Source organism: Velocimicrobium porci (genome assembly GCF_009696045.1).
Lineage (GTDB): Bacteria > Bacillota > Clostridia > Lachnospirales > Lachnospiraceae > Velocimicrobium > Velocimicrobium porci.
This window is the reverse complement of the sequence record NZ_VUMT01000018.1, coordinates 1-49,014: the sequence shown is the minus strand read 5'-3', so window position 1 is coordinate 49,014 and position 49,014 is coordinate 1. Positions and strand designations below refer to the sequence as shown.

Sequence of the window (49,014 nt, the reverse complement as noted above, 5' to 3'; positions counted from 1 at the left end):
CCTTTCTTGGATAGTGGATTTTAGTTTTTTGTCAACTCTATTATACCATATCCGGTGAGGAGTTATTTGTTTTTAGATAACAAAAAATGCCGTATTTATGCGGCTTGTGGCGTTTCACAAACGCCTACCTATTATACGAAAAATGAGAGGAGAATATTATGCCATTTATTAATTCAAAAATTAGTGTGAAATTAACAGAGGAACAGGAGAAGAAGATTAAAAATCGACTGGGAAAGGCCATCGCATTAATTCCAGGGAAAACAGAAAGCTGGCTTATGGTTGGATTTGAAGATGATTATAAACTGTACTTTAAAGGAGAAGCCTGTGAAAAAATTGTTTTTGTAGAAGTGAGCATTTTTGGAAGTGCAAGTAAAACGGCATTAAATAGTCTGACAGTAGAGATTTGTGATATTTATAACGAAGAATTGGGCGTGCCAAAAGACAAGATTTATGTGAAATATTCAGAAACCCCGAACTGGGGATGGAATGGAAGCAATTTCTAGGGACTAACGGGAGAGAACTTTTTCGTAAAAAAGACCGACCGCAAACCACAAAGGTGCATAGTCAAAACGGATTAGTCCTTGGTAATTGAATCTTGCTTTGCTGTAATCCCATGGACAGGCGTTATATTTTTTTAGAGCTTTACCAGTAAAAAATTCAGCAAAGAAAATGCAAATAGTATAGATTGTGCCACGAAAGAATAAGTTAAATGATTTTATTCTTTTACTGATTGGCAGAAGAAAAGCTCCCATTCCATAGATTGGAAACATCCAAACGGATGTTTTGCAATGTAATTGACGGTCTTTATGTTCTTTGATGGCTGAAAGACCTGTCCAGAAACATTCCATGCACCATCCACATAGACCACAAAGAATAAAATTAGTTGTAATTGAATTTTTCATAAAAATAGTTTCTCCTAATTTAGGAGAAACTATTCTGCTTTTCTGGATAAAATTTATTATACGTTATGGAATCCTTTTCCGATGATTTCACTTGTATTGGTTATTAGAATAAAGGCAGTTGGGTCGGTTGACTTTATAAACATTCTTAATTTGATTGCCTCTTGTCTGTTAAGTACAGTAAATACAATATATTTGTGACCATGGCTAAAAGCTCCTTCAGCTTCACAAATAGTTGCACTTCGGTTTAATTCATTTACAATAAAATCACAAATGGGTTCAGGTTCTTTACATACAACATTAAAATATTTGCAAAGATTAATACTTTCAATTACACTGTCAACTAAAAGGGATTTAATTGTAAGTCCAAGTACGGAAAATAACCCTGTTTTAACGTCGAAGATGAAGAAAGAGCATAGCGTTATTAAAATATCAGTTACTAATAAAGCATTACCAATATTGATGCTGGTGTATTTTTTTAGTAACATTGCAATAACATCAGTTCCACCGCTAGAGGCACCGATATTAAACAAAATAGCAGAACCAAAAGCAGGCAGGGCAATTGCAAATACCAGTTCAAGAAGGGGTTCATCTGTTAAAGGCTGTTTTAAAGGTACAAGACGTTCAAATCCGGATATTGTTACGGAGAGCAGAATACTTGTATAGGCAGTTTTCGCGGCAAACCCCTTTCCCAAAAAGATTAGGCCGATGATTAATAGTGCCATATTTATAATAAAGGTATAATCTCCGGCACTTAGTGAAAACACATTACCAATTAAGACTGCAAGTCCGGTAACACCACCAAATGTAAAGTTGTTAGGAAATTTGAAAAAATAAATTCCAACAGCCATAATGAGTGTACTAAAGGTCATTAACCAGAATTCTTTTAGACTATTTTTTGTAATCATGATTGTTTAATTACCTGTCTTTCGTGTTTTTTTACAGTTTATATTGTACCACGTTTTTTTTTGATGTCTAGGTTTTTTTTCAACATTATGATATACTGTAACAGACTTAAGTAATTTGTCAAAAAACATGTTATTTTTACAGATTGGATATAATTTAGCAGATATAGGTTTAAATTATAGCAATAAAAAAATCAGATAGGAGTTAATATGGAACGAGCAGTTGTTACAATAAAAAAGGGTCAGGGAAGAATGTTAAAAGCAGGTGGAATGTGGCTTTTTGACAATGAAATAGATAAAATAGAAGGCGAATTTCAAAATGGTGATTTAGTAACTGTGGAAGACTTTGACGGATACGGAATGGGAACCGGATTTATTAATACGAATTCTAAAATTGTAATTCGTATGTTGTCTAGAAAAAAAGAACAGATAGTAGATTCTGAATTTATTCAGATGAGAGTTAAAAATGCTTGGGAATATCGAAAAAAGACGGTAGATACAAGTAGTTGCAGAGTTATTTTTGGTGAGGCAGATTTTTTGCCGGGCATAGTGATTGATAAGTTCGCTGATGTACTTGTTGTGCAGTCGCTTGCACTGGGAATTGATCGCTGGAAAATGGTGATTGTAAATTACTTAATTGAACTTTTAAGTAGGGATGGAATTCAAATTCGTGGTGTTTACGAAAGAAGTGATGCAAAGGTAAGGCAAAATGAAGGGATGGAACGCAAAAAAGGATTTTTAAGTGAACCATTTGATACGAAAGTTCCAATTGAAGAAAATGGAGTAAAATATTATGTTGATGTTGCAGAAGGACAAAAAACCGGCTTTTTCCTAGATCAAAAATATAATCGGCTTGCCATTCAAAGACTATGTAAAGGTGCAGAAATTTTAGATTGCTTTACTCATACTGGTTCTTTTGCATTGAATGCAGGAATTGCAGGTGCTGCTAGTGTTTTGGGAGTGGATGCTTCTAATTTAGCAGTAGAACAGGCTACAGAAAATGCCAGATTAAATGGGCTAGAGGAACGGGTAAAATTTCAATGTGAAGATGTTTTTGATTTCCTTCCACAGTTAGAAGCAGAAGATAAAAAGTTTGACGTTGTTATTTTAGATCCACCGGCATTTACGAAATCCCGAAATTCTGTTAAGAATGCAGTTAAAGGATATCGTGAGATTAATATGCGCGGATTAAAATTGGTAAAAAATGGAGGTTTTCTTGCGACTTGCTCGTGCTCTCATTTTATGACACCAGAGTTATTTACAGAAACAATTGCACAGGCCGCAAGAAGTGCACATAAACGGTTAAGACAGGTTGAATATCGTACACAGGCGCCAGATCATCCAATATTGTGGGCAGCAGATGAATCTTATTATTTGAAATTTTATATTTTCCAAGTTTGTGAAGAGGCGTAAAATGAAGATTGAAAAAGTAAAATCGAAATACCAGGATGGTGAATATGAAAATATTATGTCCTATGAACAGGCGATGGCTTATATGGATAAAGCAGGTCAGTATGGAAGCGTGCTAGGATTAGAAAATATAACAGAACTAATGAGAAGATTAGGAAATCCGGAAGAGCGGCTAAAGTTTGTGCATATTGCAGGAACCAATGGAAAAGGTTCGGTTGGAGCATATATTACAGCGATTTTAGCTAAAGCAGGGTATTTAGTCGGAAGATATGTATCTCCTGTTCTGTTTGAATACAGGGAACGAATTCAGTTTATGGGGATAGACGGGAACGTTTTTTATATTAGTGAAGAAAAGGTGGCAGAACATCTTTCGAAAATTAAAAATGTCATTGAACAGATGGTAAAGGAAGGAAAACCACATCCAACACCGTTTGAGATAGAAACAGCAATGGCATTTTTAGAGTTTGCAGATCAAAAATGTGATATTGTTGTATTAGAAGTTGGTATGGGTGGACGATTAGATTCTACGAATGTAGTGAAAAAAGTTGAGTGTGCAGTTTTAACTTCAATTAGTATGGATCATATGAAATTTTTGGGTAGTACTTTAGGTGAAATTGCATTTGAAAAAGCGGGAATTATTAAGAAAAATAGTTTAGTTGTATCTTCTTCCCAGAAAGAAGAAGTAAAAAAAGCAATTGAGAAAAAAGTGAGAGAAGAAAATGCCAGAGTTGTTTTTGCAAGTTATGATGATATAAAAGAAATGGAATATTCTTTGAATGGAACAACATTTGTTTATAAAAGTCCCCGAATGGAAAAGGAAGAGAGAATAACGACCTCTTTGCTTGGAGAATATCAGCCATTTAATGCAGTAACTGCGATTGAAACAATTTTGTCGTTAAAAGAAATCGGATATCAGATTGAATGGAGGCATATTGTTTCAGGTATTGAAAGTGCTGTGTGGCGAGGCCGGTTTGAAATAATTCATAAAAATCCGATTGTTATCATAGATGGAGCCCATAACGAAGGTGCGTCTTTATCTTTAAGAAAATCGATGGAGTTTTATTTTAAAGGTAAAAAAGTTTATGCAGTGGTTGGTATTTTTGCAGATAAAGACTATTCGACGATTTTGAAAAATACATTAGGTTGTGTTGATAAAGTTTATGCGATACAGCCCAATAATGTAAGAGCACTTGTGTCTTCTGAACTGGCAGAGGAAGCAAGAAATTACTGTTCTTCTGTTGTTGATGCCAAAACCGCAAAACAAGCGATGAATCTGGCATTAAAAGAGGCAGGAAAAGATGATATTATAATTGTCTACGGTTCTTTGTCATACCTTTATGAAGTAGTGGAGTACTTTCAAACGAGAGAAAAGGAGAATGAAAGATGATAGATGAAACGAAAATTCAGGAAGCGGTCAAATTATTTCTTGAGGGAATTGGAGAAGATGTTAATAGAGAAGGATTAGTTGAAACTCCAAAAAGAATCAGCTCAATGTGCAAAGAATTATTTTCTGGAATAGACAAGGATGCAAAGGAACATCTTTCAAAAGTATTTACTGCAGCTCACAATGAACTTGTGCTTGAAAAAGATATTACCTTTTATTCTGTATGTGAGCATCATTTTCTACCTTTTTATGGTAAAGTTCATATTGCATATATACCGGACGGAAAAGTCGTTGGTTTGAGCAAATTGGCCAGAACAGTCGAAGTATATGCAAGAAGAGCTCAGATACAGGAGCAGATGACAACACAGATTGCAGATGACATTATGGAGTATTTAAACCCTTTGGGAGTTATGGTAGTCATAGAGGCTGAGCATATGTGTATGACAATGCGGGGAATTAAAAAGCCTGGATCTAAGACAATCAGTTTTGTAACAAAAGGTGTTTTTGCAACAGATGAAGTGAAGCAAAAACTTGTTTTTCAGCTAATTAAGGAGTAGTAAAATGGTAAAAATGATGAGGATTGGAAATCGAGATTTTGCAATTGGTAAGCATACGTATGTAATGGGAATTTTAAATGTTACACCGGATTCTTTTTCGGACGGAGGCAGTTTTAATTCTCTGGAACGTGCAATGAGTCATGTAAAAGAGATGATAGAAGAAGGCGCCGATATTATTGATGTTGGTGGAGAGTCAACAAGACCAAACCATGTTCAGATAACAGAGCAAGAGGAAATTGAACGAGTTGTTCCAATTATTCGTGAAATAAAAAAACAATATGATATTCCGGTATCAATTGATACTTACAAAGCAAATGTTGCAAGAGAGGCTTTAAAAGCAGGGGCAGATTTCGTGAATGATATCTGGGGCTTAAAATATGACGTAAATATGGCTTCAGTAGTAAAGGAATACGATGTACCTGTTTGTATTATGCATAACAGGGATAATACAGAGTATGGTGATTTTTTAAATGATGTAATGGAAGATTTAAAAGAATCTTTAGAAATTGCAAAAAAAGCAGGAATTAGAGAGGAACAGATTGTGCTTGATCCCGGTGTCGGCTTTGGTAAAACGTTAGAAATGAATCTGGAATGTGTGAATCGTCTGGAAGAATTTAATCGTTTTGGTCTTCCAGTTCTTCTTGGCACTTCAAGAAAATCAATGATTGGGCTGACCTTAGACTTACCGGTAACAGAGCGGGAAGAGGGAACTATGGTAACTACTGTTATGGGAGTGATGAAAGGATGTGGTTTTGTACGGGTACACAATGTAAAAGCAAATGTCAGAGCAATTAAAATGACGGAAGCCATTTTGAAGGCAAACGGAAATAAAAAGAAGTAAAAGGATTGAAGCTATGGATAAGATAACAATAAAAGATTTAGAAGTATTTTGTCATCATGGAGTATTTCCGGAGGAAACGGTACTGGGACAAAAGTTTATGGTGACTGCGGAGTTTTTTTTCGATATAAGAAAAGCAGGGAAAACAGATGATTTAAACGGTTCCCTTAATTATGCAGAGGCGGCTCAATATATAAAGAAATTTATGGAACAAAATACCTATCAATTATTAGAAGCTGTTGTAGAACATTTGGCAAAGGCACTTTTACTTCGTTATCCATTTGTTGAAAAGGTACTGCTTGAATTGAAAAAGCCCTGGGCGCCTATTTTACTTCCTTTAGATACGGTTTCGGTTACAGTGGAACGAAGGTGGCATACCTGCTATCTGGCAATTGGAGCTAACCTTGGAGATAAAGAGGCAAACTTTAAACGTGCAATTCAATTACTTGATGAAGATGAATTGACAAGAGTTACAAGGGTATCTGACTTTATTATAACAGAGCCTTATGGCGGTGTTCCTCAGGATGATTTTTTAAACGGCGCATTGGAAATAAAAACACTTCGGACACCAGAGGAAGTACTTGAACTGATTGGAAGTATTGAACAGGATTTAAAAAGGGTTCGGGAAATTCATTGGGGACCAAGAACAATAGACTTAGACATTATATTTTATGATGATATTGTAATGCAGGAAGAAACATTAACGATTCCGCATAAAGAAATGGCAAAAAGAGACTTTGTACTAAAGCCTCTTAGCCAAATTGCACCGGCAAAAATCCATCCATTGCTTGGAGTGACTGTAACAAAACTTTATCAAGAATTGCTTAATTCTCTAGTACCGGAGGATTAAAAGTAGAAATCGAATCGTTGTTAACGGATAAACGATATATTTTTTTTGAATCAAACTCTTGGAAGAAGACATAATTGCTTGTTACGTGAATGTTGTTATAGTCTCCTTCTAAGAGTGTTTTACTTTTTAAAGTTTCAAGATTAAGTTTACAAAGCCGATTGTTATTACCGCCATCTACCTGATAGTAAAGGTATTTTCCACTATTACTGATATTGAAGAAAGAAACCCGCTCTTTTCCCAAAATTTTCAGATTGCTTCCATCTTTATTAATTCTTGCAAGTGCGTAGTTATTGCTTAAAGAAAGAAAATAGATGTATTTGTCAGTAGCAATCGGAGTATAACAGTTTCCTTCGTAAAGTAAATTACTGGAAGTACTGTTGGTGTCCATAGTATAAATATTATGGTTATTTTTTTGACCATTATAATAAAGAAAGTTGCCAGAAAAAGAAGCAGGAATAATTGCTTCATCACTTAGTTTTTTTTCTTCTTTTCCATCAATTCGAACACGATAAAATTTTAGTCCGTCATCTGCGTTATAATGTTGGTAATAAATATAATTTCCTTTTAAGGATGTGAGCTTTGCAGGATTATTATAAAGCATTTTTATATGTTTTCCTTTTTTATCAATACGATAAATCCCGACGCTATTAAAATTAAAAAAATCACCAGTTGCTTTGTTTCGATTATGATTATCGCGGACATAAACAATATATTTTCCGGCAGCGTTGATATAAGAGGCATTGTCTGAATGAAGCTTTTTAAAATTTTTGCAGTTTAAATCCATTGAATAAAGTGCACCATCATCATTTGGGTTACTAAAATAAATTAGATTGCTATCCTCACAAAAGATTCCCCCATTTAGTAAGTTCCCGGCAGTATTTCCAATCGCAGTTTCATCGTTAAAATATGTTTTTTGCGAAAAATGTGAAATAACACCGATACTGCCAATGATAAGAATAAGAATTATAATTGTAATTGCACGTTTCATCAAAAACCCCCTCTTTCAGTTAAATTGTTTGAAAGTTTCCTAAAATTTTCAAGCTGACTGCCTCTTCTTTTATACCATAAATAGCATTTTTTACACCCGGATTAGTTAAATTTCCTTCAAAATCGACAAAAAAGCGATATTCCCAAGGCTTTCCCTGAATTGGTCTTGACTCAATTTTGGTCATGTTTAAGTCATTATATATAAAATGGGAAAGTATGTTATAAAGGCTTCCGCTTTTATGGGGTAATTCAAAACAGATACTGACTTTATTGGCATTGGTGAGAAATATTTTTTCCTTGGCAATTACAATAAAGCGGGTGGAATTGGTATATTCCGAATTTAAATGGGTTTGTAAAATGGAAAGGTTGTAATATTTGGCAGCATAAGGACTTATGATTGCTCCGTTTGAGCAGTCGTGTTCCATAGCAATTCGTTTTGCACTGGCAGAAGTGCTATTATAAGGAACTGCTTTAATTTCCGGATGAGAATCAAAAAAATTTTTACACTGTAAAATTCCTTGTGGATGCGAATAAACTTTTTTTAGGTCTGAAATTGAAGAACCCGGAAGACCGGCTAATACATGGTCTACTTTTAGTACGTGTTCTCCTATAATATTATTGTCATAATGTACGAGTAAGTCGTAAATATCGTCAATACCTCCGGTTGAAGAATTTTCGATTGGCAATACCCCATAATCTGCTTTTTGGTTATGTACCGCCTCCATGACACTTTGGAAAGTTGAGGCAGAAAAGCTTTTGACAGAAGGACCAAAATAGTCATTCATTGCCTGCTGGGTGTAAGAGCCAGGCTCACCAAAGTATACTGCAGTAGAAGTATCTTTAGAAGGAAGAGAATCTAATTTATGATAAGGCAATTCTTCCTTTGTAGGAGAGATTAGACTATATTGATATTTTCGGCTAATTGACATGATTTGGGTAAATAATTCTTCTACGGGATAGACATTGTATTCGTTTTGAACCAGCCCTTTTAATGACTGTATTTTTTGCTGTTCGCGGTTTTTGTCAAGAACTGGTTTTCCCGTTTGAATTTTATATTCGGCAACTTCTTTGGCAAGTGCCATACGTTCTTCAAAAAGAGCTACAATTTGCCTGTCAACAGAATCAATTTTTTCCCTTGTTTTAGATAAATCTGGCATTTTTTTCTCCCCTTTCTTATTTCTATTATTATATAATACGTTAAAGTTATGTTCAAGAATTTTTACGGATTGCATTTTATAAGTTGTTATGCTAGAATTTAATCCAGACAGAGAATCGAATAACAAACAAGGGGAGCTTGTAGTGGCAGGCTGAGAGGAAGTAATTAACTTCGACCCATATAACCTGATTTGGGTAATGCCAACGTAGGAATTCATATAAGGACATTTTTAGGGAAGCACTTACCATGCTTTCCTTTTTTGTTATAAGGAAGTTTGTCTGTGATTTTTGTTTGGAAAGGGGAGATGCAAGTAAATGCAAGTGGATAAAAAAAGAATGACATTGTATGCAGTGACTGATCGAAAATGGACAACAGAGCATACTTTAGCAGAGCAGGTAGAACAAGCATTACAAGGAGGAGCTACTTTAATTCAGTTAAGAGAAAAAAAGCTTTCATTTAATGAATTTTTGGAGGAGGCAAGAGTGATAAAAAATCTTTGTGCCAGGTACCAGGTTCCACTCATTATCAATGATAATGTAGACATCGCAATGACTGTAAATGCCGATGGGGTACATTTGGGGCAAAACGATTTGAGTATAAAAGAGGCGAGAAAACGCGTTGGAGAGGGTAAGATAATTGGTGCAACGGCAAGAACAAAAGAACAGGCAATCAGAGCAGAGAGGGAGGGAGCGGATTATATCGGCTCTGGTGCTGTGTTTGGAACTTCGACAAAGCAAGACGCAAAAACAATGTCGATTGAAACCTTGAAGGAGATATGTGAGGCAGTTTCAATTCCGGTTGTTGCAATTGGAGGGATTGACCGATCAAATATTCGAAACTTAAAGGGAAGTAAAATTGCAGGAACTGCGATTGTGTCCGGTATTTTTTCGAAGAAAGATGTGAAAACAGAAGTAAAGCTGCTTCGGGAAGAGTTGGAAGCGATTCTTTGATTGCTTTCGACGGTTAAACCAAATTTTATATAACATATGGAAAGAGGGAAGGAAAATGTTAAAGGTCTTAACAATTGCCGGTTCTGACTGTAGTGGGGGAGCGGGAATTCAAGCAGATATTAAAACAATTACGGTTCATAAGCAGTATGCAATGAGTGTTATTACTGCAGTAACTGCTCAAAATACGACAGGTGTGTATGGAATTATGGATGTAGAACCGGAATTTGTGGCAAAACAGATTGACTGTGTATTTTGTGATATAAAGCCCGATGCAGTTAAAATAGGAATGGTATCGAATAAGGACATTATTGAAGTAATTGCTGATAAATTAGAATACTACAAAGCAAAACATATCGTTGTTGACCCAGTTATGGTATCAACAAGTGGAAATAGGCTTCTGTGCAAAGAGGCAGAAGAAACGTTAAAGACTCGTTTACTTCCGATTGCGGAGCTTATTACCCCTAATATTCCGGAAGCGTCCGTTTTATCTGAGATAGAGATTAGTAAAAGAGAAGAAATGGAAGAGGCAGGATCTCGTTTGAAAAAATGGGTAACAGGCAGTGTCTTAATAAAAGGCGGGCATAGCAAAGAACAGGCAGATGATTTATTGTGTTGGAATAATAATATAAATTGGATTTGCGGTGAACGGGTGGCAAATCCGAATACACATGGAACCGGTTGTACGCTTTCTTCTGCGATTGCCTGTAATTTAGCGGAAGGCAATAATATATATGAAAGTGTTAAAAAGGCAAAAGAGTATGTAACGGGAGCGTTAAATGCCAAATTAAAGTTAGGCGTGGGAAGCGGTCCGTTAAATCATAGTTATTTGATTTAAAAAGCTTGAAAGAAAGGAATTGATTTTATTTTATGGTAAAAGTAAACGGCATTTCAATGGAACAAATCGCAAATCTGACAGTTACAGAGTTTTTACAAAAAAACGGATACCAAAAAGAATATGTTGCAGTTGAACGAAATGGGAAGATTGTTCCTAAAAAAGAATATGATAAGGTGATACTAAAAGACGAGGATGTTTTGGAAGTTGTCAGTTTTGTTGGAGGGGGATGAAGATGGTTGTATTTGTAAATGGTGAGAGAACAGCCACAAATAAAACGACATTAAAAGAACTTCAAATTTCGCTGTTTGCGTCAGAAGAAGTTGTGACAATATTAGATGGATATCAGACGGATGAGGATTGCAGATTAAAAGAAAATATGGAGATTATTTTCATGAAAAAAGGAGTATTTCCATCAAAAAAAGAGTGGGAACATATGCTTTATGCAAGAAATTCGAAAGATGTTCAAAAAAAAATCAGTAAGGCAAGAGTTGCTATTATAGGACTTGGAGGACTTGGTTCCCATATTGCGATAGAGCTTGCGAGATGTGGAATCGGAGAATTGCATATTGTTGACTATGATGTTGTGGAACCAAGTAATTTAAATCGTCAGGCATACCGGATGAGTCATCTTGGGATACCAAAGGTAGAAGCGTTAGAACAGGAAATAAAGCAAGTCAATCCATTTGTAAAAGTAACTGCAGAACGAAAAAAAATAGATGAAACAAATATAGAACAGGTTTTGCAACGGGATATGATTATTTGTGAAGCGGTTGACAATCCTAAGACAAAGGCGATGATAGTCAATGAGGTTCTTACAATTTATCCAGAAAAATGGCTGGTAGCAGCTTCGGGCATGGCAGGGTATGGAAAGAGCAATGAAATTAAAACAAAACAAATTACAGGACACTTTTACTTATGTGGTGATGGAATCAGTGATGCGGGAGCAGGAAATAGTTTGATGGCACCTCGGGTTGGAATTTGTGCGGGTCATCAGGCGAATAAAATACTAGAGATTATTATAGAACAATAAAACAGAATAGAAAGGAAAATAGGAATGGGGACAAATAGAAAAGAAAAAAACGATACATGGAGTGTAGGAGGACATGAGTTTCATTCCCGGTTTATTTTAGGCTCAGGAAAGTATTCTTTAGAACTGATTGAGGCTGCAATAAAACAGGCAGATGCACAAATTATTACTTTGGCACTTCGAAGGGCAAATATAGGAGGAACAGAAAATATTTTAGATTATATTCCAAAGGAAGCTACTTTGCTTCCAAATACATCTGGTGCCAGAAATGCAGAGGAGGCAGTACGAATTGCAAGATTGGCAAGAGAAATCGGTTGTGGAGATTTTATTAAAATAGAAATTATTAATGATTCGAAGTATCTGTTACCGGATAATTATGAAACGGTAAAAGCGACAGAAATTTTGTCAAAAGAAGGGTTTATCGTAATGCCGTATATGTATCCGGACTTAAATGTTGCGAGGGCATTAAGGGATGCAGGAGCTGCTTCTATTATGCCGCTTGGTGCACCGATTGGTTCGAATAAGGGAATCTGTACAAAGGAATTTATTCAAATATTAATTGATGAGATGGAATTGCCAATTATTGTCGATGCCGGTATTGGAAAACCATCTCAGGCATGTGAAGCGATGGAAATGGGAGCGACAGCAATTATGGCAAATACAGCGATTGCAACGGCAGGAGATATCCCACAGATGGCAGAAGCATTTAAAAAAGCAATTGAAGCGGGAAGGCAGGCGTATTTGGCCGGTCTTGGAAGAGTGCTTAAAAAAGGTGCTTCTGCTTCTTCTCCATTGACAGGATTTTTAGAAGAAGAGTAGGAGGAGCGCATGGAACAAAAACAAGATCATATGACTTATAAAGAAGGGATGGAACAGATTGATTCTGAAATTCTTTCCCAGGTTATAGAACGGACAAAAAATTATCAATATGAGACTTATAAAGAATCCGATGTCATTCGTGCATTGGAGCATGAAACTTGCACAGTAGATGATTTTGGTGCTTATTTGTCACCTGCTGCATTGCCGTTTTTAGAACCGATGGCAAGAAAAGCACAGATGGAAACAAGAAAACATTTTGGTAATTCAATTTATTTATTCACTCCATTGTACATAGCAAACTATTGTGAAAATTATTGTATCTATTGTGGTTTTAATTGCCATAATCCAATTAAACGGGCAAAACTTAATATAGAAGAAATAGAAAACGAAATGAAGACAATCGCGGATACCGGATTAAAGGAAATTCTTTTATTGACTGGGGAGAGTCGGACACAGTCTGATGTCACCTATATTGGAGAAGCGTGTAAAATAGCACGAAAGTATTTTAGTGTTATTGGGCTGGAAGTATATCCAATGAATATAAGAGAATATCAGTATCTTCATGAATGTGGAGCAGATTTCGTTACTGTTTTTCAGGAAACTTATAATCCGGATAAATATGCAACACTTCATTTAGAAGGGAATAAACGAGTTTTTCCATACCGTTTTGATACACAGGAGCGGGCGATAAGGGGAGGAATTCGCGGCGTTGGTTTTGGAGCGTTACTGGGACTGGATGACTTTCGAAAAGATGCCTTTGCTACGGGGTTACATGGATATTTATTACAAAAAAAATATCCCCATGCAGAAGTTTCATTTTCCTGTCCAAGACTTCGACCAATCATTAATCATGAAGCAATGAATCCAAAGGATGTCCATGAAACTCAGTTATTGCAAGTTATTATGGCATATCGTTTGTTTATGCCATTTGCAGGAATTACGATATCCAGCCGAGAGGGAAAACGGTTTCGAGATCATGTTATTTCGATTGCGGCAACGAAAATATCAGCGGGAGTTGACGTCGGAATTGGAGGACATATGGGTGAAGCAAAAGGGGATGAACAGTTTGAAATTTCAGATGATCGTTCGGTTGAAGATATTTATCAGGCAATTAAAAATCAGGGACTTCAGCCTGTGATGAGTGATTATATATATGTTTAAATTAATAGCGGTGACAAACAGGAACTTATGTAGGGATAATTTTTTAGAAAGAATAGAAGCAATTGTACAGACAGATGTATCTGCTTTAATTTTAAGAGAAAAAGAGTTAAGGCAAGAAGAATATGAATTGCTGGCAAGGGAAGTTCTTTCTATATGTGAACAATATAATACGGAGTGTATGTTTCATTTTTTTGCAGATTCATTGTTTATAAAAAATCACGGCTGTATCCATATTCCACTTTGGATTTTAAAAGAGAACAAAGATATTAGACGAAACTATTCAAAAATTGGCGTGTCGATTCATTCTTTAAAAGAAGCTACAGAAGCGCTTGCACTTGGTGCGGATTATTTAGTAGCCGGGCATATTTTTGAAACGAATTGTAAAAAGGGATTGAAACCAAGAGGAATTGACTTTTTGCGGGAGGTTTGTGAAAATGTAGATATTCCTGTTTATGCAATTGGAGGAATAACAGAAAAAAATATTAGACAAATAAAGGATGCGGGGGCTTCTGGAGGATGCATTATGTCTGAATTTATGAAACGAAATGATTTGAATGATTTTGGAAAGAAAATCAGAAACGAACTGAATTTATCAGAAAAGTAAGTAAAAAATTGGATAATATGTGATGAAAAGATGAATTAACAGAAAATTCTTTCTGTAAAAGAAAATCTGTGGTATACTGTATATAGGAGAAGTATACATATACGAATCCGAAGGAATATCGTAGAAAGGAGGAAGAGTTATGGCAATTTCAACATTAAATAATTCAATCAATCGTTCTTATGAACAGCTTTCTACAATGAAGAAAATTAATTCGGCAGCAGATAATGCAGCTGGTCTGACAATTGTAGAAGGGATGAAAAGTCAGACAAATGGATATGATGTATCCGCTAATAACGCAAAAGATGCACAGGGACTTTTAAATGTCGCAGAAGGTGGACTATCTTCGATTACGGATAGCCTTCAGAGAATCCGTGAATTAAGTGTACAGGCTTCAAATTTTATTTATACGGATTCAGACAAGCAGGCGATGCAAGAAGAGATTAATGGATTGAAACAGACAATTCAGGATGCTGCAAGAGGAACTGAATTTAATACAATGAAGTTATTAGATGGAAGTATGGCAGATATCAATCTCGCAACGAATCCGGATGGTACAGGAATGAAAATTCAACTTGAAAATTCTACATTGGAAAGCCTTGGAATTGCAGATTTTGATGTCACCAAAGATTTTAACATATCGGACATCGATAAGGCGCTAGAAAAAGTTACATCGGCGAGAGCTAATATTGGTGCGACAAGCAATGCTCTTGATAGTTCAATTCGTTATTCAAATCTTGCAAGTGAAAATCTTACGAAAGCATCAAGCAATATTGAAGATTTAGATGTGGAAGAAGCAATATCTGACATGAATAAGAAAAAACTTCTAAATGAATATCAGATGTTTGCCAAAAAAGCGTTACTTCAGCAACAGGCAAATGTAAGTAATCTTTTAAAGAGTTAAAAAAAAGAAGCTGTTGTAAAAATGCAACAGCTTCTCTTTTGGACAAAACGATTTATTAAGTTCTTTTTATAAATTCAAAATGACATTTTGGGCAGGTGATGCAGATTTTCCCTTTTCCCTTTGGTACTCGGATAGTCTGACCACAATGTTTACAAGTGTAATACCGGTAAACAGCACGGTCGTCCCATTGACGTTTCAGATTATTTTGCTTTTTCTTGAATCTGTTTACAAAAGAAAAATATTTTTGGTTTTCTTCAACCCGCTTATTGATCTTTTTGGAAAAACAGCGGTAAAAAAATAGAAATAATAGTGCATATGCCAAAACAACTAAAATGGGAGAGTGAAAGAAAAGAGAAAGAACTGAAATTATGATATAAGCAATTGCAGTTGCCTTTCCCAGATTGTCAACACCGTATCTTCCAATCATAAACTGGCGTAGTTTGTTCATCATATAACATCCATCCTTTATTTGGTTATTTGTCTTTTGGTTTACTATAGGTGAAACAAAATAATACGTCAATAGGTTTTATAGATTATTTAGAAATATTTATAGTTGGATTATGATTTTGAAAAACAAAATGGCGATATGACAAACGTCATATTAGTTTGTTACAGTTAGTACTGATAATTTATTATTTAATCAATGTCTTATTGTGCAAAGCAGACCATAAACATTAAAAAGGTATGGTCTGCTTTTGTATTTTTCATAAAAATAAAAAAAAATCAAAAATATTCTTGACAAAGGTTTTGTAAGGTGGTATTTTATGTTTAAAGATATTAGCACTCTACTTTAGCGAGTGCTAACAAATAAAAAGACAGTAGTAAGGAAGTGAGTGCGTGGAGTTAGATGAGAGAAAGCTGAAGATATTACAGGCAATTATTCAGAATTATTTAGAAACAGGAGAGCCGGTTGGTTCCAGGACAATTTCCAAATATACAGATTTGAATTTAAGCTCTGCCACCATTCGGAATGAAATGTCTGATTTAGAAGATATGGGGTATATTCTCCAGCCGCATACTTCAGCAGGTAGAATACCATCGGATAAAGGATATCGATTATATGTTGATACGATGATGGAAGATAAGGTGCAAGAGATTGCAGATATGAAACAAGAATTGGAGATTAAGGCAGACAAGATTGATACGCTGCTACAGAATGTTGCAAAGCTTTTAGCAGTTAATACAAATTATGCAACGATGGTAACGAAACCTCTTTACAAACAGAAAAAAGTAAAGTTTGTACAGATTTCAGAGGTAGATGAAAATCAGCTTTTAACGGTTGTTGTAATTGAAGGAAATATCATAAAGAACAAAATTATAGATATGGAAAGTTCTTTAAATAAAGATATTGTTTTAAAGTTAAATATTGTCCTTAATACATTTTTGCAAGGTCTTGATTTGACTGAGATTAATATGAAAATGATTCAGGAGATGAAAGAGCAGGCAGGTGAATATGGAGGCATCTTAGGAAAGATTTTAGATGTAATTGCAGAAGCAATTTCGGAAGAGGACAATATGGAGATATATACAAGTGGTGCAACTAATATTCTAAAGTATCCAGAGCTAAGTGATACAGAGAAAGCAAGCAAGCTTTTATACACGTTTGAAGAAAAAAAGCAATTGACACAGCTAATTACTGATAAAGAAGCAGAAGAAAACAACCATGGAATTCAAGTATATATCGGTGAAGAAACTCCGGTTCAGGCAATGAAAGATTGTTCTGTTGTCACTGCAACCTATGAGATAGAGGAAGGTGTATATGGAAAGATTGGAATTGTCGGACCAAAGCGAATGGATTATGAAAAGGTAGTTAGTACATTACAAACATTGATGGTTCAGTTAGATGAAATATTCAAAAAGAAAACGTAGGAAGGTGGTTTAAAAAGTGGACGAAAAAGAAACAATGAAAAATGAAGAAAATATTACTTCTGAAACAGAAGAAGTTGATACAGAGTCTACAAAGGAAGTGACGGAAGATACAACCGAAGAAGTAAAGGATAAAAAAGAAAAAAAATTCTCTAAGAAAAAAGAAAAAAAAGAGGATAAAAAAGATGAAAAAATAGCAGAACTAAATGACAGACTAATGCGTACTATGGCAGAGTTTGATAACTTCCGTAAGCGTTCAGAAAAAGAAAAAGCACAGATGTTTGAAATTGGAGCGAAGGATATTGTAGAAAAAATACTTCCTGTATTAGATAATTTTGAGCGTGGTCTTGGTTCTGTTCCGGAAGAAGATAAAGATTCTGCATTTGTTCAGGGAATTGAACAGATTTATAAACAGTTTGTTACTGCATTAGAGGAGGCCGGTGTAAAGGCAATCGATGCAGTAGGAAAGGAATTTGATCCGAATTTTCATAATGCAGTAATGCATGATGAAGATGAAAGTTTAGGAGAAAATATTGTATCCGAAGAATTACAAAAAGGTTACATGTATCGTGACACTGTTGTAAGACATAGTATGGTAAAAGTAGTAAACTAACAATTATTTGATTTATTTCGAAACGTAATAGACGAAGATTAATTGAAATTTAGGAGGAATTTATAATGGGTAAAATTATAGGAATTGACTTAGGAACAACAAATTCATGTGTTGCTGTTATGGAAGGTGGACAGCCGGTTGTTATCGCAAATACAGAAGGAGCTAGAACAACACCATCTGTAGTAGCATTTACAAAAACAGGTGAGAGATTAGTTGGTGAACCTGCAAAACGTCAGGCAGTAACAAATGCAGATAAAACAATCGCATCCATTAAAAGACATATGGGAACAGATTATAAAGTAACAATTGATGATAAAAAATATACTCCACAGGAAATTTCTGCAATGACACTTCAGAAATTAAAAGCAGATGCAGAAAGCTATTTAGGAGAAAAAGTATCAGAAGCAGTTATTACAGTACCAGCTTATTTCAACGATGCACAACGTCAGGCAACAAAAGATGCCGGTAAAATTGCCGGTCTTGAAGTTAAGAGAATTATCAACGAGCCAACAGCAGCTGCATTAGCTTATGGTCTTGATAATGAAAAAGAACAAAAAATCATGGTATATGACCTTGGTGGTGGTACTTTTGATGTATCAATCATTGAAATTGGTGATGGTGTAATTGAAGTATTAGCTACATCTGGTGATAATAAACTTGGTGGTGATGACTTTGATGAGAAAATCACACAATATATGATTGAAGAATTTAAGAAAGCAGAAGGTGTTGATTTATCTACAGATAAAATGGCACTTCAGAGATTAAAAGAAGCAGCAGAAAAAGCAAAGAAAGAGTTATCTTCTGCTACAACAACAAATATCAACTTACCATTTATTACAGCAACTCAAGAAGGTCCAAAACACTTTGATATGAACCTTACAAGAGCAAAATTTGATGAATTAACACATGATTTAGTAGAAAGAACAACAATTCCGGTTCAGAATGCTTTAAGAGATGCTGGAATTACAGCTTCTGATTTAGGTCAGGTATTATTAGTTGGTGGTTCTACAAGAATCCCAGCCGTACAGGATAAAGTAAAACAGTTAACAGGCAAAGAGCCTTCTAAAAACTTAAATCCAGATGAATGTGTTGCATTAGGCGCATCAATTCAAGGTGGTAAATTAGCTGGTGATGCCGGTGCAGGTGATATTCTTTTACTTGATGTAACTCCACTTTCCTTATCAATTGAAACAATGGGTGGTGTAGCTACAAGATTAATTGAGAGAAATACTACAATTCCTACAAAGAAGAGCCAGATTTTCTCTACAGCAGCAGACAATCAGACAGCTGTTGATATCAATGTCGTTCAGGGTGAAAGACAGTTTGCCAGAGATAACAAATCTCTTGGACAATTTCGTTTAGATGGAATTCCTCCAGCAAGAAGGGGTGTACCTCAAATTGAAGTTACATTTGATATTGATGCAAATGGTATCGTTAATGTATCTGCAAAAGATTTAGGAACAGGTAAAGAACAGCATATTACAATTACAGCCGGTTCTAATATGTCTGATTCTGATATTGAAAAGGCAGTAAAAGAAGCTGCAGAGTTCGAAGCACAGGATAAGAAGAGAAAAGAAGCAATTGATGCCCGTAATGATGCCGATGCAATGGTATTCCAGACAGAAAAAGCATTACAGGAAGTTGGCGATAAAATTGATGCCAATGAAAAAGCTGGTGTAGAAGCAGAACTTAACCACTTAAAAGAGTTAATTGAAAAGACAAATCCAGAATCTATGTCTGACAGTGAAGTAGAAGAAATTAAAGCTGCAAAAGAAAAATTAATGACGAGTGCCCAGGCATTATTCCAAAAAGTATACGAGCAGGCACAAGGTGCTGCAGGACAAGGAGCAGGTCCTGATATGAGCAACATGGGTGGTCAGGGAACTTCAAATGACACTTATGATGGAGATGTAGTTGACGGCGACTACCGTGAAGTGTAAAATAGAGATTAAGACTTTAGATTCCCCCGCCATCGAAGGCGGGGGTAATTGTAATTAATATGGATGGAAGTCAGTTGTAAACGGTAAATAGAAAGAGGATAATTATGGCAGAGAGTAAAAGAGATTATTATGAGGTCCTTGGTGTATCCAGAGGGGCGTCTGATGATGAATTAAAGAAAGCATATCGAGCTTTAGCAAAGAAATACCACCCAGATATGAATCCAGGTGATAAAGAAGCTGAGAAAAAATTCAAAGAAGCATCAGAAGCATATGCGGTATTAAGTGATCCTGACAAACGCAGACAGTACGACCAATTTGGTCATTCTGCATTTGACGGTGGAGCCGGCGGCGCCGGTGGTTTTGATTTCTCAGGTATGGATATGGGAGATATCTTCGGCGATTTGTTTGGCGATTTATTTGGTGGTGGAAGAAGCCGCAGAGCCAATAATGGTCCAATGAAAGGTGCCAATATTAGAACTTCTGTAAGAATTACCTTTGAGGAAGCATGTTTTGGAACAGAAAAAGAGCTTGATCTTAATTTGAAAGATGAATGTAATACTTGTCATGGTACCGGTGCAAAGCCTGGTACATCGCCTGAAACCTGTTCAAAATGTGGCGGTAAAGGTCAGGTTGTATATACCCAGCAATCCCTGTTTGGAATGGTTCGTAATGTTCAGACTTGTCCGGATTGTCAGGGAACAGGTAAGATAATCAAAGATAAATGTTCGGATTGTCGTGGAACCGGTTATATCAATAGCAGAAAGAAGATTAAAGTAGCAATTCCTGCCGGTATTGACAATGGACAAAGTGTACGAATTCGTGACAAAGGTGAGCCGGGAATCAATGGCGGTCCACGTGGTGATTTGTTAGTAGAAGTTGTTGTAAGCAGACATCCGATTTTCCAGCGTTCGGATATGGATATTTATTCTACGGCACCAATCTCATTTGCCCAGGCTGCACTTGGCGGGGAAGTGAGAATTAGTACAGTCGACGGAGATGTTATGTATACGGTAAAGCCTGGAACACAGACAGATACAAGAGTAAGACTTCGTGGAAAAGGGGTGCCATCATTACGAAACAAATCTGTTCGTGGTGACCATTATGTAACATTAGTTGTTCAAGTACCGACAAAATTAAATAGTGAGCAGAAAGAATTGTTGGAAGCGTTTGACCGTTCTATGCGTGGTGAAAAAGAAAAAAGTCCGAGTGGAACAGAAGAAGGAACTGGAACGACACATAAGAAAAAAGGTTTAAAAGAAAAAATAAATGACCTTTTTGAATAAAGGAAAGTAAATAAAATACTCTTTTTACAGTAGCTTGCTGAGCAAGAAATGACTACTATAAAAAGAGTATTTTTATATTAATCCATTTTAGAATGTAAAATAGGATTCCTTAAAAGGAAAATGCAAGCAATGAAAAGTGTCACCAATTCAGAACAAGGGTAGGCAAGCCACACACCTGTCATTCCAAAACAATGTGCTAACAGAAGGACAATTGGAATGATGGCGGCAAATCCTCTTAGACTAGAGATAATAAAAGAAGGAGCAGGAAGTTCCACCGAGCTTAAAAATGAAGTTGTGACAACATTAATTCCAATAAAGAAAAAGGCGATAAAATATAAGTGAATTCCATTAGCAGCCAATGAAGCAAGAAGCTTATTTTGTCCGCTGTTAAAAATAGCAATTAGCGGAGTCGTTCCGATATAGGTAAGCAGATAAATAAGCATGGAAAAAGAAACAGAAAGTAAGATAGAATAGCGGAAAAATTTCTTTACATTTGCATAATTTTTCTGCCCGTAATTTGTACTAATCAGAGGTTGTGTACCTTGTGAAATTCCATTGAATACTGCAAGGACAACAAGCGCTAAGTTTGTAATTATACCAAAAGCGGCAACGCCAACATTTCCTTCCAAAGAAAGAATGACCATATTAAAAACTATAATTACAATACCGGATGAGATTTCGGTAACAAACGATGAAATTCCAAGTGCACAGATATTTATAATATAGGATGGGTGAATTTGACATCGAATGAGATGAAATTGGTTTTTCTTCTTAATAAAATGGATTGAAATAGTTAGAATACTAATGATAGGAGAAAAACCAGTCGCCAATGCAGCTCCAAACATACCTAAATGACAAGGAAAAATAAAAAGGTAATCCAGAATGATATTGGCTAAATTCCCTAAAATTATTCCAGTCATTGCTAACTTTGGTCCATTATCATTTCGAACAAATGCTAATAAAATATTGTTGATAATATAAAAAGGTGCAAAGCTAAATAATGTTCGTAAATAAGAGGTTGTCATTGAATGAGTTACTTTGTCAGCACCCATAAGATGGCTGACCGAAGAAGCATTGGTTGTACCAATAAAGAATAAAAGACCGCCTAAGACAAGTCCAAATAAGATGGCATGGGTAAAAACAGCATTTGCTTCTTGATGTGAATTTTGTGCTTTTAGAATCGAATATTTTGTTGCTGCACCAATGCCAATCATAAAAGCAGTGGCGGTGATAAGGCTGTAAATTGGAAGTGCCAGATTTAGAGAAGTCAGCCCGTTTGCACCAACACCTTTTGAAATGAAAAAGGTGTCGGTTAAGATACAACAAGATAGACCAATCATACCAAGAATATTTAAGCTTACATATTTAAAAAAAGTTTTTAAAATAGTGGATTGTTTCATCGTATACTCCTTTGTTGAATTATAAATAAAGCATAATAGTTCTGAGAAATAAAAGGCGTCCGGTAGTTCATACCTTCTAAGGCCTGCTGGTATGAAAACGAACGCTCTTTTTATCTCTACCCGGCGGCAGAGATATGTCGTATGGATTTAATTAGTTCTATTCTATCTAAAACAATAAAAAAATTCAATTCTTTTTATGAAATTTTTGAATGATTGATTAAATATTGCCGATTTTATTAAAATGTGCTATAATTTTTTTATATATCTATCGAAAAGTAAATGGGTGTTGCAAGTGCGGCACCCGATATTTATGTTAATAGAAAAGGGGAAGCCAGATATGAAATGGATGAAAGTTGCGATTGAAACAACAACCGAAGCAGTTGATTTTATTAGCAATTTGTTTGATGAGTTAGGGTTAGAAGGAATTCAGATTGAAGATAATGTTCCAATTAGCGAGGAAGACAAAAAAGCAATGTTTTTGGACGAAACAGAGGAGACAGAGATTGTCCTTGGAGAAGATGACGGAACTGCAGTTGTAAGTTCATATGTAGACCCGAAAACGGACATGGATAAACTTGTTTTGTCCATAAAAGAAGGATTAGAAGAAATAGGGTTATTTGTTAATATTGGAAAAGGAACAATATCGGTAGAAGAAACGGACGACAAAGACTGGATTGATAACTGGAAAGAATATTTTAAACCATTTCGGGTGGCAGATGATATTGTAATTAAACCGACATGGGAACAATTAGAAGAAAAAAAAGAGGATGATATTGTAATTGAGATTGACCCCGGAACTGCTTTTGGAACAGGTGCTCATGAAACGACAAGACTTTGTATCGATGGTTTAAGAGAGTATCTGACCGATCAGACAAGATTATTGGATATTGGATGTGGAAGTGGAATTCTTTCTATTATTGGATTAAAACTTGGTGCTTCCTATGCAGTGGGGACAGATATTGACCCTGCGGCAATTAAAGCAGTATATGAAAATATGAAAGTAAATGGAATTAAAGAGGATTCTTTTAAGATTTATTCTGGAAATATTATTGAAGAGAAAGAGCTTCAGGAATCAGTTGGTATCAATCAATATGATATTGTTGTGGCAAATATCTTAGCAGATGTTATTATTCCACTTTCAGGAGAGATTGGTCAGCATATTAAACCAGGAGGTTTGTTTATTACATCAGGTATTATTAATACGAAGAAGGAAGAAGTAGAACAGGCGTTGATTCAGAATGGTTTTGAGATTTTAAAAATAAATGAGATGAAAGATTGGGTATCTTTTATTACAAAAGTAAAGTGCTAATTGACATTTATTCATATTAATGATAAGATGACAATTGCTTTGTATAGAACGTGAGGAAATAATATGCATTGTTTTTATGTAGATAAGTCGCAGATTGTAAAAAATGAGATTCGGATAACAGGAACGGACGTGAATCATATAAAAAATGTTCTTCGGATGAACTGTGGGGAACATTTAGTAATCTGTGACGGAGCAGGCAGTTTTTATGAATGTATTTTAGAGGAATTAAAAAAGGATGAAATTCTTGTTTCAATTGAGGAAGAATTGTTAGAAACAACTGAGTTGCCCGGTAAGCTATACTTGTTTCAGGGACTTCCCAAAAAAGACAAGATGGAGTTGATTATACAGAAATCAGTTGAGCTTGGAGTATATGAAATTATTCCGGTTGCAACAAAATTCTGTGTTGTTAAAATAGAAGATAAGAAGAAAGAAAAGAAAAAACTTGAGCGATGGAATGAAATTGCTAAGGCAGCTGCAAAACAGTCCGGGCGTGGAATTATACCGGAAGTAAAACCGGTTATGAGCTTGAAAGAGGCAATTGCTTATGCAAAAACACTTTCTTTTAATGTAATACCATATGAGCGGGCAGAAGGGATGAAAAAAGCAAAAGAGGCGGTAGAACGAGCTGCTTCCCTTTCCTCTACTGGAATTTTTATAGGTCCGGAAGGTGGTTTTGCAGAGGAAGAGATTGAAATGGCAAGAGCGGCTGGTGTAGAACCGATTAGTCTTGGAAAAAGAATTCTTCGAACAGAGACGGCCGGGATTACAATTCTTTCTTTATTTATGTTTGAAATGGAAAGTAAGGAGTAAAAAAATGATAGCATATTTAGATAATGCAGCTACAACAAGACCATTTGATTCCGTAAAGGAAATTATGATGAAAACATTAGAGGAAGATTATGGAAATCCATCTTCGCTTCATACAAAAGGTGTTGTGGCCGAGCAATATGTAAAAGAGGCCAAAAATATAATTGCTTCGAATCTAAAAGTTGACGCAAAAGAAATTGTTCTGACTTCCGGGGGGACTGAGTCAAATAATATGGCATTAATAGGCGGTGCTTTGGCAAATAAGCGTGCAGGTAATCACATTATTACTACAAAGATGGAACACGCATCTGTGCATAATCCAATTATATACTTAGAAAATAATGGATTCCGTGTAACTTATCTGAATGTCGATCACAATGGTCATGTCAAACTGGATGAATTGTTAGAGGCAATTGATGATGATACGATACTTGTATCAATTATGTATGTAAATAATGAAATTGGAGCAGTGCAGGATATTGCAGAAATTTCTAAAAAAATAAAAGAGAAAAAGAAAGATATTATATTCCATGTTGATGCAATTCAAGCCTATGGAAAGTATCGGATTTATCCAAAGAAAATGGGAATTGATATGCTTTCGGTCAGCGGTCATAAAATTCATGGACCAAAGGGAATAGGATTCCTTTATATAAAAGATAAGATAAAAGTAAAGCCAATTATTTATGGTGGAGAACAGCAAAAAGGCATGCGTTCCGGCACAGAGAATGTACCCGGGATTGCCGGTCTTGGACAAGCGGTAAAAGAAATTTATACTGATCATGAGGAAAAAATAGAGAAGTTATACGAATTAAAGACTTACTTTATTAATGAGGTAAATAAAATAGAGGAAGTAAAAGTAAATGGTGTAGATGGAATTTCAGTAAAAGATACAGCCTGCCATGTTGTAAGTGTCAGCTTTGGAGGTATCCGGAGTGAAGTTCTTTTGCATGCACTTGCAGAAAAAGGTGTTTATGTATCAGCCGGTTCTGCATGTTCTTCGAATCATCCACAGTTAAGTGGAACATTGCAGGCAATCGGTGTGGCAAAAGATTTGTTAGACAGTACATTGCGGTTTAGTTTTTCTGTATTTACTACAAGAGAAGAGTTAGATTATGCCTTGGAATGTTTAAACGAGATTTTACCAAAACTTAGAAAATATAGAAGACATTAAATAAAAATATAAAAATGAATTAGGAAAAATCATAGAAAGGAACGAGGAAATGTTCAAAGCATTTTTAATAAAATATGCAGAGATTGGAATAAAAGGGAAAAACAGATATCTTTTTGAGAATGCGTTAAGAGATCAGATTAAATTCGCATTAAAAGATGTAGAAGGCGAATTCGATGTTGTAAAAGAGCAGGGAAGAATTTATGTGGAGGCACTTAGCGAGTTTGATTTTGATGAAACGGTAGATGCACTAAAGCGAGTATTTGGTATTGCTTCTATCTGTCCGACAATGATTGTAGACAGTAATGAATGGGATGTGATTACAAAATCAGCGGGCGAATTTGTAAAAAATGTATACGGAGATCAATCACTTACATTTAAAGTAAAGGCAAAGAGAGCCGACAAACACTATGAGAGAACTTCTCCAGAAATTTGTGTGGATATGGGTGCTCATTTAGTGGATCAGTTTCCTAATCTGACAGTTAATGTTCACGACCCGGATATTTATATCTACGTTGAAGTACGGACAAGAACTTATATTTATTCGCATATTATACCGGGACCTGGTGGTATGCCGGTTGGAACAAATGGAAAAGCCATGCTTTTACTCTCAGGAGGAATTGATAGTCCGGTTGCCGGATATATGATTTCAAAACGAGGTGTTCGATTAGAGGCTACTTATTTCCATGCACCTCCTTATACAAGTGAACGTGCAAAACAAAAAGTAGTAGATTTGGCAAAATTAGTTGCAAGATATGCAGGACCTATGAAATTGCATGTCGTTAATTTTACGGATATTCAATTATATATTTATGACCAGTGTCCACATGATGAATTGACAATCATTATGCGTCGCTATATGATGAAAATTGCAGAAAAACTGGCAGAAGAAAACAATTGCCTTGGTTTGATTACCGGAGAGAGTATTGGACAAGTGGCAAGCCAGACAATGCAAAGCCTTGCAGCAACAAATGATGTATGTACAATGCCGGTATATCGCCCTGTTATTGGATTCGATAAGCAGGATATTGTTGATATTGCTGAAAAAATTAATACGTATGAAACTTCAATTCAGCCTTATGAAGACTGCTGTACGATTTTTGTTGCAAAACATCCGGTTACAAAACCAAGTTTAAAGGTAATTCGTAAATCGGAGCTTAATTTAGAAGAAAAAATAGATTCTTTACTTGAAGAGGCTTTAAATACAGTGGAAACAATTTTGATTGATTAATTTTTTAGTGTTTCGGATAAAATAAAAGGACAGAGGTTTTATTCTCTGTCCTGATTTCTTCGATTAAGTAGGAATCTGATTATTCAACAATGTAAGGTGCTAACACAGAAAGAATTTGATCTGTATTATCGGAATCGTGAATATTTAAGTCGATTGGTTTTGATAAGTCTAAGCTGAAGATTCCCATAATGGATTTTGCATCAATTACATATCTGCCGGAAACTAAATCAAATTCTGTTTCAAATTTTGTTACGTCACTTACAAAAGATTTTACTTTGTCGATTGAATTTAAACAAATTTTAACTGTTTTCATATTTATATATCCTCCTTAGATTCGAGATAGAATGAATGTGTTTGTATAGTTTTTATGCATGTAACCTATTACATGTATATACTACAGTTTCAACATTTAAAAGTCAATATACAAAGTAGATAAAAAAAGCAGGAAGAATACAGAAGAAACGTAGAAATGGAATATAGGACTGAAATGGAGAAAACTATGGAGAATTTTTATCAAAAGAATGAACAGGCGGGTTCTGTTGCATTTCTGACATTAGGATGTAAAGTAAATTCTTATGAAACAAATGCAATGGAGAAGCTGTTTATTGAAGCCGGATATGAAATTAAAGAGTTTGATGATACGGCAGATGTATATGTAATTAATACTTGTACGGTAACGAATATGGCAGACCGCAAATCAAGACAGATGCTTCATAAAGCGAAGAAAAAAAATAAGGATGCGGTAATTGTGGCAGTTGGATGCTATGTTCAGGCTGCTCAGGAGGAGTTAAAGGAAGACAGTGCGATTGATCTTATTGTAGGGAATAATCAAAAAAAAGATATTGTAGCATTAGTTGAAGCATATCGCCAGGGAACAACATTAGAAGAAATGAAGCTTCCTGATATGAAACAAGAACAGAGCTATGAGGAACTTCAGATTGAAGATGCAGGGGAGAAGACAAGAGCGTATATTAAAATTCAGGATGGCTGCAATCAGTTTTGCTCCTACTGTATTATTCCGTATGTTCGGGGAAGAATACGTAGTAGAAATGAAGAAGATATCATACAAGAGGTAAAACGTGTGGTATCGCATGGATATAAAGAGGTTGTATTAACCGGAATTCACCTTTCTTCTTATGGAGTTGATTTGCAGGGTGAGAAAAACTTTGTAGCATTAGAGGGAAAGCCACTGCTTTCGATTATTGAAAAAGTGAGTGAAGTGAAAGGGCTGGAGCGAATACGATTAGGGTCTTTAGAGCCAAGAATTATTACGGAGTCGTTTGTAAAGGAACTATCAGCAATTAAAAAAGTATGTCCACATTTTCATCTTTCTTTGCAAAGTGGATGTGATGCCACTTTAAAACGAATGAATCGAAAGTATACATCAAAAGATTATGAAGATGGCTGTCAGATTCTAAGAAAATATTATGACAGACCTGCAATTACAACTGATATTATTGTAGGATTTCCAGAAGAGTCAGAGGAAGAGTTCCTTATAACAAAAAACTTTGCGAAAAAAATACAGTTTTCCGATGTGCATATTTTTAAATATTCTATGAGAAAAGGAACAGTGGCAGCTAGAATAAAGAATCAGATTCCAGAGCAGGTAAAGCATCAGAGAAGTATGGAATTGATTGCACTTGGAAGGGAAATGACTCGTAATTATGAATCTTCCTTTTTTAAAGAACCACAAAACATATTAGTAGAAGAAACAATTGAAATAGATGGAACTTTTTACGAAACGGGACATAATGAGCGATATATGAAACTTTATGTAAAAAAAGGCGAATCAGAGAACCATGGCTTAATTCGTATGGTTGAAATTTTAGAAATTTTAGAAGATGGAAAGATCATTTGCAGATATATTTAAGGGGATTTGGACTTGCTATTTTAGATTATTTATATTAAGATAGGAATAGCATATATGTTTCGTAAAAATAACTAAAGGGAAGTGAATTTATGCAGGAGATTAATAATACACAATACTTTCAAGTGCAAAAAGAGCCGGAGATGGCAGTAAAGGATATCATTGCTAAAGTATATGAGGCACTTACTGAGAAAGGCTACAATCCGGTTAACCAGATTGTTGGTTATGTAATGTCTGGTGATCCAACTTATATCACAAGTCACAATGGGGCAAGAAGTCTTATTATGAAGGCAGAGCGTGATGAGATTATTGAGGAACTTTTAGAAGATTATATTAATCGGAATTTACGATAAACAATTGCGATTGAAATTATCTTATATTGATAAAAGGTTAAGATGGGAAATAAGAAGAGAATGACGGAGGAATAGACATTGAGAATTATGGGTTTGGATTATGGTCAGGTGACCGTTGGAGTTGCAATTAGTGATGAACTGTTATTGACGGCACAGGGAATTGAAGTAATCCGACGAAAAGATGAAAATAAGCTCCGTCATACACTTCAAAGGATAGAGGCGCTAATTGATGAATATGGCGTTGAATTGATTGTATTAGGATATCCTAAAAATATGAATAATACAATTGGAGAGCGTGCGGAAAAATCAGAGCAGTTTGCAGACATGCTGAGAAGGAGAACAGGACTTGAAGTTGTTTTATGGGATGAGCGTTTAACAACCGTTGCAGCCCACAATGCAATGATTGAGGGAAATGTAAGAAGAGAAAAGCGTGCCAAAGTTGTTGATAAAGTTGCCGCTGTATTTATATTACAGGGGTATCTTGATAATAAGAATCAGAAGTAGTAGTAGGAGGAAGTAATGCAAGAAGCACAGGATAAGATTGTATTTACAACAGAAGACGGAGAACAGATTGAATTTTTTGTGTTAGAACAGACAAAGTTAGCGGGAGAAACTTATTTATTAGTTGCAGATTCGGACGAAGAAGAGGCAAACGCATTAATTTTGAAAGAAATACAGGGTGAAAATAAGGAAACAGTTATTTACGATACTGTAGAAGATGAACAGGAATTAGAAGCTTTATCAAAAGTATTTGAAGAATTATTAGATGATATAGATATTGAGATGGAATAGTAGTCGTGTGCGATGTGCTATGAATTTTAGAATATATTTTGCTAGAGGATGAGGATATGCCTAATAGTCAAGAGGATTTTAAATTATTACTAAAACAGAATGGTTTGAAAGTAACTACGCAGAGAGTTGCTATTTTGGAGGCACTTAAAAAACGCCCGGGATGTCATCTGACAGCAGAAGAAATTTATGATTGTGTAAAAGAAGAATATCCAGAGATTGGACTGGCAACCGTATATAGAACAGTACAGCTGTTATCCGACTTAAATGTAATTGACAAATTAAGTCTGGACGACGGCTATATCAGATATGAAATCGGAAAGATGGAGCAGGCGAACAGTCACCACCATCATCATTTGATATGCTTAAATTGTGGAAAAGTATTTGCTTTTGAAGATGATTTATTAGAAGCGTTAGAAGAACGTATTAGAAAAACATTGAATTTTCAAGTAGTGGACCACGAGGTTAAGCTTTTTGGGTATTGCAAAGATTGCAATGAACAATCCGATAATAGCAGAACGGATTCTAAGATTTAGGCTTTTTCGTGCACTGATTTACGTAAAATTATGGAGGTGCATTTAATTTGAAAAAAGCGAAAGATGTAACAAATGCAAAAGTGAAAATAATACCGCTAGGCGGTTTAGAACAAATTGGAATGAATATTACAGCGTTTGAGTATGGCGACAGTATTGTTGTAGTCGACTGTGGATTATCATTTCCGGAAGATGAGATGTTAGGAATTGATTTAGTTATTCCTGATGTAACTTATTTAAAAGATAATATTGATAAGGTAAAAGGTTTTGTCATTACCCATGGACATGAAGACCATATAGGAGGACTTCCTTATGTATTAAAAGAAGTTAGTGCTCCAATTTATGCTACAAAGCTGACTATGGGAATTATTGAAAATAAATTTAAAGAACATAACCTTTTGAAAACAACAAAACGAAAAGTAATTAAGTATGGACAATCAATTAATCTTGGTGACTTTCGAATTGAATTTATCCGTACAAATCATAGTATTGCTGATGCAGCGGCATTGGCGATTTATTCACCTGCGGGAATTATTGTTCATACCGGTGACTTTAAAGTTGACTATACGCCGGTATTTGGTGATACAATTGATTTACAGCGTTTTGGTGAATTGGGTAAAAAAGGTGTATTAGCTTTGTTATGTGACAGTACAAATGTTATGAAACCAGGATTTACGATGTCAGAGCGTACAGTTGGTAAAACATTTGATAATATTTTTGCTGAGAATACAAAAAACCGTATTATTGTAGCTACATTTGCTTCTAATGTAGACCGTGTGCAACAAATTATTAACTCTGCACATAAATATGGAAGAAAAGTTGTAATTGAAGGTCGAAGTATGGTAAATATTATTTCGACTGCGAACGAACTGGGATATTTAAATGTTCCGGATAATATATTAATTGATATTGAACAGATGCGAAATTATAAAGATGAACAGCTGGTTGTAATTACAACAGGCAGTCAGGGAGAAGCAATGGCTGCACTTTCAAGAATTGCGGCGTCAATTCATCGCAAGATTTCAATTAAGCCGGGAGATACTGTTATTTTTAGTTCTACACCAATTCCAGGTAATGAAAAATCGGTATCAAAGGTGATTAATGAATTATCGATGAAAGGTGCAAAAGTAATTTTCCAGGATACTCATGTTTCAGGACATGCGTGCCAGGAAGAAATTAAATTGATTTATGCGTTGACGAAGCCAAAATATGCTGTTCCGGTTCATGGAGAATACCGACATCTTATTACACATGCTGAATTAGCAGAAGGTATGGGAGTTGACGAAAATAACATTTTCATTTTATCTTCTGGGGATGTACTGGAATTAGGACAGGAAAAGGGTGAAGTAATTGGAAAGGTGCCGGCACATGGCATTTTAGTAGATGGTTTAGGTGTCGGAGATGTCGGAAATATTGTTCTTCGTGACAGACAGCACCTGTCAGAAAATGGATTGATTATTATTGTTATTACGTTGGAAAAATACAGTAATCAGGTTTTAGCTGGTCCGGACATTGTATCCAGAGGATTTGTTTATGTAAGAGAATCAGAAAATCTGATGGATGAAGCACGGGAAGTTGTCAATATGTCATTGGATAAATGTTTCCATAACAATGTGACAGACTGGGGAAAAATTAAAACAGAAATTAAAGATTCATTGAGTGACTATTTGTGGAAGAAAACAAAGAGAAATCCTATGATACTTCCAATTATTATGGAAGTTTAGATAATTGAAAAAAGTGCAGTAGGAGGGGGTTATATGTATAATATTGATGACCATTTAGGTTTCCTTTTGGCAGCACTGAAAGAAAGTGTTGAGTATAAGCGATATAAAGAAACATTAGAAGAAGTAAAAAAGGATCCAGAATTGTTAAATCGGATGCATGAATATCAAAGAAGTCGTTTTCAGATTCATGTAGAGCCAGATGATCGCATTGCCGAAGAGGACAGGACGCTTCGGTTAAAATACAGTGAGCTTTTGGCGAACCCTCTTGTCGATGCGCATTTAAAGGCAGAGAAAAAATATTGTAAACTAGTTCGCCGGATTGAAGACAGCTTTTCAGAAGGTGCCGGAATCGATGTAAGTTTTTTGGAGGAATAAATATGGCAGCCATATCCAAATCTACAAAATCTGCATTGCGGATTGTACAAATAGTATTACAGGTTACATTTAATATTTTATTTTATATGGTCGTTTTTTTGCTTGTTATCCGTTTGAGTGGGGCAGTATATGATTTTTCTTATCAAATTTTTGGAGATGTAACAGTAGAAGAGGTTCCGGGACATAAAGTTACATTTGAAGTTGAAAAAGGAGAATCGGTTCTTTCTTTGGGCAGGCGGTTAGGGGAAGAACGGTTAGTTGTTAATCCCTACTCGTTTGCGGTAAGAGCAAAGCTTACAGTAGGAAAACGACATCCGATTCTTCCGGGGACTTACAAGTTAAATACATCTATGACATACGATGAAATTTTAGCGGTTTTGACAAATACAGAATTAACAACAGACGATGAATAAAAGAGGGAAAGTAATGATAACAAATGAACGGATTGCAGCTTATATAGAATCATTAGAAATGGAATTGTCGGATTATTTAAGAGAAATAGAATCGAAGGCTTTGGCAGAATATGTACCAATTATAAAAAAACCGACTCGTTCGCTGCTTCGCTTCTTACTTCGTCTGCATCAGCCCAAAGAAATATTAGAGGTTGGTACGGCTGTGGCATTTTCTGCATTGCTGATGAGCGAGTATATGCCGGCGACAAGTCATATTACAACAATTGAAAAAGTTCCAAAGCGAATTGCTGAGGCAAAAGAAAATATAAAAGAACAGGGCAAGGAACAAAAAATTACTTTACTAGAGGGAGATGCAGCTGATATTCTAGCCTCTCTTGCAAAGGAAGGAAAATCATATGATATGATATTTATGGATGCTGCTAAGGGGCAGTATCCTCATTTTTTGCCAGACATTTTAGCGATGCTTCCAAAAGGAGGATTGCTTGTATCAGATAATGTCCTTCAGGATGGTGATATTGTAGAGTCCAGATATGCTGTGACAAGAAGAAATAGGACAATTCATTTTCGTATGAGGGAATATCTTTACACATTGACTCACACAGAGGGACTGGATACAATTGTACTTCCAATTGGTGACGGTGTGACACTCAGTACAAAATTATAGTCCTTAAAAGGAATAAATCAGAAGCGGAACGTTTAAGAAAGAAAGGAAATATACATGGATACAAAGTTGAGAAAGAAACCGGAATTATTAATACCATCTAGCAGTCTTGAGGTATTAAAGGTTGCAATTACTTATGGTGCAGATGCTGTATATATTGGTGGTGATATGTACGGACTTCGTGCAAAAGCTAAAAATTTTTCGATGGAGGATATGAAACAGGGAATTTCATTTGCTCATGAACATGGAAAAAAAGTTTATGTTACAGCAAATATTACTGCCCATAATCGTGATTTAGAAGGAATTCGTGAATACTTTAAAGAATTAAAAGAGATAAAACCGGATGCGTTAATTATTTCCGATCCTGGGGTATTTGACATAGCAAAAGAAGTTTGCCCTGAAATTGATGTTCATATCAGTACACAGGCAAATAATGTAAATTACGGAACTTATAAATTTTGGCATCGGATGGGTGCGACAAGAGTTGTGTCCGCACGAGAACTGTCAATTGAAGAGATTGGAGAGATTCGAAAGAATATCCCAGATGATTTAGAAATTGAAACATTTATTCATGGAGCAATGTGTATTTCCTATTCCGGACGTTGTCTTCTTAGTAATTATTTTACCGGAAGAGATGCAAATCTTGGAGCCTGCACACATCCATGTCGTTGGAAATATTATATTACAGAAGAAAATCGCCCTGGCGAATACCTTCCAATTGAAGAAAATGAAAGAGGAACTTATATTTTTAACTCAAAAGATTTGTGCATGATTGAGCATATTCCCGATATTATCCATGCAGGAATTGACAGTTTAAAGATTGAAGGAAGAATGAAAACAGCTTTATATGTAGCAGCTGTTACGAGAACATATCGTCAGGCAATTGATGATTACTATACTGATCCTGCATTATATGAAAGAAATATACCACATTATATGGAAGAAATATCCAAATGCACATATCGTCAATTTACAACAGGCTTTTTTTATGGTCCGACAACACACGATACACAGATTTATGATAACAATACTTATGTGAAAGAATATACGTATTTAGGCATTATTCGTGGAAGAAATGAAGCGGGCTTATACGAAATTGAGCAACGTAACAAGTTTTCGGTTGGAGAGCAGATAGAAGTGATGAAGCCTTCTGGAGAAAATATTTTGGTAAATGTAAATCGTATTGTAGATGAAGAAGGCAATGAGATGGAAAGTTGTCCACATCCAAAACAGAAAATATTTTTGGACTTGGGCATTGAATTGAGTCAGTTTGATTTGTTAAGAAGAAAAGAAGCAGAAAAGTAAATAGTAATTTGTATTATAAAAAAGCTATTGTAGTGAAGAAGTTAGAGATTCATTACAATAGTTTTTTTGTGTATTTTAATAATAAATTTGCATAAATATGCACAATAAAGTATAATCTGATTCATAAATATTTGCTTAATCAAATTGAAAAAACTGGAGTATAAAATTATTAAAAGCATAGAAGGGAGAGAATTAGTTGTCAAAAATATATATTAATAATATGTCATTTACCTACAAAACATTTTTTAATCCTATTTTTATGAATGTTACGTTAGCATTAGATACAGAATGGAAATTGGGAGTTATTGGAAGAAATGGAAGGGGAAAAACTACTTTATTAAAATTAATAGAAGGACAATTAGCTCCAGATTCTGGAGAAATAAGTAAAACTGTTAATACAGAATATTTCCCATATATTTATACCGGAAAATATACAAATACAATAGATGTAATAAAGGAATGTATTGGAAAGTTGCGTACATTGGAAGATGCATTAGATGATCCGGATGTTTTGGAACAATATATGGAGTTAGATGGTTTTGCTATGGAGGGAAAGATTAAACGAGAACTTAAAAGAATAGGATTAAAAGAAAATGTTCTACAGAGAAATTTTTACACATTATCGGGAGGAGAGCAGACAAAAGCACTTCTTATTGCACTTTTTTTAAAGAGGAATACTTTTGTATTGTTAGATGAACCGACAAACCATTTAGATTTAAAGGGAAGAGAAGAAATTGCCAGCTATTTGAATAAAAAAAAGGGATTTATTATTGTGTCTCATGATCAGGAATTTCTTGATCAAACGATTAATCATGTTCTTGCAATTAATAAAAATGATATTACTATTGAAAAGGGAAATTACTCAACATGGAAAAGAAACTTTGATTTAAAAGAAGAATTTGAGTTGAGGACAAAAATGAATTTGACCAAAGAAATTAAAAAATTAGAAGGGCATGCAGAAAAAAAACGGGAATGGGCAGATGTGTCTAACACTCAAAAGTATCATTTTGTATCTAACAGTAGAACAAATGGAACACAATCCTACATGAAGCAAGCAAAAAGAGCAGAAGAAAAAATTAAGCAAGATATTAAAAATAAGCAAAAATTACTATTGAATTTTGAAGACAAAAAAACTCTTGATTTTTTTCAAGAAGATGTGAATGATGATTGTTTGATTAAAGTAAAGAATCTAAGTTTTTCTTATGATGAGACAACCCTTTTGAAAAATGTTTCTTTTACATTAAGAAAACACGATATTTTATGGGTTCAAGGTGAAAATGGATGTGGAAAAACAACATTATTAAATCTATTAGTAAATAAAACAGAATTGCCAGGTATTTGGTATAATAAAATAATAACTTTTTCAATGTTAATGCAAGAACCTGTATTTGCAAAAAAAATAACAGGGATAGATTTTTTGCAAAACAATCGAACATATGCTGCATATGAGGAAAGTGTTCGTTTATGTCAAATTTTTGATATATCAAATGAATTATTAAGTAAACCTTGCGACACATATAGTAATGGCGAAAAAAAGAAACTATTTTTAGCTAAAATTTTAAGTGAGAGCAATAATATAATTATATTGGATGAACCATTGAATTATATGGATATAATGTTTCGGGAACAATTAGAAAAAGCAATTAAACAAATTCATCCTACTTTGATTTTTGTAGAACACGATAAAAAATTTGGTATGGCAATAGCAACATCATTTTTGGAGTTGTGTATGCAATGAATAAATATACAAAAAGACGAAGAAACAGGATTTATGTCCTGGTATATTTTGTAAAGAATTAATGAAAAATTACAAAACAGGGAAAATGTAGTGACAAACGGAAAAATTTGGTGTAACATTGAATGGGAAAAGAAGAAACTGTACAGATATTCATTCTTTAAAAATAAGAGATACGGAGAGAGATAGGGTATGGATATAATTGAACAAACAAATCGGACAATTCTATTTGATGTTGTAAATCCAGAAGTTTATAATATGTTCAACATTATGTCGGATGTAGATGAAAATTCTAAAAGTTTATCAGATGAAAAAGTGGCAGAGATTAATGATGTTTTATTAGTAAAAAGTTTTGATGAATTTTTAGTAAAATTCAAACCAACAATTTACAGTTATTTCGACCAAGAACGTGGAATGGTTTATGAACTTACAAAACCGGAAGGTATTCCAGATTCCTTAGTAAAAAAAATAGTAATTGACAGAAATAACACGTTTCTAAAAATGTTTGTATCTATTATGGATACAAAGAAAGCTTCTGGAGCTACGAATGCATCTTTTAATTATGAGCGTATAACAGAAATGCTTGCTCCGCATAAAACATTAAAAGAGATTAAAAAGTTAAAGAAAGATATTTCTTATCTGGAAAGTAAAAATGCAGAATTTGAAAGTGATTCACCGGCAAAACAGGATGCTGTTTTAAAACTGACTGCAAAATTGGATAAAACAAAAAAATATTACAATGAAACTTCTTCCCAGCTGACTTTGATGTTGGGAATGATAAAAGAGAATTTAGATACAACAGAGAAAGCATCGAAAAAAGGGATAACAGATATGAAACCGGCTTTGCCGGTATTTGATCAAAAGGCAGAAATTGTTGCATTGGAATCAGTAGGAAATTCGGCAAAATTATTAACGGATCAAGGCGATTCAAGGGAATCGGGCTCAACAGAGTTGGCAAAACAATCCAATTCAGAATTAGCAGAGATAAAACAGGATTCTGCTAAAAAGAATAGAATCAGTTATAAAGATTTGACCGTTTCTGTGATTGAAGAACAATATTATGAAAGCATGGAAAGCCTTTATGCTTCAGTTGGACAAACATATGATAGAAATTCACAAGGGGCATCCTTATCAAAAGAGTTAATTGTGGCAGCGTTTACCGATAATGTACCGGATACGTTAATGGAAATGAGCCTGGATGATAAAGTAGAGCTGTATAATAAATATTCTGCAATGAACGCTGCATGGCAAAAGGCATTTATCCGTACAGCAAAATTATTGATTGAAAAAATTTTAAGCGTAAAAGCATTTTTTGATCAATATCAGCCTAAAAGCCCAATGATGCGTCCATCGCTTCTTATCGTAAATGCACATATGAGTGAAATTCTGGAAGAAAAAAATTTGGAAAATCTAAAGAAGTATTTGGAAACAGTAAATAATAAATCGGACTTTAGTAATACAATTTGGTTTGGGATTGTACCAAATGTGGAATATTCAGATGATTACGATTTCGAGCTTGATGAAGAAACAATGAGAGAATTTGGTTATACGGGAGATATTGATGCAGGAATTACTGTAGCTCCGACAGAAATCTCAGATTTGCAATTGTTATTGGAATCAATAAAAGAATATCGGATTCAAGTTTTCTTTTCTTTCGAAACAGGGGAAGACACTACATTTTTAAAACTATCTACATATGGAATGGATCAGTACATAGAGCAGACAAGAGATTTGGAAAATACAGATTACAGCAGATATGCAATTCCATGTCTGCCTAATTTTACGGTAATTCCAAGTAATAAATCTCGAGTTGTCCTAGGGTCAAAGGCACTAAAAAGAGAGGATGGCAGTCTGGAATTTTCAAAAGACAGGGATGATTTTATGAAATTCTGGATTTATGGTGTATATATCAGTGCAGCATTTGTTGCTGCCGGGATTGTGGCAGCGTACCAGTGTCCAAACTTTTTAGCAACAAAATTAGGTGGTCGTGTAAAAAAAGAATATCCTGGTGTTCGATTTGATTTAGAAGCAGGGGACAATGCATTTTATGTTACTACAACAATGCCAAAAGAAATTGCAGGTTATACGACAGAAACGAAAAATATGATTAACGAACATAAGTATGGATTTGTTTTTTCTTCTGATAAAAATCAGTTAAATGGAGCAGCGGTAAATGCAATCACGGTATACAAGTCCAGATGTATGAATGAGAGTAAAAATGGTGGTTTTGAAAGTATATTTAGAGAAACAACGCGAACTTATTTATATCGTATGATAGGTGCAATCACAAATGATTATAAGAAAGACAGGATTGATAAAATCTTTGATTCTGGTGGGCAAGTGAAAGAGTGGCAGTTATCACCTAATTATGGGAATTCTATTTTACGTGAGGGAGATGGAATTGAAAAAGGTGATTGTGATGGAACAACTTATAATATTGAAATTGCATTTGCAGGAGTTTCAGAAAATATGGAACTGCTTATTAATACTGATTAAATTAAGAATAAAATGAATAGATAATTGCTATGGTGGAAGGGCTCTTATTTTTATAGTTTGTTCTAATTTAATAAATAAACATAAAACAATTTTTTATTAGGAGGTACATTAAAATGGCGTATAAGATTGTGATTGCAGATGTAACAGAATTAAGTGAGGAGATCATTGATGTTTCATTTGATGCTTCAATCCCAAAAGATTCATTTGCAAGATCTTCCGATATTGAAGCAACGTTGACAATTAAAGGAAAAGTATCATTTGATGCTGATAAGCTATTTATGCGTGATGCAGCTAAGAGTATGGCAACTTGGGCACTTGTTAAACCGGAAAGTGCTGATGCTTATAAGAAAGTAACAGTAGAATATCAGCATGCAACCGCTCCTAGAAAATACGAATTTTCCCATGCTTTTGTAGTTTCTTATGAAGAAACATTCACAAAAACAGATGGTGAATTTACGTTAGTATTGAAACAGAAAAAAGATAGGATTGATGGGGTTGTAATTGAATAAATCCAGATAGCAGTTTTATTGTTGATATGTTTATATATGGATAGGGAATACCACCATTTCCCTATTCAAATAAAAAGAAAAATTTTTAATATGCAGGGGAGAAGAACTATATGAAAGCTTATTTCCCTATACTGAAATATTTTATAATAGGTGTAGAGTTAATTTTTGTTGGAAACATTACATATTTACATTATGTAAGACATAGTTTAGCAACAGAAAAAACATTGTATCAGATAATATTGTTTTTAATGATTCAAAACGGATTATTATCTCTTTCGACTGGGATAATTTGTTTTTGTATCTGGAAAAAAAAACAAAGAGATAGTAAAGACTTCCCCATTTTGTTCTTTTGTTATTGTAAACAAGAGTGGAAAAAAGATTCGGGAAGTTTTTTTAGAGGATAAAAAATCGTTTTTTCTTGTAAAAAAGAACGGAAAAGAACTTATTTGCATAGAAACAGGTCAGACCGATTTCAGAGAGCCAATTTATGCAGTGTTTAATCTATTCGAAGGAAATTGGTATATAGAAAATGTATCGGAACAGTATCCAATTGGTATTCGCAGAGGTGAAGAAGCGGTAATTTACCGTTTAAAAAATAATATGCCATATCGATTGTGTCCTTCGGATATAATTTACATGGACTCAACTAAAATATTGATAAAAGAAAGAAATTGTCTGGAGGGATAAAAGATGGGGCTTGTCCGCTGTCAGAATGGACATTTATTTAGCGAAAAAAAATATGGAAATATATGTCCTTATTGTAATGTTGTGATAAATAAGAATATGAATATGGAGGAAGATCCACAAGGAAAATTTAAAGATACCATCTATCTTGGAGATTTAGAAGTGCTAAAACCGGTTACAGGCTGGCTTGTTTGTTTAGAAGGTCCTTCGAAAGGAAAAGATTATCGTATTATTGCAGAAAAAAACTTTCTTGGCAGATCCGGTGAAATGGATATTCGTGTGCCGGGGGATGATGCGATTGCAGAGAAAAATCATGCAATTCTTGTATATGATCCCGAAAAGAATAAAACATTGATACTTCCGGGAGATTCTCAAGGGCTGGCATATATTTTGGACGAGGAAGACAGATGGGATGCCATTTATAATCCCAGAGAATTGGAAGCAGGCGACCGGATTAAGATAGGAAAGAGTGTTTTTATATTTGTTCCATTGTGTGGTGAAAATGACGGCTTTGTTTTTAATTGGAAAGAAGAGAAGAACGAATTGGGATAACGATTGGTTAGTAGGAAATTCACAGACAATAGGAGACTGTAAGATACAGAATAATTATTTTGCAACCGTTTTAGGAAACGATTTTTTTGCGGTACTTGTTGATGGAACGATTGATCATATAAATGGAAGGCAGGCGGCTATTCTTGCAGTCGAAATTTGTGTATCGGAATTTAAAAAATGTAAAAAATTCATAAAGCTGGAAGACTTTTCAGAGGTTTTTGTTTTTTTTGAAAAACTTGAGAAAAAAATAATTTGTGAAGTAAAACAGTATATCTATTTAAGCAGAACTCCTTATTTGTCTGTGAGTATGGTGTATGGAAAAGACGACCAAATGTTTTATTATACCGTAGGGGCAAACCGGCTTTTTGTAATAAACAATCAAGATTGTATCCTTTTAGAAGAAAAAATGGGTTTTTATAAGATACGGTGCGGTGATGTTATTGGTCTTATTTCAAATGGTGTCTATGAAACGTTGAATGAAATAGAGTTGATACAGACGATAAATCGGAACGAAAGTCTGTATGAAAAGGCACAAAAAATTAGCACAAAAATTTTAGATAAGAAAAAAAGAAAACAAAAAAATGCAACAGTAATACTGGTTGAGGGTAGAGTATGAGAAAATTAAACAGCAAAATAATAACAGATTTTATATCGGAAAAAGGAAATGATACCATACATAAAACTTATGTGGCGTATACACCTTTAGATGAATATATATGCTTTGCTGTGGCGGAAAGCTATGACAATGATACAGAAACTAATAGTGCGAAAATAGCCGTTGAAACGGTATTGTCAGAATTTGAGAAAAAACCTTCGCTTAAACGGTTAAGAAATTATCTTGCCTGCGCTAATGAGCAGATTTTATTACATAGCGTTAAATGTAAACGAAAAGTCAGTATCGCGATTATTCTATCTGACTACACAAGAATGCGCTATGCAGTATGTGGCAATACGAAAATTCATGTACATTATGGAACTGTGTTTTCCCATATCAGTAAAACTCAGACAAAACATCAGGAATTGGAAGAAGAACAGAAGATTATTTATGCTGATCCGGCAGAAACCCATAACCTGATTGAATATTTGGGAAAGGGAAAACATATACGTCCATATATATCCAGAAAAATTGCGTTACAGGATGGTTCTACGATTTTAGTGTCAACCAGTAATGTGACAACGAGCATATCAGATATTGAATTGCTGGATGCATTGGAACATGCAAATAAGAATCAGGAATTATTATGTAATATTGAAGAGATGCTATTGAGTAAAAAAGGAGAAAAAGCAGTTGGAAGTTATAGCATCGTTTCCATTGCAGTTGAAAAAGCATTTCAGGAAGATAATACAAAGAGAAAAAAAAGAAAGAGGATTTGTTGGACCGTTGGGATTGCAATGGTATTGTGTCTGCTTCTTGGAGCAATCATACTTTATGCGATTCGTTCCAAAGACCGAAAAAAAATGGAAGAGATTCAGGAATTAACTGGAAAAGGAACCAATTATATTGAATATGGAAATTATGCGAAAGCATTTGATACATATGAAACCGCATCGGAAAAAACAGATCAGTTGAGTTTAACGAATTGGCAGTTTATAAAAGAAAAAACAGAATTAAAGAATAAAGTCAGCAAAAAGAAAGCTGTTTTAGCCACGATAGAGGATGCGGATATAGCAATCAAAGAAAATGATTATAACACGGCAAAGAGACTTTATCTGCAAGTGAGAGAACAGGCAAAGTATGAGGGAGAAGAAAAAATTTATGAGCATGCTTGCAGCAGGCTGGAATATATTAATCAGATGTTGGAGACAAAACAGTTAAGTGCAATCGGGGATATGTATCTTTCAACGGAAGATTATAAGCAGGCAATTGAATCCTATAAAGAGGCGATTGAACTATTAAAGCAGACCGATGAAGTCGAATTGCGTGGTGAAATACAGACAAAAATTTATGATGCAGTACAAAAGCAAAAGGAAATAAAAAAGAAGGAACAGACAAAGCAAAAAAAGAAGAAAAAAGCGAAGTTAGATAAACAATTAATTCAGATTAAAGCATATTTGACAACAGCAAATAAATTGTTAAGTCAGGAAAATACAGATGGTGCGAATGAGCTGTACCAAAAAGCAGTTAGTGTTTATGAGAACCTGAGCAGTTCGGATAAAGATACGGATAAAGTTTATGAGCAAATTGTTGCTTTAGAGCAGTCAATTACAGAAGTGAAAGAAATGAAAAAAGAAGCAGAAGAAAAACAGGAGCAGAAAGAACAAGAAGAACAAGAGCAAAAGCAGAAACAGGAAATAGAAAAAAAACAGAAAAAAGCACAAAGTTATATGTTAAAAGCGGCTGAATTGGCAAGAAAAAACAAGAAAAAGAAAGCGATTACTTATTATGAGAAAGCGTTGGGAATTTATGAAAATTTAAATATTTGGGATGACCAGGTGGATAAGATTTATGATGCCATAGAGGAGTTAGAAGGCAAATAAATTAGTTTAAAGTGCTGATGAAAATTTGATAAGAGCAACTGAAACGAATAAAAGGTGAAGAGATGGAACTTAATAAAAAATGGATTGAATCAAGAGTAAACAGAGTAAAGGATCCGGTACAAAAAGTAATGTTAAGGGAAATATTATCCGAACTTTTTGTAGAATTATACGAATATAATAATGCCTGTTACCACTCACTGGAAGAAAAGATTAAAAAAGAGAAAAATGATTTTTTTCATTTTTATGATGTGTATACGGCGGTTTGTAGAATAGAAGACTTTGACCCGACTAATCCTTATTGGTTTGCAGTGGCAGAAAATGAGGTAAAGCGGGAAGAACACCATTTAGAAAGAATTTTTCTGGAGTGTGACTTTGATTGTATTTTAGAATTTATGAATCAAACATATACAGCAAAGGTTGTGATGGAGAAGGAAACAAAAACAATCAGAATAGGATTTTCTTATGTGAAGGAGTACATGGATAAGATTCAGTGGTTGTATGACCAGTTTGAGAAGAATAAAGTAAAATGGCATACAATAAATGGAGCATTTCTATATAAATTTTTAGAAATTGTTGATCTCGATGGTGTGATTCCCGTAGCAACACCAATAAAAAAAATAGAGGTAAATTTTGGAAAATTGGGAAAATATGTACATACAGACAGGATGCTCGTCTGGAACCTGGAAGAGGATTTGTTTCAAACGGAAGGAATTAAAGTAGCAGGGGAAATGGTAATTCAATATGAGCATTTTATTCCATTTACAGAGCAGGAAGATGGTTATCTTTTTGTTTTGGAGGAGGATTCATTTTTTCTGATTCGAGAAGAGCAGGGAATTATAGTTAAAACAGAGCAAAAAGCATATGAAGAAATAAAAGGATTACATTTTGTGCAATACGATAGTCGCAAAGACGGATTACGCTTATGTTATCCACCGCAGACAAATGGGAAAGACAAAATGCTTTTTAATCCGTTTCAAAATACTATCGAAGCTAAAATTATGACATTAGGGGAAATCAGAAGAGTATTGGGGCAATATCAGGCGTTTACTGAACAGGAGTTGAGATTAGAAAAAATAGATGTAAAACAATTAAAAGAGATAAAAGAATGGAAAGCCATAAATTTTGAAAAAACAGATGCATTTGATAAAAAAGAAATCATAGATCTGGATTGTAATCCATTTATACAAATGCATCAGTTATGGAATAGAGAAAAAGTGTTTCTCTTTCATTTTACTCAAAATGGAGAAAACAAAACATTTATTACAAAAGATATTATAGCATTTTTGATTTCAGAAATTCAGCTTGATTTATTAGGATATCAGTGTGTTGGAGTATTAGAGTAGAAAAAATATGACGTAAGGAAGAGAAAGGTAAGTGTTTCATGGAGTACATATGGGAACCGGTAATAGAGTGCCGAAAACAAGAAAAAGATGAAAAGAATTTGCATTTTTGTGTGCAGAATAACAGAGTTTCTCCGTATATGGAATTGCAGACAGACAGCATTTATGAAAAATTAAATGAAAAAAGGATGGATACTTATCTTGATGTAAATCCTTATATACGTTTTGGCAAATTTTTTGATTTTATTACATCAGATGATTTAGGGTATAACGAACTTAATCGGGAATTGGCAGACACTACACTACACTTTTTGGCAGATTTAGATATAAAATCGGGATTATGTAAGAGGGAGCTTTATATTAAATTTTTGCTGAAAGCGTTGGAAGATGAGGTGTTTGGTTCTTATCCTATTTTAAATCAGTTTCGAAGGATGAAAAAAAGAAATCTGGCTGAGGAAATGTTAACGCTATATGAAACGGGGGATTACTTTACTTGTTTTATTCGGCTTATTAAAAAGTGGTATCCTTTTTGTGAATTATATATCAGGGCAGGAGAAGAAATTGTTTTTTATATGAGAGAACCAAACAATCAAATTCAGAAAGAGAAAATTGATTTAATCTGTGATTTGTTTCTTCCACTACCTTTTTCCTACGTTATTCATTGGGAAAAAACATATGGTGTAATCGGTCATGAGGATACGATGCGGTTAGAAGAATTTATATTATAACAATATGGTAAGAATCAATCAGTATAAAAAGAAAGGATTCTGTTATGTTATATGAAACATATAAGTTGGGAAAAAATAGGTCAGACAAGTTAAAGAAGAGATATACCTATGAGGAATTAGAACAGTTGGAACTTCCTCAATTGAGAGCAATCTGTAAAAACAGGGCAATTAAAACGCCAACTGTTGAATTGCTAAACAAAAAAGAGGAATTGGCAGACTTTTTATATCATTATTTAGGTGAAATAAGAGAAATACAAATTGTTTCGTGGGGAGAAGAAGAAAGCAGCCGATTGAGCAGAAAATTGAAAAATGCGGAAGCAAAACAGACAGAGCAGATTGTAATGTCACAAAATATAAAATTGTATCGGGATTTGAATTCTTTTGATGAGCCGGATACCAAATATAAAGTGACTGCTAATATAAAGCTTGGAACATATGCCCTGCTTGTTGACGAAAAAAAGAATATTTTAGCCATAATGACGGTTAGAGAAATCAAAAATATGTCTGTTTCTAATAAAGAAAAGAACAATTATTTATTAGGAGTGAAACGTGTATGTGTATCAAAAGGATTAAAAAAAGGTACGTATTATAATTTAGCTGTTTTGTTTTTTGAGGAAGAAAAGACAGAGGAGCTTGTAAAAACTTATTATGGAATGGAAAAAAAACAACGAGCTTTTTCTTATTATGAAGTAGCAATGGATGAGGTGGAAGTAAAGGAAGCACAGTTAACCGATGAGGTTTTGATTATTGATTATGGAACATCGTTTACAACAGCAGGGACATATGGGATGGAAACGGGACAGATGAAAAAAATTGTTTTTGATTCTCAGGCTGAAGAATTGGGAAATGATAGCTTTAAAGAATGGGAGCTACATTCGCAAGAACGTTTTTTATGTCCGAGCGTGATTGGAGTAAAACAAATAGACGGAAATAAAATTGAATTTATTTATGGCAGAGAGGCAATCGAGGCAGAAAAAAACAGCATTTTTTAGGAAAAAATACAATATTTTATGACACCAAACGTTTTGTAAATTGCTATAAAGAAAAAATAAAGGTGACGGATTTTGATGGAAATCGTTGTGAGCTTAGGGGAGGTGATTTCGTACGAGCTTTTTTGCTTTACATAATAAAAATGGCGGAACAACAAAATAAAGTAAAGTATCAAAAAATTTGTCTTACCTGTCCTGTAAAGCAGCAATATTTATCGATGAAGATGTATCAGGATGTGTTAAAAGAATATGAGATTGTGACAACGGATGTCATTGATGAAGCTGTTGCTGTTTTATATCATTCGTTGCAACAAGAAATTAATACTATGACTTATCAAAGCGGGGAAGAAAGAAAAGTATTGATTTTAGACTGTGGCGGTGGAACCAGTGATATGGTGCAATGCAGTTATGCTGTAAAAGACAGTAAGATTACAAATGATTTAGAAATTCACGTTACATATGCAGATGGAAATACAAATTTTGGTGGAAATAATTTAACTTATCGTATTTTCCAATATATAAAAGTTCAATTGGCTGCCTATTATCAGACGGGAGCGATTTGGAAAATCGACCATTTTTTTGAGCATGTTTACAAAATGTTTTATGAATGGATTGACTGTCATGGGATGGAAGCATGTTATAAAAAGTTAGAAGAAGCGTATGAAGAAGTCGAATTCTTGATACCGACAAAATATGCGGATTATCAGACGGGTTCAGAGGAAATGTTTTTAAAAGTAAGAGGAAACTTTTATTTCTTATGGCAGATGGCAGAACAGGTAAAAAGAAAATTTTATCAGAAGACCGGAGCGGTTTCTATTAGTATCGGACAAGAATTTTATTCAGAATTTCAACTGTATGTTAGAAATAAACATGGTTATTTACAGTTGTATACGTCTTGTCCCGATATACTTTTATTAAAAGAAGAAATCAATATTTTACTTAAGCCGGAAATCTATCATTTTATGAAGCATTTTATAGAGCCGTATTATGATTCTATGGAGCTTTATGATATGGACCGGATTTATTTGGCAGGACAGACATTAAGCATTGAATTATTTCGTGATATTTTAAAAGAGTATATTCCGGGAAGAAAAGCAAGAGGAACAGAAATTAACAGTTATGAAAAAAAATTAATGTGTATCGATGGAGCCATTGCGTATCATGGTGCAAAGCGAATTGGAAAAATTCGCCCGGTCATTACTTATGATTCACCTAAAATTCCTTATTTTTTAATAGTCGAAGATTTTCATTCAGAAACAGGGGAAAAAGTTTTGATTTGGGAAAGCATGGTTATGAAAGATGTTTATAGCTATATTTCCAGACCGATGGAAACAAAGGAATTGGTTTTAACTCTACAAGATAAAGATAAAAAACAGCTGCATCAGGATTTTGTGCGAATAGATGCAAATGAATTTCAAGAGACTGGATATGAAGAATTGATGAAAAATTATCCGGTATTTTTACAAAAAGATTTAGATAATATTGTTTCCGGTGAGATGAAAACTTTTATTTATACAGATGGGAAAAGCTGGGGGTACTATGTATGCAGTGTTGCACGGCGAACCAATACATTGTGCTATTTGCATCCGTATTTTATACCATTTGAAGAGAATCAATGGAAAATGAACTTTTTTGATGGAATGCATTAAGGGAGGCAGTTATGTGTAAAAACAGCACAGAAATAAGGAGTTGTATGCAGTATTATAAAAAGCCGATTTTTGCAAAAGGAAGAATTGTAAAAAAAGAGAGCTTAGATTTGTTGAATGAGTTCCCTGAAAAATTAATTTCAACAACATGGAATTCTTTTTCAGACGGTATTTTATATGGGTGTGCAATTGAATATACAGCTCAAACTTTAATTGTTTGCGAAGGAGCCTGTATTTATCAGGGAGAAGTTGTTCTGATTGAGCGAGAGGAAATTCCTTTTTTAGATTTTGACAGGCAGGTAGTTGTAAAACTTGTTTTTCATGATTGGGAAAAAACAGAAGACTTTATGATTCGTCCGGTGGAATTGAAAATTGATGATACGGTATTTTCAGCAAATTATGAGATGGAGCTTGGAAGATTTTTTCTTTCCAAAGGGGCAGAACTTAGAAAACAGTATCAGACAATGGAAGATTGCAGAACGGCTTATAATACATTAGACGTCACGCATGTACCGTATGCAGGACATAACCATGGAACGCTGTCACCGGTTGTTTTTAAATTATATGCGAGATTATTATTGGAATCTTCTTTCTTAGATGAAATTGATTATAGTTTTTGTTTTCTTTGTTTAAATCAGGAACGAATGGAAAGGGAAACTGTGTTAACGTATTTTTCCTGTGTACTGGGAAAACCTTGTTGGGAATTTACCAATAATCAGATTTATGAAACTTTAGTTCAATTTGTCCGTCATAGAGCAGAGAAGAAAGTAAAACAAGTAACCGGAATTAGAAAAGAGCCAAAAGTCTTATAAAAGTCCAGCTAATAAATGTCAATAGAAAAATGAAAAAATTTTGATTTTATTATCTGACTAAAAAAGGGCGCACTTACCCCTTGGTGAAAATATCATTTTGTAAAAGATATTGTTTCGCTAAAGTT

Annotated in this window: 50 protein-coding genes and 1 riboswitch; of the genes, 43 read left to right on the top strand and 7 right to left on the bottom strand. The window is 34.5% G+C overall.

All coding sequences use genetic code 11. The features are described 5' to 3' along the window. Positions 1 to 158: 158 nt before the first annotated feature. Positions 159 to 503, top strand: coding sequence for a phenylpyruvate tautomerase MIF-related protein (locus FYJ58_RS11275; protein ID WP_154519828.1), 345 nt, complete (start codon positions 159 to 161; stop codon positions 501 to 503). Between the two features lie 3 nt (positions 504 to 506). Here the strand turns inward: FYJ58_RS11275 and FYJ58_RS11270 are convergent, their stop codons facing one another. Continuing rightward, positions 507 to 902 (bottom strand): putative ABC transporter permease, encoded by a 396-nt coding sequence (locus tag FYJ58_RS11270; RefSeq protein WP_154519827.1) that lies wholly within the window; start codon positions 900 to 902, stop codon positions 507 to 509. Positions 903 to 958: 56 nt separating this feature from the next. Beyond that, entirely contained in the window at positions 959 to 1,807 is an 849-nt protein-coding gene (locus FYJ58_RS11265) for a YitT family protein (protein ID WP_154519826.1), read from the bottom strand. Positions 1,808 to 2,014: 207 nt separating this feature from the next. Here FYJ58_RS11265 and FYJ58_RS11260 point away from each other — a divergent pair, with 207 nt between their 5' ends. Genes FYJ58_RS11260 through folK form a run of 5 tightly spaced genes read left to right on the top strand, consistent with a single transcriptional unit; the run spans position 2,015 to position 6,843 of the window. After that, positions 2,015 to 3,217 (top strand): class I SAM-dependent rRNA methyltransferase, encoded by a 1,203-nt coding sequence (locus FYJ58_RS11260; protein ID WP_154519825.1) that lies wholly within the window; start codon positions 2,015 to 2,017, stop codon positions 3,215 to 3,217. Position 3,218: 1 nt separating this feature from the next. Continuing rightward, on the top strand, positions 3,219 to 4,601 hold the full coding sequence (locus tag FYJ58_RS11255) for a bifunctional folylpolyglutamate synthase/dihydrofolate synthase (RefSeq protein WP_154519824.1): 1,383 nt from the start codon (positions 3,219 to 3,221) through the stop codon (positions 4,599 to 4,601). Beyond that, positions 4,598 to 5,155, top strand: coding sequence for a GTP cyclohydrolase I FolE (gene folE, locus FYJ58_RS11250; RefSeq protein ID WP_154519823.1), 558 nt, complete (start codon positions 4,598 to 4,600; stop codon positions 5,153 to 5,155). The genes FYJ58_RS11255 and folE overlap by 4 nt, the downstream gene beginning before the upstream one ends. Positions 5,156 to 5,171: 16 nt before the next feature. Next, positions 5,172 to 5,996 carry a dihydropteroate synthase gene (gene folP / locus FYJ58_RS11245; RefSeq protein ID WP_154519831.1) on the top strand — a complete coding sequence of 275 codons (825 nt, stop codon included), beginning with the start codon at positions 5,172 to 5,174 and terminating at the stop codon, positions 5,994 to 5,996. 13 nt (positions 5,997 to 6,009) lie between these two features. Next, positions 6,010 to 6,843 (top strand): 2-amino-4-hydroxy-6-hydroxymethyldihydropteridine diphosphokinase, encoded by an 834-nt coding sequence (gene folK, locus FYJ58_RS11240; protein WP_154519822.1) that lies wholly within the window; start codon positions 6,010 to 6,012, stop codon positions 6,841 to 6,843. On the opposite strand, the gene FYJ58_RS11235 is transcribed toward folK, so the two are convergent. Both FYJ58_RS11235 and FYJ58_RS11230 read right to left on the bottom strand, forming a co-directional pair. Further along, entirely contained in the window at positions 6,818 to 7,831 is a 1,014-nt protein-coding gene (locus tag FYJ58_RS11235) for a DUF5050 domain-containing protein (RefSeq protein ID WP_154519821.1), read from the bottom strand. The genes folK and FYJ58_RS11235 overlap by 26 nt on opposite strands. A 19-nt stretch (positions 7,832 to 7,850) precedes the next feature. Next, the gene (locus FYJ58_RS11230; RefSeq protein WP_154519820.1) at positions 7,851 to 8,987 is read right to left on the bottom strand and encodes a chorismate mutase; all 1,137 of its coding nucleotides are present in this window, start codon (positions 8,985 to 8,987) and stop codon (positions 7,851 to 7,853) included. A gap of 119 nt (positions 8,988 to 9,106) precedes the next feature. Continuing rightward, positions 9,107 to 9,215: riboswitch (TPP riboswitch) on the top strand. 85 nt (positions 9,216 to 9,300) lie between these two features. On the opposite strand from FYJ58_RS11230, the gene thiE reads away from it, so the two are divergent. The 8 genes from thiE to FYJ58_RS11190 all read left to right on the top strand — a co-directional run bounded on the left by thiE (position 9,301) and on the right by FYJ58_RS11190 (position 15,283). Further along, a complete protein-coding gene (gene thiE, locus FYJ58_RS11225; RefSeq protein ID WP_154519819.1) occupies positions 9,301 to 9,936 on the top strand; it encodes a thiamine phosphate synthase in 636 nt (211 codons plus the stop codon). Between the two features lie 55 nt (positions 9,937 to 9,991). Continuing rightward, on the top strand, positions 9,992 to 10,771 hold the full coding sequence (thiD, locus tag FYJ58_RS11220; protein ID WP_154519818.1) for a bifunctional hydroxymethylpyrimidine kinase/phosphomethylpyrimidine kinase: 780 nt from the start codon (positions 9,992 to 9,994) through the stop codon (positions 10,769 to 10,771). A 32-nt stretch (positions 10,772 to 10,803) separates the two neighbouring features. Further along, on the top strand, positions 10,804 to 11,001 hold the full coding sequence (gene thiS / locus FYJ58_RS11215) for a sulfur carrier protein ThiS (protein ID WP_154519817.1): 198 nt from the start codon (positions 10,804 to 10,806) through the stop codon (positions 10,999 to 11,001). Positions 11,002 to 11,003: 2 nt separating this feature from the next. After that, positions 11,004 to 11,801, top strand: coding sequence for a sulfur carrier protein ThiS adenylyltransferase ThiF (thiF, locus tag FYJ58_RS11210; RefSeq protein ID WP_154519816.1), 798 nt, complete (start codon positions 11,004 to 11,006; stop codon positions 11,799 to 11,801). Positions 11,802 to 11,825: 24 nt separating this feature from the next. Further along, complete coding sequence (locus tag FYJ58_RS11205) at positions 11,826 to 12,617, top strand: thiazole synthase (RefSeq protein WP_154519815.1); 792 nt, start codon at positions 11,826 to 11,828, stop codon at positions 12,615 to 12,617. A 9-nt stretch (positions 12,618 to 12,626) separates the two neighbouring features. Beyond that, entirely contained in the window at positions 12,627 to 13,778 is a 1,152-nt protein-coding gene (thiH, locus tag FYJ58_RS11200; RefSeq protein WP_154519814.1) for a 2-iminoacetate synthase ThiH, read from the top strand. Next, the gene (locus tag FYJ58_RS11195; RefSeq protein ID WP_154519813.1) at positions 13,771 to 14,382 is read left to right on the top strand and encodes a thiamine phosphate synthase; all 612 of its coding nucleotides are present in this window, start codon (positions 13,771 to 13,773) and stop codon (positions 14,380 to 14,382) included. The genes thiH and FYJ58_RS11195 overlap by 8 nt, the downstream gene beginning before the upstream one ends. Before the next feature lie 139 nt (positions 14,383 to 14,521). Beyond that, positions 14,522 to 15,283, top strand: coding sequence for a flagellin (locus FYJ58_RS11190; RefSeq protein ID WP_154519812.1), 762 nt, complete (start codon positions 14,522 to 14,524; stop codon positions 15,281 to 15,283). A gap of 55 nt (positions 15,284 to 15,338) precedes the next feature. Here FYJ58_RS11190 and FYJ58_RS11185 read toward each other — a convergent pair whose 3' ends face one another. Beyond that, entirely contained in the window at positions 15,339 to 15,734 is a 396-nt protein-coding gene (locus FYJ58_RS11185) for a hypothetical protein (protein WP_154519811.1), read from the bottom strand. 386 nt (positions 15,735 to 16,120) lie between these two features. Here FYJ58_RS11185 and hrcA point away from each other — a divergent pair, with 386 nt between their 5' ends. From hrcA to dnaJ, 4 genes are all read left to right on the top strand, one after another. Further along, positions 16,121 to 17,152, top strand: coding sequence for a heat-inducible transcriptional repressor HrcA (hrcA, locus tag FYJ58_RS11180; RefSeq protein WP_328597846.1), 1,032 nt, complete (start codon positions 16,121 to 16,123; stop codon positions 17,150 to 17,152). Between the two features lie 34 nt (positions 17,153 to 17,186). Then, positions 17,187 to 17,762, top strand: coding sequence for a nucleotide exchange factor GrpE (gene grpE, locus FYJ58_RS11175; RefSeq protein ID WP_154519829.1), 576 nt, complete (start codon positions 17,187 to 17,189; stop codon positions 17,760 to 17,762). A gap of 65 nt (positions 17,763 to 17,827) precedes the next feature. Next, on the top strand, positions 17,828 to 19,702 hold the full coding sequence (gene dnaK, locus FYJ58_RS11170) for a molecular chaperone DnaK (RefSeq protein ID WP_154519810.1): 1,875 nt from the start codon (positions 17,828 to 17,830) through the stop codon (positions 19,700 to 19,702). 104 nt (positions 19,703 to 19,806) lie between these two features. Beyond that, positions 19,807 to 20,985: a molecular chaperone DnaJ gene (gene dnaJ, locus FYJ58_RS11165; RefSeq protein ID WP_154519809.1), complete on the top strand. Its 1,179-nt coding sequence runs from the start codon at positions 19,807 to 19,809 to the stop codon at positions 20,983 to 20,985. 77 nt (positions 20,986 to 21,062) lie between these two features. Here the strand turns inward: dnaJ and FYJ58_RS11160 are convergent, their stop codons facing one another. Then, positions 21,063 to 22,385 carry an MATE family efflux transporter gene (locus FYJ58_RS11160; protein ID WP_154519808.1) on the bottom strand — a complete coding sequence of 441 codons (1,323 nt, stop codon included), beginning with the start codon at positions 22,383 to 22,385 and terminating at the stop codon, positions 21,063 to 21,065. A gap of 337 nt (positions 22,386 to 22,722) precedes the next feature. Between FYJ58_RS11160 and prmA the strand changes: the two genes are divergently transcribed. The 4 genes from prmA to thiI all read left to right on the top strand — a co-directional run bounded on the left by prmA (position 22,723) and on the right by thiI (position 26,900). Then, complete coding sequence (gene prmA, locus FYJ58_RS11155) at positions 22,723 to 23,694, top strand: 50S ribosomal protein L11 methyltransferase (protein ID WP_154519807.1); 972 nt, start codon at positions 22,723 to 22,725, stop codon at positions 23,692 to 23,694. Between the two features lie 63 nt (positions 23,695 to 23,757). Next, complete coding sequence (locus tag FYJ58_RS11150) at positions 23,758 to 24,504, top strand: 16S rRNA (uracil(1498)-N(3))-methyltransferase (protein WP_154519806.1); 747 nt, start codon at positions 23,758 to 23,760, stop codon at positions 24,502 to 24,504. Positions 24,505 to 24,508: 4 nt separating this feature from the next. Beyond that, on the top strand, positions 24,509 to 25,672 hold the full coding sequence (locus FYJ58_RS11145; protein WP_154519805.1) for a cysteine desulfurase family protein: 1,164 nt from the start codon (positions 24,509 to 24,511) through the stop codon (positions 25,670 to 25,672). 49 nt (positions 25,673 to 25,721) lie between these two features. Beyond that, a complete protein-coding gene (gene thiI / locus FYJ58_RS11140) occupies positions 25,722 to 26,900 on the top strand; it encodes a tRNA uracil 4-sulfurtransferase ThiI (RefSeq protein WP_154519804.1) in 1,179 nt (392 codons plus the stop codon). Between the two features lie 79 nt (positions 26,901 to 26,979). Here the strand turns inward: thiI and FYJ58_RS11135 are convergent, their stop codons facing one another. Next, positions 26,980 to 27,213 carry an HPr family phosphocarrier protein gene (locus FYJ58_RS11135; protein ID WP_154519803.1) on the bottom strand — a complete coding sequence of 78 codons (234 nt, stop codon included), beginning with the start codon at positions 27,211 to 27,213 and terminating at the stop codon, positions 26,980 to 26,982. Between the two features lie 186 nt (positions 27,214 to 27,399). Here FYJ58_RS11135 and mtaB point away from each other — a divergent pair, with 186 nt between their 5' ends. The 21 genes from mtaB (at position 27,400) to FYJ58_RS11030 (ending at position 48,889) form a co-directional block, all read left to right on the top strand. Then, positions 27,400 to 28,770 carry a tRNA (N(6)-L-threonylcarbamoyladenosine(37)-C(2))-methylthiotransferase MtaB gene (mtaB, locus tag FYJ58_RS11130; RefSeq protein ID WP_154519802.1) on the top strand — a complete coding sequence of 457 codons (1,371 nt, stop codon included), beginning with the start codon at positions 27,400 to 27,402 and terminating at the stop codon, positions 28,768 to 28,770. Positions 28,771 to 28,859: 89 nt separating this feature from the next. Beyond that, on the top strand, positions 28,860 to 29,120 hold the full coding sequence (locus tag FYJ58_RS11125) for an IreB family regulatory phosphoprotein (RefSeq protein WP_154519801.1): 261 nt from the start codon (positions 28,860 to 28,862) through the stop codon (positions 29,118 to 29,120). Between the two features lie 78 nt (positions 29,121 to 29,198). Next, positions 29,199 to 29,624 carry a Holliday junction resolvase RuvX gene (gene ruvX / locus FYJ58_RS11120; RefSeq protein WP_154519800.1) on the top strand — a complete coding sequence of 142 codons (426 nt, stop codon included), beginning with the start codon at positions 29,199 to 29,201 and terminating at the stop codon, positions 29,622 to 29,624. Positions 29,625 to 29,639: 15 nt separating this feature from the next. Further along, positions 29,640 to 29,912, top strand: a complete 273-nt coding sequence (locus FYJ58_RS11115; protein ID WP_154519799.1) for a DUF1292 domain-containing protein — start codon at positions 29,640 to 29,642, stop codon at positions 29,910 to 29,912. A gap of 56 nt (positions 29,913 to 29,968) precedes the next feature. Then, positions 29,969 to 30,445 carry a Fur family transcriptional regulator gene (locus tag FYJ58_RS11110; RefSeq protein ID WP_154519798.1) on the top strand — a complete coding sequence of 159 codons (477 nt, stop codon included), beginning with the start codon at positions 29,969 to 29,971 and terminating at the stop codon, positions 30,443 to 30,445. 47 nt (positions 30,446 to 30,492) lie between these two features. Then, positions 30,493 to 32,166, top strand: a complete 1,674-nt coding sequence (locus FYJ58_RS11105; RefSeq protein ID WP_154519797.1) for a ribonuclease J — start codon at positions 30,493 to 30,495, stop codon at positions 32,164 to 32,166. 33 nt (positions 32,167 to 32,199) lie between these two features. Then, the gene (locus FYJ58_RS11100) at positions 32,200 to 32,541 is read left to right on the top strand and encodes a YlbF family regulator (RefSeq protein ID WP_154519796.1); all 342 of its coding nucleotides are present in this window, start codon (positions 32,200 to 32,202) and stop codon (positions 32,539 to 32,541) included. A 2-nt stretch (positions 32,542 to 32,543) separates the two neighbouring features. Further along, positions 32,544 to 32,954 carry an MltG/YceG/YrrL family protein gene (locus tag FYJ58_RS11095; protein ID WP_154519795.1) on the top strand — a complete coding sequence of 137 codons (411 nt, stop codon included), beginning with the start codon at positions 32,544 to 32,546 and terminating at the stop codon, positions 32,952 to 32,954. A gap of 13 nt (positions 32,955 to 32,967) precedes the next feature. Further along, entirely contained in the window at positions 32,968 to 33,618 is a 651-nt protein-coding gene (locus tag FYJ58_RS11090) for an O-methyltransferase (RefSeq protein ID WP_154519794.1), read from the top strand. Positions 33,619 to 33,672: 54 nt separating this feature from the next. Continuing rightward, positions 33,673 to 34,920: a peptidase U32 family protein gene (locus FYJ58_RS11085; RefSeq protein WP_154519793.1), complete on the top strand. Its 1,248-nt coding sequence runs from the start codon at positions 33,673 to 33,675 to the stop codon at positions 34,918 to 34,920. 196 nt (positions 34,921 to 35,116) lie between these two features. Beyond that, on the top strand, positions 35,117 to 36,658 hold the full coding sequence (gene abc-f, locus FYJ58_RS11080; RefSeq protein WP_154519792.1) for a ribosomal protection-like ABC-F family protein: 1,542 nt from the start codon (positions 35,117 to 35,119) through the stop codon (positions 36,656 to 36,658). Between the two features lie 189 nt (positions 36,659 to 36,847). Further along, entirely contained in the window at positions 36,848 to 39,151 is a 2,304-nt protein-coding gene (locus tag FYJ58_RS11075) for a hypothetical protein (RefSeq protein ID WP_154519791.1), read from the top strand. 113 nt (positions 39,152 to 39,264) lie between these two features. Beyond that, positions 39,265 to 39,660, top strand: a complete 396-nt coding sequence (locus FYJ58_RS11070; RefSeq protein ID WP_154519790.1) for a membrane-associated protease 1 — start codon at positions 39,265 to 39,267, stop codon at positions 39,658 to 39,660. Positions 39,661 to 40,350: 690 nt separating this feature from the next. Further along, positions 40,351 to 40,896, top strand: coding sequence for an FHA domain-containing protein (locus FYJ58_RS11065; RefSeq protein WP_154519789.1), 546 nt, complete (start codon positions 40,351 to 40,353; stop codon positions 40,894 to 40,896). Beyond that, positions 40,847 to 41,512 (top strand): hypothetical protein, encoded by a 666-nt coding sequence (locus FYJ58_RS11060; protein WP_154519788.1) that lies wholly within the window; start codon positions 40,847 to 40,849, stop codon positions 41,510 to 41,512. Before FYJ58_RS11065 ends, FYJ58_RS11060 begins: the two co-directional genes overlap by 50 nt. Further along, positions 41,509 to 43,374 carry a YfgM family protein gene (locus FYJ58_RS11055; protein WP_154519787.1) on the top strand — a complete coding sequence of 622 codons (1,866 nt, stop codon included), beginning with the start codon at positions 41,509 to 41,511 and terminating at the stop codon, positions 43,372 to 43,374. Before FYJ58_RS11060 ends, FYJ58_RS11055 begins: the two co-directional genes overlap by 4 nt. 62 nt (positions 43,375 to 43,436) lie before the next feature. Next, entirely contained in the window at positions 43,437 to 44,717 is a 1,281-nt protein-coding gene (locus FYJ58_RS11050) for a hypothetical protein (protein WP_154519786.1), read from the top strand. Positions 44,718 to 44,755: 38 nt separating this feature from the next. Then, entirely contained in the window at positions 44,756 to 45,442 is a 687-nt protein-coding gene (locus tag FYJ58_RS11045) for a hypothetical protein (RefSeq protein WP_154519785.1), read from the top strand. A 44-nt stretch (positions 45,443 to 45,486) separates the two neighbouring features. Continuing rightward, a complete protein-coding gene (locus FYJ58_RS11040) occupies positions 45,487 to 46,434 on the top strand; it encodes a hypothetical protein (protein WP_154519784.1) in 948 nt (315 codons plus the stop codon). Between the two features lie 62 nt (positions 46,435 to 46,496). Continuing rightward, a complete protein-coding gene (locus FYJ58_RS11035) occupies positions 46,497 to 48,080 on the top strand; it encodes an acetate and sugar kinases/Hsc70/actin family protein (protein ID WP_154519783.1) in 1,584 nt (527 codons plus the stop codon). An 11-nt stretch (positions 48,081 to 48,091) separates the two neighbouring features. Beyond that, the gene (locus FYJ58_RS11030) at positions 48,092 to 48,889 is read left to right on the top strand and encodes a hypothetical protein (RefSeq protein WP_154519782.1); all 798 of its coding nucleotides are present in this window, start codon (positions 48,092 to 48,094) and stop codon (positions 48,887 to 48,889) included. The last annotated feature ends 125 nt before the right edge of the window (positions 48,890 to 49,014 follow it).

Bases quoted from the DNA above. Each gene is read 5' to 3' on its own strand.
- FYJ58_RS11275 (WP_154519828.1), top strand. From the start codon at position 159: ATGCCATTTATTAATTCAAAAATTAGTGTGAAATTAACAGAGGAACAG.
- FYJ58_RS11270 (WP_154519827.1), bottom strand. From the start codon at position 902: ATGAAAAATTCAATTACAACTAATTTTATTCTTTGTGGTCTATGTGGA.
- FYJ58_RS11265 (WP_154519826.1), bottom strand. From the start codon at position 1,807: ATGATTACAAAAAATAGTCTAAAAGAATTCTGGTTAATGACCTTTAGT.
- FYJ58_RS11260 (WP_154519825.1), top strand. From the start codon at position 2,015: ATGGAACGAGCAGTTGTTACAATAAAAAAGGGTCAGGGAAGAATGTTA.
- FYJ58_RS11255 (WP_154519824.1), top strand. From the start codon at position 3,219: ATGAAGATTGAAAAAGTAAAATCGAAATACCAGGATGGTGAATATGAA.
- folE (WP_154519823.1), top strand. From the start codon at position 4,598: ATGATAGATGAAACGAAAATTCAGGAAGCGGTCAAATTATTTCTTGAG.
- folP (WP_154519831.1), top strand. From the start codon at position 5,172: ATGAGGATTGGAAATCGAGATTTTGCAATTGGTAAGCATACGTATGTA.
- folK (WP_154519822.1), top strand. From the start codon at position 6,010: ATGGATAAGATAACAATAAAAGATTTAGAAGTATTTTGTCATCATGGA.
- FYJ58_RS11235 (WP_154519821.1), bottom strand. From the start codon at position 7,831: ATGAAACGTGCAATTACAATTATAATTCTTATTCTTATCATTGGCAGT.
- FYJ58_RS11230 (WP_154519820.1), bottom strand. From the start codon at position 8,987: ATGCCAGATTTATCTAAAACAAGGGAAAAAATTGATTCTGTTGACAGG.
- thiE (WP_154519819.1), top strand. From the start codon at position 9,301: ATGCAAGTGGATAAAAAAAGAATGACATTGTATGCAGTGACTGATCGA.
- thiD (WP_154519818.1), top strand. From the start codon at position 9,992: ATGTTAAAGGTCTTAACAATTGCCGGTTCTGACTGTAGTGGGGGAGCG.
- thiS (WP_154519817.1), top strand. From the start codon at position 10,804: ATGGTAAAAGTAAACGGCATTTCAATGGAACAAATCGCAAATCTGACA.
- thiF (WP_154519816.1), top strand. From the start codon at position 11,004: ATGGTTGTATTTGTAAATGGTGAGAGAACAGCCACAAATAAAACGACA.
- FYJ58_RS11205 (WP_154519815.1), top strand. From the start codon at position 11,826: ATGGGGACAAATAGAAAAGAAAAAAACGATACATGGAGTGTAGGAGGA.
- thiH (WP_154519814.1), top strand. From the start codon at position 12,627: ATGGAACAAAAACAAGATCATATGACTTATAAAGAAGGGATGGAACAG.
- FYJ58_RS11195 (WP_154519813.1), top strand. From the start codon at position 13,771: ATGTTTAAATTAATAGCGGTGACAAACAGGAACTTATGTAGGGATAAT.
- FYJ58_RS11190 (WP_154519812.1), top strand. From the start codon at position 14,522: ATGGCAATTTCAACATTAAATAATTCAATCAATCGTTCTTATGAACAG.
- FYJ58_RS11185 (WP_154519811.1), bottom strand. From the start codon at position 15,734: ATGATGAACAAACTACGCCAGTTTATGATTGGAAGATACGGTGTTGAC.
- grpE (WP_154519829.1), top strand. From the start codon at position 17,187: ATGAAAAATGAAGAAAATATTACTTCTGAAACAGAAGAAGTTGATACA.
- dnaK (WP_154519810.1), top strand. From the start codon at position 17,828: ATGGGTAAAATTATAGGAATTGACTTAGGAACAACAAATTCATGTGTT.
- dnaJ (WP_154519809.1), top strand. From the start codon at position 19,807: ATGGCAGAGAGTAAAAGAGATTATTATGAGGTCCTTGGTGTATCCAGA.
- FYJ58_RS11160 (WP_154519808.1), bottom strand. From the start codon at position 22,385: ATGAAACAATCCACTATTTTAAAAACTTTTTTTAAATATGTAAGCTTA.
- prmA (WP_154519807.1), top strand. From the start codon at position 22,723: ATGAAATGGATGAAAGTTGCGATTGAAACAACAACCGAAGCAGTTGAT.
- FYJ58_RS11150 (WP_154519806.1), top strand. From the start codon at position 23,758: ATGCATTGTTTTTATGTAGATAAGTCGCAGATTGTAAAAAATGAGATT.
- FYJ58_RS11145 (WP_154519805.1), top strand. From the start codon at position 24,509: ATGATAGCATATTTAGATAATGCAGCTACAACAAGACCATTTGATTCC.
- thiI (WP_154519804.1), top strand. From the start codon at position 25,722: ATGTTCAAAGCATTTTTAATAAAATATGCAGAGATTGGAATAAAAGGG.
- FYJ58_RS11135 (WP_154519803.1), bottom strand. From the start codon at position 27,213: ATGAAAACAGTTAAAATTTGTTTAAATTCAATCGACAAAGTAAAATCT.
- mtaB (WP_154519802.1), top strand. From the start codon at position 27,400: ATGGAGAATTTTTATCAAAAGAATGAACAGGCGGGTTCTGTTGCATTT.
- FYJ58_RS11125 (WP_154519801.1), top strand. From the start codon at position 28,860: ATGCAGGAGATTAATAATACACAATACTTTCAAGTGCAAAAAGAGCCG.
- FYJ58_RS11115 (WP_154519799.1), top strand. From the start codon at position 29,640: ATGCAAGAAGCACAGGATAAGATTGTATTTACAACAGAAGACGGAGAA.
- FYJ58_RS11110 (WP_154519798.1), top strand. From the start codon at position 29,969: ATGCCTAATAGTCAAGAGGATTTTAAATTATTACTAAAACAGAATGGT.
- FYJ58_RS11100 (WP_154519796.1), top strand. From the start codon at position 32,200: ATGTATAATATTGATGACCATTTAGGTTTCCTTTTGGCAGCACTGAAA.
- FYJ58_RS11095 (WP_154519795.1), top strand. From the start codon at position 32,544: ATGGCAGCCATATCCAAATCTACAAAATCTGCATTGCGGATTGTACAA.
- FYJ58_RS11090 (WP_154519794.1), top strand. From the start codon at position 32,968: ATGATAACAAATGAACGGATTGCAGCTTATATAGAATCATTAGAAATG.
- FYJ58_RS11085 (WP_154519793.1), top strand. From the start codon at position 33,673: ATGGATACAAAGTTGAGAAAGAAACCGGAATTATTAATACCATCTAGC.
- FYJ58_RS11075 (WP_154519791.1), top strand. From the start codon at position 36,848: ATGGATATAATTGAACAAACAAATCGGACAATTCTATTTGATGTTGTA.
- FYJ58_RS11070 (WP_154519790.1), top strand. From the start codon at position 39,265: ATGGCGTATAAGATTGTGATTGCAGATGTAACAGAATTAAGTGAGGAG.
- FYJ58_RS11065 (WP_154519789.1), top strand. From the start codon at position 40,351: ATGGGGCTTGTCCGCTGTCAGAATGGACATTTATTTAGCGAAAAAAAA.
- FYJ58_RS11060 (WP_154519788.1), top strand. From the start codon at position 40,847: ATGACGGCTTTGTTTTTAATTGGAAAGAAGAGAAGAACGAATTGGGAT.
- FYJ58_RS11055 (WP_154519787.1), top strand. From the start codon at position 41,509: ATGAGAAAATTAAACAGCAAAATAATAACAGATTTTATATCGGAAAAA.
- FYJ58_RS11050 (WP_154519786.1), top strand. From the start codon at position 43,437: ATGGAACTTAATAAAAAATGGATTGAATCAAGAGTAAACAGAGTAAAG.
- FYJ58_RS11045 (WP_154519785.1), top strand. From the start codon at position 44,756: ATGGAGTACATATGGGAACCGGTAATAGAGTGCCGAAAACAAGAAAAA.
- FYJ58_RS11040 (WP_154519784.1), top strand. From the start codon at position 45,487: ATGTTATATGAAACATATAAGTTGGGAAAAAATAGGTCAGACAAGTTA.
- FYJ58_RS11030 (WP_154519782.1), top strand. From the start codon at position 48,092: ATGTGTAAAAACAGCACAGAAATAAGGAGTTGTATGCAGTATTATAAA.